This window comes from Flavobacterium sp. (assembly GCF_050696275.1).
Taxonomy (GTDB): Bacteria; Bacteroidota; Bacteroidia; order Flavobacteriales; family Flavobacteriaceae; genus Flavobacterium.
The window spans coordinates 1-57,671 of the sequence record NZ_JBOGUT010000006.1; the positions used below are offsets into that span (position 1 = coordinate 1).

The 57,671-nt window shown below is 34.6% G+C and carries 49 protein-coding genes, 1 tRNA gene and 1 riboswitch (1 of these 51 running past the window's edge); of the genes, 38 read left to right on the top strand and 12 right to left on the bottom strand.

The genetic code is table 11. The features are described 5' to 3' along the window. Window positions 1-91: 91 nt before the first annotated feature. The 3 genes from ACRDEC_RS04835 to ACRDEC_RS04845 form a co-directional block, all read right to left on the bottom strand. Window positions 92-2,758, bottom strand: coding sequence for a carboxypeptidase-like regulatory domain-containing protein (locus tag ACRDEC_RS04835; protein WP_431497199.1), 2,667 nt, complete (start codon window positions 2,756-2,758; stop codon window positions 92-94). Window positions 2,759-2,853: 95 nt separating this feature from the next. Further along, window positions 2,854-3,621, bottom strand: coding sequence for a GLPGLI family protein (locus ACRDEC_RS04840; protein WP_431497200.1), 768 nt, complete (start codon window positions 3,619-3,621; stop codon window positions 2,854-2,856). A gap of 54 nt (window positions 3,622-3,675) precedes the next feature. Further along, window positions 3,676-4,083 carry a hypothetical protein gene (locus tag ACRDEC_RS04845; protein ID WP_431497201.1) on the bottom strand — a complete coding sequence of 136 codons (408 nt, stop codon included), beginning with the start codon at window positions 4,081-4,083 and terminating at the stop codon, window positions 3,676-3,678. 469 nt (window positions 4,084-4,552) lie between these two features. Here ACRDEC_RS04845 and ACRDEC_RS04850 point away from each other — a divergent pair, with 469 nt between their 5' ends. The 5 genes from ACRDEC_RS04850 (at window position 4,553) to ACRDEC_RS04870 (ending at window position 11,387) form a co-directional block, all read left to right on the top strand. After that, window positions 4,553-6,262: a hypothetical protein gene (locus ACRDEC_RS04850; protein WP_431497202.1), complete on the top strand. Its 1,710-nt coding sequence runs from the start codon at window positions 4,553-4,555 to the stop codon at window positions 6,260-6,262. A gap of 137 nt (window positions 6,263-6,399) precedes the next feature. Continuing rightward, entirely contained in the window at window positions 6,400-6,561 is a 162-nt protein-coding gene (locus ACRDEC_RS04855) for a hypothetical protein (RefSeq protein WP_431497203.1), read from the top strand. Between the two features lie 94 nt (window positions 6,562-6,655). Continuing rightward, the gene (locus ACRDEC_RS04860) at window positions 6,656-8,329 is read left to right on the top strand and encodes a S8 family peptidase (RefSeq protein WP_431497204.1); all 1,674 of its coding nucleotides are present in this window, start codon (window positions 6,656-6,658) and stop codon (window positions 8,327-8,329) included. A gap of 2 nt (window positions 8,330-8,331) precedes the next feature. Further along, on the top strand, window positions 8,332-10,542 hold the full coding sequence (locus ACRDEC_RS04865; RefSeq protein WP_431497205.1) for a lantibiotic dehydratase family protein: 2,211 nt from the start codon (window positions 8,332-8,334) through the stop codon (window positions 10,540-10,542). Beyond that, window positions 10,539-11,387, top strand: a complete 849-nt coding sequence (locus ACRDEC_RS04870) for a thiopeptide-type bacteriocin biosynthesis protein (RefSeq protein WP_431497206.1) — start codon at window positions 10,539-10,541, stop codon at window positions 11,385-11,387. Before ACRDEC_RS04865 ends, ACRDEC_RS04870 begins: the two co-directional genes overlap by 4 nt. A gap of 91 nt (window positions 11,388-11,478) precedes the next feature. Here the strand turns inward: ACRDEC_RS04870 and ACRDEC_RS04875 are convergent. Then, window positions 11,479-11,549: transfer RNA gene (locus tag ACRDEC_RS04875), tRNA-Gln, on the bottom strand. A 146-nt stretch (window positions 11,550-11,695) separates the two neighbouring features. Here ACRDEC_RS04875 and ACRDEC_RS04880 point away from each other — a divergent pair. Together ACRDEC_RS04880 and ACRDEC_RS04885 are read left to right on the top strand one after the other, a co-directional pair. Continuing rightward, a complete protein-coding gene (locus tag ACRDEC_RS04880) occupies window positions 11,696-14,896 on the top strand; it encodes a DUF2723 domain-containing protein (protein WP_431497207.1) in 3,201 nt (1,066 codons plus the stop codon). Between the two features lie 69 nt (window positions 14,897-14,965). Next, window positions 14,966-15,607: a polysaccharide deacetylase family protein gene (locus tag ACRDEC_RS04885; protein WP_431497208.1), complete on the top strand. Its 642-nt coding sequence runs from the start codon at window positions 14,966-14,968 to the stop codon at window positions 15,605-15,607. Here ACRDEC_RS04885 and ACRDEC_RS04890 read toward each other — a convergent pair. The 5 genes from ACRDEC_RS04890 to ACRDEC_RS04910 all read right to left on the bottom strand — a co-directional run bounded on the left by ACRDEC_RS04890 (window position 15,604) and on the right by ACRDEC_RS04910 (window position 19,641). Then, on the bottom strand, window positions 15,604-15,900 hold the full coding sequence (locus ACRDEC_RS04890) for a thioredoxin family protein (protein WP_431497209.1): 297 nt from the start codon (window positions 15,898-15,900) through the stop codon (window positions 15,604-15,606). The genes ACRDEC_RS04885 and ACRDEC_RS04890 overlap by 4 nt on opposite strands. 51 nt (window positions 15,901-15,951) lie before the next feature. After that, window positions 15,952-17,187, bottom strand: coding sequence for a metallophosphoesterase (locus ACRDEC_RS04895; protein ID WP_431497210.1), 1,236 nt, complete (start codon window positions 17,185-17,187; stop codon window positions 15,952-15,954). 161 nt (window positions 17,188-17,348) lie between these two features. Further along, entirely contained in the window at window positions 17,349-17,525 is a 177-nt protein-coding gene (locus ACRDEC_RS04900; RefSeq protein WP_431497211.1) for a hypothetical protein, read from the bottom strand. Between the two features lie 104 nt (window positions 17,526-17,629). Beyond that, complete coding sequence (locus tag ACRDEC_RS04905) at window positions 17,630-18,964, bottom strand: sensor histidine kinase (protein ID WP_431497212.1); 1,335 nt, start codon at window positions 18,962-18,964, stop codon at window positions 17,630-17,632. After that, window positions 18,961-19,641, bottom strand: coding sequence for a response regulator transcription factor (locus ACRDEC_RS04910; RefSeq protein ID WP_431497213.1), 681 nt, complete (start codon window positions 19,639-19,641; stop codon window positions 18,961-18,963). Before ACRDEC_RS04910 ends, ACRDEC_RS04905 begins: the two co-directional genes overlap by 4 nt. Window positions 19,642-19,777: 136 nt before the next feature. On the opposite strand from ACRDEC_RS04910, the gene polA reads away from it, so the two are divergent. The 19 genes from polA (at window position 19,778) to tsf (ending at window position 41,624) form a co-directional block, all read left to right on the top strand. Beyond that, window positions 19,778-22,612, top strand: a complete 2,835-nt coding sequence (gene polA / locus ACRDEC_RS04915) for a DNA polymerase I (protein WP_431497312.1) — start codon at window positions 19,778-19,780, stop codon at window positions 22,610-22,612. A 40-nt stretch (window positions 22,613-22,652) separates the two neighbouring features. Then, window positions 22,653-23,555: a nucleotidyltransferase domain-containing protein gene (locus ACRDEC_RS04920; RefSeq protein ID WP_431497214.1), complete on the top strand. Its 903-nt coding sequence runs from the start codon at window positions 22,653-22,655 to the stop codon at window positions 23,553-23,555. Beyond that, window positions 23,548-25,008: a B12-binding domain-containing radical SAM protein gene (locus ACRDEC_RS04925; protein ID WP_431497215.1), complete on the top strand. Its 1,461-nt coding sequence runs from the start codon at window positions 23,548-23,550 to the stop codon at window positions 25,006-25,008. Before ACRDEC_RS04920 ends, ACRDEC_RS04925 begins: the two co-directional genes overlap by 8 nt. After that, window positions 24,998-25,780, top strand: coding sequence for a class I SAM-dependent methyltransferase (locus ACRDEC_RS04930; protein ID WP_431497216.1), 783 nt, complete (start codon window positions 24,998-25,000; stop codon window positions 25,778-25,780). Before ACRDEC_RS04925 ends, ACRDEC_RS04930 begins: the two co-directional genes overlap by 11 nt. After that, window positions 25,777-27,159 carry a B12-binding domain-containing radical SAM protein gene (locus tag ACRDEC_RS04935; RefSeq protein ID WP_431497217.1) on the top strand — a complete coding sequence of 461 codons (1,383 nt, stop codon included), beginning with the start codon at window positions 25,777-25,779 and terminating at the stop codon, window positions 27,157-27,159. Before ACRDEC_RS04930 ends, ACRDEC_RS04935 begins: the two co-directional genes overlap by 4 nt. 29 nt (window positions 27,160-27,188) lie before the next feature. Beyond that, a complete protein-coding gene (locus ACRDEC_RS04940) occupies window positions 27,189-28,166 on the top strand; it encodes a polysaccharide deacetylase family protein (protein WP_431497218.1) in 978 nt (325 codons plus the stop codon). A 3-nt stretch (window positions 28,167-28,169) separates the two neighbouring features. Further along, window positions 28,170-29,096, top strand: coding sequence for a GNAT family N-acetyltransferase (locus ACRDEC_RS04945; protein WP_431497219.1), 927 nt, complete (start codon window positions 28,170-28,172; stop codon window positions 29,094-29,096). 14 nt (window positions 29,097-29,110) lie between these two features. Further along, window positions 29,111-30,526 (top strand): ArnT family glycosyltransferase, encoded by a 1,416-nt coding sequence (locus ACRDEC_RS04950; RefSeq protein WP_431497220.1) that lies wholly within the window; start codon window positions 29,111-29,113, stop codon window positions 30,524-30,526. Continuing rightward, window positions 30,510-31,547, top strand: coding sequence for a glycosyltransferase (locus ACRDEC_RS04955; RefSeq protein ID WP_431497221.1), 1,038 nt, complete (start codon window positions 30,510-30,512; stop codon window positions 31,545-31,547). Before ACRDEC_RS04950 ends, ACRDEC_RS04955 begins: the two co-directional genes overlap by 17 nt. Continuing rightward, window positions 31,537-33,237 carry an ATP-binding cassette domain-containing protein gene (locus ACRDEC_RS04960; RefSeq protein WP_431497222.1) on the top strand — a complete coding sequence of 567 codons (1,701 nt, stop codon included), beginning with the start codon at window positions 31,537-31,539 and terminating at the stop codon, window positions 33,235-33,237. Before ACRDEC_RS04955 ends, ACRDEC_RS04960 begins: the two co-directional genes overlap by 11 nt. Then, window positions 33,227-34,105 carry a glycosyltransferase family 2 protein gene (locus ACRDEC_RS04965; RefSeq protein WP_431497223.1) on the top strand — a complete coding sequence of 293 codons (879 nt, stop codon included), beginning with the start codon at window positions 33,227-33,229 and terminating at the stop codon, window positions 34,103-34,105. Before ACRDEC_RS04960 ends, ACRDEC_RS04965 begins: the two co-directional genes overlap by 11 nt. Before the next feature lie 2 nt (window positions 34,106-34,107). Beyond that, entirely contained in the window at window positions 34,108-35,631 is a 1,524-nt protein-coding gene (locus ACRDEC_RS04970; protein WP_431497224.1) for a B12-binding domain-containing radical SAM protein, read from the top strand. Further along, window positions 35,632-36,291 (top strand): methyltransferase, encoded by a 660-nt coding sequence (locus ACRDEC_RS04975; protein WP_431497225.1) that lies wholly within the window; start codon window positions 35,632-35,634, stop codon window positions 36,289-36,291. It abuts the gene before it with no gap. After that, window positions 36,291-37,409, top strand: coding sequence for a hypothetical protein (locus ACRDEC_RS04980; protein WP_431497226.1), 1,119 nt, complete (start codon window positions 36,291-36,293; stop codon window positions 37,407-37,409). Before ACRDEC_RS04975 ends, ACRDEC_RS04980 begins: the two co-directional genes overlap by 1 nt. Then, window positions 37,406-38,716, top strand: coding sequence for a serine hydrolase domain-containing protein (locus ACRDEC_RS04985; protein ID WP_431497227.1), 1,311 nt, complete (start codon window positions 37,406-37,408; stop codon window positions 38,714-38,716). Before ACRDEC_RS04980 ends, ACRDEC_RS04985 begins: the two co-directional genes overlap by 4 nt. 137 nt (window positions 38,717-38,853) lie before the next feature. Next, a complete protein-coding gene (gene rplM / locus ACRDEC_RS04990; RefSeq protein ID WP_431497228.1) occupies window positions 38,854-39,309 on the top strand; it encodes a 50S ribosomal protein L13 in 456 nt (151 codons plus the stop codon). Next, window positions 39,309-39,695 (top strand): 30S ribosomal protein S9, encoded by a 387-nt coding sequence (gene rpsI / locus ACRDEC_RS04995; RefSeq protein WP_431497229.1) that lies wholly within the window; start codon window positions 39,309-39,311, stop codon window positions 39,693-39,695. Before rplM ends, rpsI begins: the two co-directional genes overlap by 1 nt. 201 nt (window positions 39,696-39,896) lie before the next feature. Then, window positions 39,897-40,685 (top strand): 30S ribosomal protein S2, encoded by a 789-nt coding sequence (rpsB, locus tag ACRDEC_RS05000; protein WP_431497230.1) that lies wholly within the window; start codon window positions 39,897-39,899, stop codon window positions 40,683-40,685. A gap of 114 nt (window positions 40,686-40,799) precedes the next feature. Beyond that, entirely contained in the window at window positions 40,800-41,624 is an 825-nt protein-coding gene (gene tsf / locus ACRDEC_RS05005; protein ID WP_431497231.1) for a translation elongation factor Ts, read from the top strand. A 177-nt stretch (window positions 41,625-41,801) separates the two neighbouring features. Here tsf and ACRDEC_RS05010 read toward each other — a convergent pair whose 3' ends face one another. Both ACRDEC_RS05010 and ACRDEC_RS05015 read right to left on the bottom strand, forming a co-directional pair. Continuing rightward, window positions 41,802-44,324 carry a hypothetical protein gene (locus ACRDEC_RS05010; protein ID WP_431497232.1) on the bottom strand — a complete coding sequence of 841 codons (2,523 nt, stop codon included), beginning with the start codon at window positions 44,322-44,324 and terminating at the stop codon, window positions 41,802-41,804. Window positions 44,325-45,239: 915 nt separating this feature from the next. Next, window positions 45,240-46,004, bottom strand: a complete 765-nt coding sequence (locus tag ACRDEC_RS05015) for a hypothetical protein (RefSeq protein WP_431497233.1) — start codon at window positions 46,002-46,004, stop codon at window positions 45,240-45,242. A 202-nt stretch (window positions 46,005-46,206) separates the two neighbouring features. Here ACRDEC_RS05015 and ACRDEC_RS05020 point away from each other — a divergent pair, with 202 nt between their 5' ends. Beyond that, a complete protein-coding gene (locus ACRDEC_RS05020) occupies window positions 46,207-46,536 on the top strand; it encodes a YegP family protein (RefSeq protein WP_431497234.1) in 330 nt (109 codons plus the stop codon). Between the two features lie 100 nt (window positions 46,537-46,636). Here the strand turns inward: ACRDEC_RS05020 and ACRDEC_RS05025 are convergent, their stop codons facing one another. After that, the gene (locus ACRDEC_RS05025) at window positions 46,637-48,751 is read right to left on the bottom strand and encodes a M3 family metallopeptidase (RefSeq protein WP_431497235.1); all 2,115 of its coding nucleotides are present in this window, start codon (window positions 48,749-48,751) and stop codon (window positions 46,637-46,639) included. A gap of 185 nt (window positions 48,752-48,936) precedes the next feature. On the opposite strand from ACRDEC_RS05025, the gene ACRDEC_RS05030 reads away from it, so the two are divergent. The 11 genes from ACRDEC_RS05030 to frr all read left to right on the top strand — a co-directional run. Then, a complete protein-coding gene (locus tag ACRDEC_RS05030; RefSeq protein WP_431497236.1) occupies window positions 48,937-49,593 on the top strand; it encodes a queuosine precursor transporter in 657 nt (218 codons plus the stop codon). A 36-nt stretch (window positions 49,594-49,629) separates the two neighbouring features. Further along, window positions 49,630-49,725, top strand: a riboswitch (TPP riboswitch). 60 nt (window positions 49,726-49,785) lie between these two features. Continuing rightward, window positions 49,786-49,992, top strand: coding sequence for a sulfur carrier protein ThiS (gene thiS, locus ACRDEC_RS05035; protein WP_431497237.1), 207 nt, complete (start codon window positions 49,786-49,788; stop codon window positions 49,990-49,992). 54 nt (window positions 49,993-50,046) lie between these two features. Further along, window positions 50,047-51,870, top strand: coding sequence for a phosphomethylpyrimidine synthase ThiC (gene thiC, locus ACRDEC_RS05040; RefSeq protein WP_431497238.1), 1,824 nt, complete (start codon window positions 50,047-50,049; stop codon window positions 51,868-51,870). Between the two features lie 10 nt (window positions 51,871-51,880). Beyond that, complete coding sequence (locus tag ACRDEC_RS05045) at window positions 51,881-52,495, top strand: thiamine phosphate synthase (protein WP_431497239.1); 615 nt, start codon at window positions 51,881-51,883, stop codon at window positions 52,493-52,495. Then, window positions 52,462-53,217, top strand: a complete 756-nt coding sequence (locus ACRDEC_RS05050) for a hydroxymethylpyrimidine/phosphomethylpyrimidine kinase (protein WP_431497240.1) — start codon at window positions 52,462-52,464, stop codon at window positions 53,215-53,217. Before ACRDEC_RS05045 ends, ACRDEC_RS05050 begins: the two co-directional genes overlap by 34 nt. Beyond that, complete coding sequence (locus ACRDEC_RS05055; protein WP_431497241.1) at window positions 53,210-53,842, top strand: thiamine phosphate synthase; 633 nt, start codon at window positions 53,210-53,212, stop codon at window positions 53,840-53,842. The genes ACRDEC_RS05050 and ACRDEC_RS05055 overlap by 8 nt, the downstream gene beginning before the upstream one ends. Next, window positions 53,829-54,599 carry a thiazole synthase gene (locus ACRDEC_RS05060; RefSeq protein WP_431497242.1) on the top strand — a complete coding sequence of 257 codons (771 nt, stop codon included), beginning with the start codon at window positions 53,829-53,831 and terminating at the stop codon, window positions 54,597-54,599. The genes ACRDEC_RS05055 and ACRDEC_RS05060 overlap by 14 nt, the downstream gene beginning before the upstream one ends. 22 nt (window positions 54,600-54,621) lie before the next feature. After that, entirely contained in the window at window positions 54,622-55,740 is a 1,119-nt protein-coding gene (gene thiH / locus ACRDEC_RS05065) for a 2-iminoacetate synthase ThiH (protein WP_431497243.1), read from the top strand. Continuing rightward, entirely contained in the window at window positions 55,741-56,451 is a 711-nt protein-coding gene (locus ACRDEC_RS05070) for a HesA/MoeB/ThiF family protein (RefSeq protein ID WP_431497244.1), read from the top strand. Between the two features lie 75 nt (window positions 56,452-56,526). Next, entirely contained in the window at window positions 56,527-57,234 is a 708-nt protein-coding gene (gene pyrH / locus ACRDEC_RS05075; RefSeq protein ID WP_431497245.1) for a UMP kinase, read from the top strand. A gap of 78 nt (window positions 57,235-57,312) precedes the next feature. Continuing rightward, window positions 57,313-57,671, top strand: the 5' portion of a protein-coding gene (frr, locus tag ACRDEC_RS05080; RefSeq protein ID WP_431497246.1) for a ribosome recycling factor. Its footprint extends 205 nt past the window's final position; only the first 359 of its 564 coding nucleotides appear in the window; the start codon lies at window positions 57,313-57,315; the stop codon falls past the right edge of the window.

Here is a 57,671-nt window from a genome sequence, read left to right on the forward strand (position 1 = left end):
ATATATTAATTTAGAAAAAATCGTTTTTGGTCCAGACCTACAAGTGTTCAAATCTTGCAGGCCTGCATAAACAACTAACAAACCAAAAATTTTAGAATCGATAATCTATTTTGAGTAAAACATAACGTGGTAATAATCTGAATTCAGTAGCATAAACCGAAACATCGCTTACATAATATTCACTAAATGTTTTAGTATTAAATAAATTTTTACCTGAAAGTGTAAACGAAAGTTTATTGTCTTTGACGGTATATTTTGATTCTAGGTCTAAGAAATAGTACCTGTTATTGTCTTTGTCCAAGTTTCCAAAAAAATAACGCTCGGATTCTATGTTGATATTAAATTTTTTATTAAAATCAAAAATTAAATCTAAGAAGCTAATATTTGTAGTGTTCTTATTGACAATTGTTGTTTTTGTTTCACTGGTTTTCCATTTGCATCCAATATGATAATTAAACATTCCCCTAAAAGCAGAGCGTAACTCGAAAGCATAGTTAAAATTGTTGGTGTTTACTTCACGCTCCTGATTGTTGACTCTATTTTTAAAGTTTGAATTGGCGTACACAAAATTCAATTTAAAATTGGATGTAATAACTTTTATGAAATAATTTCCATCAATAGTGGCACTCAGTAAATCTTGATTTTTAATAATTGCTCTTTCTGTTAGTGAATAGTTGGGTGATATTATACTATTGGTAGTATAAAAATCATGGTTTTTAGTATAAATAAAAGAGGCATTTGCAAAAAATTTGGTTCCCCAATTTCCTAATCCATAATTTAGGAGAATTGAACTGGCTTGTAATTGATTAACTGTATTCGTTCCTTTATCAAAACTACGATATCCAGTGAGTACATAACTGTTATAGATGTCCAAGATACCTGCATTTGTTTTATTATAAGAATAAACAGAAAAAAATCTATTACTTTTATCAATTTCTATGTTAAACCCAATCTTTGGGTTGACAAAAAAAGGAGCTTGCTTGTCATTTCTTCCCACATCGGTATATTTATTAAATAATTGGTGTGCTTCGATTTCTCCAGTCAAAGTATATTTCCCTCTTTTAAATGAATATTTGGTATTTAGATAGGCATCTGTACTGATATACTTTCCTTCATTTTGATACCCTTCCGGTACTATTGTATTTGTATTATTTTCCTCAAGCATTAATTGTGTGTTTAAAATATCCTGTCGATATTTTAAACCTGTTCGCAACTCCATTAGACTACCATTGCTGTTCCGGCTTAAGAGATTGGCATCAATCGCGCTAAATTGCATTTTATTTTCACTTTGTTGCATTACTTTCTCTGTATTCACTTGAGCAGGAAACAACTCGGGAAATAAAAGCGAATTTATGGCATAAGTTTGTGGGGTTTTCTCGTTGATATATCGTCCGACTAAAATCAGAACTTTCTTCTCGTTAACCTTGTTGGTAAATACTACTTTTTGGTCTATTAATTGATTTTGTTCATCTAGCTTTTCGTTGGTAGCTGTTGTATTGAAGATTAATTGCGACATCCCATTTTCACGTCCATTATTATATTTACTTGTAAATTCAAGCATTTTATTTTTAGACAGATCATAATTCAAGTCAATTTTCCCAAAACCTATGATTTTCTTTTTGGTTAATGTAAGATTGTTAGTATTTGTGAATGATGTCTCATTTATTTTGTAGGATTGATATTCATTAAGGAAAAAGTCATTTTCATCCCAATTGAAAAATCCTAAAGTTTTCATTTTTAGTTTCGTCGAAAGTGTATGAATTGCATTCAAAGAAATCATTTCAGCATTGTTAAAATTTGTTCGTTCCTCTTTGAGTGATGGAGTTAGCACGTTAAGGCTAAGTAAGCTATTAACTTGCTGGTCATCTCCAAGAGTTCCTATATCGTCCATGCGAAAAGGCCTGATGAGTTGGTTAATATCCCCTGTAGCATTTGCTCCTGTATTGTTTATATTGGCAATAACATAATACTTGGCTTTTTTGCCAAAAGACATGAGATTGGTTCTGGTTTCATAACGGTTTTCAGAAATCAAACCATAACCCGCTTCTATATTGCCAAACCACTGCATTTTTAAATCTTTTTTTAATTTTAAGTTCAAAGCGATTTTGTTACTATTTTCTATACCTTTCAAAAACCGGTTATTAGAGTATTTTTTATAGATTTCTACTTTATCAATAGTGTTGGCATTCATGTTTTTAGTGAGTAATTTATACCCTCTTTCAAAAAAATCATCGCCTTCCACCATCACTTTTTCTACTTCCTGATTGCCAATTCTTATAGTTCCATCATCAGACACGTTCACCCCAGGCAAATTTTTAAGCAAATCTTCTACCACATTTTCGTTACCCTTAGAAAATGCATTGACATTCATAATAATGGTATCTTGCTTGATTATTATAGCTCTTTCTTTTTGAACAATAACTTCATTAAGTGCTACTACTGCATCGACAAGACTTGCATTTTGAGTATAACTTTTATTATTTTCTAAGATAATTGGAAAAGTAGCCGTTTTAAAAGACAGCGCACTGAAACTGAGATTATAACTTCCTATCTTATTAATTTTTAAATGGTAATTTCCATCTTTATCAGTTGTGGTAAAAGCCACAATTGCATTACTGTCCATAGGTTTGAGATAAATATTGGCAAAAGGGATAGGATTTTCAGCATTGTCTTTGATTTCTCCAGAAATAAGAGATTGTGCACTGACAGAAAAACCAAATAATACAATTATAAAAGAAAAGAAATGGGATTGTTTCATTTTAGAATTTTAAAGAAACGATTAAAAAATAAATTATTCAATGCGTTAGTAATAACAATCATCACAGAATTATAAGCAAAACACATAATTCTTTTTTATTCAATTTCAATACCTTTACTAAGAATAGGTTCTGAAACTTTAATTTTCACTTTATTTTCTTTGCTAAAGGAGCTTTCAATTATCCTTGCTCTTTCTTCTAAGTCTTTTTTTTGCTTAGCCAATTTTTCAGTTACTTTTTTTTGTGCTTCTTCTCTCGAAATAAGCGTTTTATTAGGATCAATTCCATTGATGTTTTTTGAAAATGGCATGTTTATTTTTTTCACCGACATATAAACTTCTTTTTTCGAATCGTATATTTCAACGATTAGTCCCGGTAAACCATTAAATTTCCAAGGACCAAAAACAACAGGAATACTATTGGCGTACCAAGCTGTATAATCTCTACCTCTAAAAGAGCAAATGGCTTTCGAGCATTGAAAATTTCCAATAACTTTTTGTTCATCAATTAATTCCCAATTTTGTAGATTATTATCTTCAAAAATGACTTCGCCATATGCAATTTCGTATAAAACATTTTTTGCAGGATTAATAAAAATAGAACTTGTTGTAGTATCTGCTTTTTTAATCATTATTTTAGACACATTCTCAACATTTTTAATTTCAGATATTTTATCAGAAGTTTCTTTGTTTTTAAAATCAAATCTTGAAAACATATTATTAAAATAGAGATAAGCTTCAGGATTTTGAAACGATCCATTAATATTAGTAATCATTTCATACTCAACTTTGGCCGTTGAAACAAAGTCTTGGGAAAAAGAGTGAACTCCACAAAAAAGTAAAAAAAACACTTTGTTTATTTTCATAATTATAATTTTTTAATAAGCCCCAACCTAAATACGGTTAGGGCTTTTGTATTATTAACCTTGCGCCATTAACAAAAGATTAGCACGTAATTTTTTACCGGCCGCAACTGCGTCTGCACACGAAGTAGTAACTGATCCGGAAACTGAAGTTGCAACTTCTGCTTGTGCTACACCAGGAACCCCACCACTCACAGTAACCGTAACGGTCATTGTGATAGTCACCGTACAAGCCTCTTCAAGCAATACGCTGTCAACACTTTCAATAATTTGATTTGTGTAGTTTTTAAAATCATTTAATGAATTGAAAGCATAAACTGTTTTAGCATCTTTTGTTTGAATCGTAATCGATGCCGATTCTGTTTTAACTTCTTTTGGATCTGTAGAATGGTTTGCAACATTATTAGCTGAACCAGCAAAAGAAAACATAACGATAGCCACTAGGCCAAATAAAAAGTTTTTCATAATTTTGTATAATAATTTAATTAATTGCAGTCTTACTTATGTCGTCGAAAACATTTTTGGTAAGGCTGCTTTTTTGTCAGATTTACTCTTAATTACTATTTACATAATCCAACTTAAAAAGTAAACAGTATATCTTTTTGGTTTCTTTGGGAAAAAGACTACTCCCGCAATTACTAGCTAGATAATGTTTTTAACATTTAATTGAAATATCGTATATATTTCCTAAAATGATTTTATCACAAGTTTTTATTTTGTATGATTTTTTATCATTTTTACAAAGCAAAGAAAGGAAGTGAATTTGAATTACACAAATGAAGGTCGCTAGGATTTATTAATTCCGACCAGTGATTTATTAATTCAAGGTTTAAGTTTTGTAATAAAAGCCTTATTTTTCTTAAGTTTGAATTAGTTTTAGTAATTCAAAAAAATATACGCAATAACTACTCCGAAATAACAAATTATACTCCTTATGAAATTCTTTTACTTGTTTCTTCTCTTATTTGGTTCCACAATACATGGACAGATTAAACCCAATGAACTTACTAAATTACCTTTTGAGGAATTAAAAAAACGTTTTTTCGACAATGAGAATGATAAATCGAAGCAAAAAATATATGCAAACGCTTTTTTAAATAAGGCAAAAACGGAAGTAGATAATAAACAAATCATTCGAGGATACTATTATCATTCATTAATTTACAAAGGAGATAAAGCAATAATGTATTTAGATAGCGTAATTAAATATTCTATTAATACAGGTGATCCAAGCTTTCCTAATTCTGCTTATTGTGAAAAGGCAGCCATTTTAGAAAGGCAATCTAAATTTAAGGAAGCATTAAATAATTATCTGTTAGCAGAAGAGTATGCTATAAAGCACAACAGGGTTGATGATTATTATAGGGCTAGATTTTTTATAGCTATTTCAAAATCCGAAAACTTGGGAGAAATTACAGAGGCATTACAGATTTACAAAGAAATTTTTAATCATTACAGAAAGACTGATATAAGGGATCCGAAATATTCTGCAATTTATCAAAACACAATATTTGGCATAGCTGATTCGTATAAGGCATTAAAAAAAACTGATTCGTCTTCTTATTATAACAAATTGGGTTATAATGAAGCACAAATTACGAAGAATGAACAGATGCTTTATATGTTTACATTAAATGAAGGAGCCAATCAGGTAGTAAATGAAAATTATCAGCAAGCACTTGATAGTGTAAACAAAGCTTTGCCAATGATAAAAAAATACAATGACATACCTAATATAATGGCTTTGTATTATTATTTAGGTAAAATTAATGAAGGGGTAGGAAATGAAAATCTTGCTCTAAAAAATTATAAAAAAGTAGATTCGATGTATATCAAAAATAAAATAATATATCCTGAATTAGTAGGAGGTTATCATTTTTTGATTTCATATTATAAAAGTAAAGGGGATAAAGAAAAACAGTTAGAATACTTAACAAAATACATTAGTATTGATAGCAGTTTTCAGCAAAGCCACAATAAAATGTACAAGTTATTAGTGAAGCAGTACGATATACCTCATTTATTCAAAGAAAAAGAAATTTTGATAAAGTCTCTAAAAAAAGACCAATCCTATTACATAATTGGAATCTTGCTTTTAATAGTATTGGTTGTTGGACTATTCTATTATCAATATAGAATGAAGAAAATTTACAAGGAAAGATTTGATAAAATTGTATCGAATAACAAAAAAATAATCGATAACAGCATTAATCAAGAAATCGAATCTAGTGAAGTGAAATTTCAATTAAATGAGAAAGCAATCAAAGTAAAAGAAACAACAATTTCTGATGATGTAGAAGCCCGAATTTTGAAAAACCTATTGTTGTTTGAGAATAAAAAAGAATATCTTAAAACTGGAATAACATTACAGTCTTTATCTAAAAACTGTAAAACAAATACAGTTTATTTATCTAAAGTAATTAATACTCATAAAAATAAAAAATTTAGTGATTACATTAATGATTTAAGAATTGACGAATGTGTGTTGCAGTTACAGCAAAATAACCAACTTATAAAATATACCATTGAAGCAATCTCGATTGAGTTTGGCTTTAATAATGAAGATACTTTTTCGTTGGCATTTCAAAAAAGAATGAAATTAAAGCCTAGTTTTTTCATTCAGGAATTAAAAAAAATGGAATAGCACAAGATACTGATTATCAATGTTTTAAACATAAATAAAAACCTTGAATTAATAAATTCAGGGAACCATAATTCTCACTTGTAATCTTTTACGTAATAAAATAATTATTTTTGACTTAATAATAAAAATCTGAAACTATGAAAAAAATTAAAAAAACTAAATTTAATTTAGAAAAATTTGAAATTGCTAAATTACGTAATTTGAAAACTATTAGGGGAGGTGATGGACAGGATCCTGATAAACCAACTATCGAAATAACTATTTTATTAGGTGGATCAACAAATCGCTGTGCTGATTAATATTAAACCTTAATGACTAATAAAAGAAATGTGAGATAAAAATGAGCCTTTTTACATTTCATTTTTTGCATTTTCTTTTAAATAAACAATATAAATGAAACGTAATATTTTTTTTCTAATAACATCTCTTTTATTTGGCATTAATTCTGAATCCCAAACAAACGGAGACAGTAAAACAAATGATGATAACTTAAAAAACTGGTATAAAAAAGATTTTCAAGATGATAAAGTCTTAGGAATATCTTTAGGTAAATTTTATGCAACTCAGAAAACTACCAAAAATCAAAAAAAAATAATAGTTGCCGTCATAGACAGTCAAGTTGATCTACAGCAAGAGGATTTAAAAGGAGCGTTTTGGATTAACAAAAAAGAAATTCCTGACAACAAAATTGATGATGACCATAATGGGTATGTTGATGATATTAATGGCTGGAGTTTTGTAGGAACTAAAAGTGGAGGGTATATGGTGTATGAGAACTATGAATATGTTCGATATATTAGAGAATGGGATGCTAAATTTAAAAATAAAACTAAATCAGATATACCGAGTGATGAAATTGCTAATTATGAGGAGTATCAAAGGGCAATAAAACAATATGAGGCGAAAAGTAAATTTTATAAAAACTGGCAAAAATCTATGATCTTTAACATTGAAGTATACCCTATTGTTAAAGATACATTAAAATATTTTTTTCCTAAAGAAGATTATACTGTTAAACAATTAGATAGCATGTATAAAAAGTACAAGATCAATGATAAAACTTTTAAGCAAAGAAGGGATAGTAATGATCGTGATTTAGGAGCATTAATTGACTACATGATTGGTAATATTGAAGTAAATGAAATAACATTAGAAGATCTGAAAGAAAGGAATAGGCAATTAGATTCGGTTATTAGTAGAAATCTTAATATTAATTTCGAAGAGCGTAAATTAATTGGTGATAATCCCGCAATTCTTGAAAAAGGATATGGAAATAACAAGGTAAGTTCAACGATTCCCGGAGTTACATCAACAAAAGATCATTCAACAAAAGTTACGGGTATTATTGCTTCAAGGAGAGATAATCAAATTGGAACACAAGGTTTTTCAGATAATATTACAATACTGCCATTGCACATTTCTGCTTCCGGAGACGAACATGACAAAGATATTGCCATGGCCATACGTTACTCGGTAGATAATGGTGCTAAAGTAATCAATATGTCTATTGGTAAAGAATTTTCTCTTCATAAAGATTGGGTTAATGATGCTTACAAATATGCAGAACAGCATAATGTATTGTTGGTTCACGCATCGGGTAACGATGGCATGGATGTAGATGTGAACCCTTATTATCCAAGTGACTACAATTATGATAACAAAGGAGAAGTATGTAATAATTTTATTAACGTAGGTTCAATATCTAATAAAGATGGTGAATTGATTGTATCGCAATTCTCAAATTATGGTAAAAAGAATGTAGACTTGTTTGCCCCTGGAGAATACATATATACAACAATCCCGGACAATGAATATGAATTTGATTCGGGAACTTCGTTAGCTGCTCCTATGGTTTCGGGTACAGCTGCTTTAATATGGTCATACTATCCAAAGCTAACCGTTCAACAGGTAAAACAAATTATTTTAGAGTCAGGAACTCCGTATGATAATGAGGTTTATATCCCAGCAGGGAAGGGTAAAAAAATATTATTCAAAGAATTATCAAAAACGGGGCGAATACTCAACGTATATAATGCGATGCAAATGGCAAAAACAGTGAGCAAATAAAAATGAGCCTATTTGCTATTCGTTCATTTCCTCAATATGTTTTAAGGACGCCATCATTTTTGGTGTCAGATTATTTGGATTTACTCGATAATTATAATTTAGAAAAAGCAGTAGCCTATCTTGGGGAGCCTTTCTTTAATGAAGCTATTCGGTTGGCTTCCCCTGATTTGCTTGAGCTTTTTAATCAGTTGAAAAATAGTCCTGAAACATTATCTCAAGAAAAAAAAGAAGGCTTAGAGATTACTTTGCTTAAATACATTTCAAGAATTTCATCCCGTTGTACCCCTTTTGGTTTGTTTGCCGGTTGCACAGTGGGTAAATTTTCATCAGAAACCAATGTTGTTGTAAAATCACATCATCAATTTAAGCGATTTACACAATTTGACATGCATTTTTGGATTGGCTTTTTGCAGAAGAATGAAAAGCAAAAAGAGTACATTCATTCCTTGAAATATTTCCCAAACAATTCTATTTATTCTTTTGGTGATTTTTTCCGTTATGTCGAATATAAATATCGAGAAGGCAAACGGGAACACATCATTTCTGCTATACGAAAATCATTGGTCTTAGAGCAATTAATAGGACAGCTTCAAAAAGGGTGTACTGTACATGAAATGATCGAGATGATTGTTAGTGATGAATCTGAAAAAGAGGAAGCCTTGGAATTTATATACCAACTTATCGATTTTCAGTTTTTAGTGAGTGAACTTGAAGCAGGTGTAACTGGAGACGATGAAGTTGAAAGAGTTTTAAATATTATCGAGAAGATTCCAGATTCTGAGGAAAAGCAAATTTTGTTAAAAGATTTTCGAAATGAATTTAAGAGTATTGACCAATCATTATTTGATACCGAAACCTATTATCAAAACATAAAAAAAGGCATTGAAAAATTAGCTTTTGAATACGAACCAAAATATCTGTTTCAAACAGATTTAACCATTACGACATCTGTAAATGAACTCAATAGCCAAGTTTATCAAAAAATAATTGAAGCATTAACTTTTTTAAATGGTATTCAAAAACACTATAAATCTCAAAACCTGATAGATTTTATGAATGTTTTTTCTCAAAGATACGAAACTAGAGAAATGCCATTAGCTACCGTTTTAGATACTGAAATTGGAATTGGCTATCTTCAATACAATAAAAACAATGATTCACATTCGATACTGGATAGATTTCCTTTTCAATCCGGAAGTGAAAAAAACGAGAAGGAAATTTGGACTGAAATCGATTTTGTCTTAGAACGAAAATTGCAAGATGCTATCAATGACAATCAAAATGAAATCATTTTGTCAGAGAAAGATTTTTCAAATTTCGATTCCAACTTTGATTATACACCTCCTACATTTTCGGTAATTACTGAAATTACAGAACAAGAGGGAAAAGAAATAATCGCAATCAATCTCTCTGGCAATACAAGTGGCTCAAAACTATTGGGGAGATTTTGTAATGGGAATGAAGAAATTCATCATTTAACCAGGGAAATTATTGATAAAGAAACAGAGTATCATAAGAATAAAATTGTTGCAGAAATTGTTCATATACCCGAATCAAGAACGGGAAATGTGATAAGAAGACCTACATTAAGAAAGTATGAAATTCCGTATTTAGCTAATTCAAGTGTGTCAAAAGATTATCAAATTGATATAAATGATTTAACGGTTTCAATTGATAGGAACACCATTATTTTAAAATCAAAGAAGCATAATAAAGAGGTCATTCCTTTTTTGTCGAATGCTCACAATTATTCTGTCAATTCATTACCTATTTATCATTTTTTATGCGACTTGCAGTTTCAAGACACGAAGCCTATTTATGGATTTAAGTGGGGTGTTTTAGAACAACATTATCAGTTTTTTCCAAGAGTTAAATACAAAGAGATTATTCTATCAAAAGCAAAATGGATTGTTTCAGATAGTGAAATAAAAAGGATAGTAAAAGATAAAAGTCAGATAACTACCGTTTTTGGTAATTGGAAAAAAAATAAAAACATACCAAGGTTTGTAAATTGGGTAGATTATGACAATACTCTTTTGCTTGATTTGGATCAGGAAATTTGTATCAAAATGCTTTTAAATTCTGTAAAAAAATTTACAAAAATAATTTTAGAAGAATTTTTATTTACTGAAAATTCAGTAGTCAAAAATGAAAAAGGAGAAAACTTTACCAATCAGTTTGTTATGTCATTTTATAAAAAAGCTTCTGTATGAAAAGGAATTATTGTACAGGAAGTGAATGGTTGTATTATAAAGTTTACACAGGTGTGCAGATCGCAGATACTATTTTAATTGAAAAATTATATCCCATCATAGAAGAACTAAAATCGAAGGATATTATTGAAAAATGGTTTTTTATCCGTTATAAAGATACTGACGAACATTTACGACTTCGTTTTTACAGTTCAAAAAATGAAAACATTTTACAAATAATTTCAAAATTGTCTCCTATTTTAGACGAGTTAATGCGACAAGATATTATTTGGAAAGTACAATTAGACACCTATCAAAGAGAAATAGAAAGATACGGTGAAAAAACGATGGAAGCCTCAGAAAGTTTATTTTGTTATGATAGCGAAATGATTTTAAATTATATTTTATTAAAGCCTTATTTTATAAAAGATGACACCCAGCTGTTATTTAGTTTTCTTTCCATAGATAGTTTTTTAAATTCTTTTTCTTTGACTATCGAGGAAAAATTGGAATTATTAAATAATCTTCAATTATCTTTTAAAAAAGAATTTAATGCAGATAAATTTTTAAAGAAGGGATTTGATAAACATTATAGAACATTATCGGATGAAATTCATTCTTTTTTAAATTATAAAATGAAAGATGACTTTTCTGAATTATACGAAATCATCAGTATGAAAGAAAAATCAGCATCTGAAATTATACCAGAAATTAAATCCGAGTTGGAAATCTCATTGCATTCTTTTTTAAGCAGTCATATACACATGATGATCAACAGACAGTTTACTTCTAAACAAAGACAGTATGAATGTGTAATTTATGATCATTTATATCGGCATTATAAGAAAATAGAGTATGCTTTTTAAATATTCTTCAAATTATAATTTGATTTAAAAACATTTTATTCATTGAATTTACAAAAAATAAAAAAAGCCCTCATTTCTGAGGGCTTTTTTGTTGGTCTACTAGGACTCGAACCTAGAAAGACTGCACCAAAAACAGTTGTGTTACCATTACACCATAGACCAATAATTCGTTATTGCGAGTGCAAATTTACTACAAATTTTAATTCTCGCAAGTTTTTAGCAGAAAAAAATTAAAAATTTATTTTAACCTTTTCTTTAAACAAAAAAATGGTTTCTTTGTATTGTAAAACATAAACCAAAAAATTTATATGTCTTTCAACTTTAATAAATGGAATACTGTCCTGGGATGGATAACTTTTCTTATCGCTCTTACGGTTTATTCTCTTACTGTAGAACCTACCATGAGTTTTTGGGATTGCGGAGAATATATTGCAACAGCTGCAAAACTTGAAGTTGGACATCCACCGGGTGCTCCTTTATACCAGATGATTGGTGCATTTTTTGCAATGTTTGCAACAAACAAAGAACATATTGCACTGATGGTCAATATGATGTCCGTTTTTTCAAGCGCTTTTACCATATTATTTATGTTTTGGTCCTCAACTCTTTTGTTGAGAAAAATCATTATTTCCTATACCGAACTCAATAAAAACAACGCAATTGCAATTTTAGGAAGTGCTTTTGTAGGTTCTTTGGCTTTTACTTTTTCAGACAGTTTTTGGTTTAATGCTGTTGAAGCTGAAGTATATGCCATGGCAACATTACTCATCGCTTTGCTTTTTTGGCTTGGGTTACGCTGGGAAGCCGATATGAATACTCCTCGCGGAAACAAATGGCTATTGATTATCTCATTGGTAGTAGGCCTTTCGTTCGGTGTTCACTTTATGGCATTACTGACAATTCCGTCAATCGGTTTTTTATATTACTTTAAAAATTACAAGAACATTACAATTAAAGGCTTTATCATAGCCAACATAGTAGTAGTTGCTGTTTTGCTTTTTATCTTCAAATTATTATTACCATGGACTATGACTTTCTTTGGTGCTACCGAAGTATTTATGGTAAACAGTCTGGGATTGCCTTTCGATTCAGGAACCATTTTTGTAACAATTCTATTGATTGCTTTCTTTTATTTCGGCTTGAAATATACACGAGAAAAAGGAAAAGTACTTTATAACACATTGATCCTTTGCGTATTATTCATCTTTATCGGTTTTTCTACCTGGATGATGCTGCCAATTCGTGCTAATGCGAAAACCCCTATAAACGAAAACAATCCGTCAGATGCCCGAGAAGTTTTAGCGTATTACAATCGTGAGCAATATGGTGAACAAAAATTATTTTACGGACCTCAGTTCTCAGATGCTTATGCCGGTCTGGATGAAAACAACCCGTATGTTGATGAAAAACCGAACTACGAGCGTGATTATAAAAAAAGAGAGTATGTGATTGTAAACAATTACAAAAATGCCGGACAAAATACGGATGACAAGCAAAAAGCGATTCTGCCTCGTATGTGGAGTACGGAGCATGCTGCAAATTATATGAAATTCACCAATGTCCTTGATTTCAGAGTTAAGGCCGAGTATGCCGAAGAACAGGAATTACTGCAAATTGTCTCTGAGTTCAGAGCAGCGTATCAATCCGGAAAATTAGATGTTGAAGATTATGAAAAATTTCTTAAATCTTATGGAAACTATCTCGATGTTGAAAAACCAACAGCGCTAGACAATTTTACCTTTATGTTTCAGTACCAGTTCGGATATATGTACTGGAGATATCTGATGTGGAATTTTACCGGAAGACAAAACGACAACCAGGGAGAATACGACTTAAAAGACGGAAACTGGATAAGCGGAATTAATTTTATCGATGAATTACGATTACCTTCACAGAAAAACCTTCCTGCCGACTGGAAAAACAACAAAGGAAGAAACACGTATTTCTTCTTACCTTTTATCATTGGACTAATCGGATTCTTTTTCCATGCCAAAAAAGACATCAAAAGTTTTTATGTTGTACTTGCCTTATTTTTATTTACAGGAATTGCACTTAAAATCTATCTAAATGAAAGGCCTTTTGAACCAAGAGAGCGAGATTATGCCCTTGTTGGGTCGTTCTATGTGTTTGCCATCTGGATTGGAATAGGAGTTTATGCAATTTACGATTTCATAAAAGCCTACATCACTCCAAAAATAGCAGCGCCAATTGCTATAACTGCGTGTCTTTTCGCCGCCCCAATCTTAATGGCTGTCCAAAACTGGGATGACCACGATCGTTCAGGAAAATATACTGCAACTTCAGGAGCCAGAGCGTATCTTGATTCTTGTGAGAAGAATGCTATTTTATTTACCATTGGAGATAACGACACTTTTCCTTTATGGTATTTACAGGAAATTGAAGGCTACAGAACTGACGTTCGAATAGTAAACACCAGCCTTTTAATGACTGATTGGTATATTGATCAAATGAAAGCGAAAGCTTATGATTCTGACCCTGTACCTATTTCATTTTCACATAAAGATTATGTTGCGGGAACTCGTGATTATTTGATTTTTGACAAAACAACTGAAGACAGACTTGATGTAAATAAATTTTTCGATTTTGTTTCAAGTGATGATCCAAGAACTTTAATCGAAATGAAAAACGGACAGAGCATTCATTTTTATCCTTCAAATAAAATCCGAATTCCTGTTGATAAAAATTCAGTACTAAAAAACAAAGTAGTCAATCCAAAATACCAAGACTCCATAGTTCCTTATATTGACGTTGATATAAAAGGCGATGCTTTATATAAAAACAGGCTGATGATGCTTGATATCGTAAGAAATAATAATTGGAAAAGACCTGTTTATTTTTCTCCGGGTGCATTCGCGGACGAAGATTATATCTGGATGAAAGACTATCTGCAACTCGACGGAATGGTTTACAGGCTGATCCCAATAAAAACACCGCTTCCTAAAGATGCTTATGGTTTTGACATGGGCAAAATCGATTCGGATATAATGTATAAAAATGCCATGAAATGGACTTGGGGTAACGGAGACAGTAAAGACATTTACCACGACCCTCAAACGCGTAAGGATTGTATCTCCTACAGAACTAACCTAACCCGATTAATGAATCAGTTAATCGAAGAAGGTAAAAATGATAAAGCCAAAAAAATAATCGAATTGGCATTAACCAAAATGCCTTTGGATTATTATGACTTCTATAGTATGGTTGATCCTTTTGCTGATGGTTATTATAAACTCGGAGAGAAAGAAAAAGCACGTCAATTACTAAAACAATTAGCGGCAAAATACCAAGATAATTTAAGGTATTTCAGCGGAATAGACCCTGTAGACCAAAACGATATGGGAGTTGATATTTTCACAAGCATTGAAAGATACCGTGGTTTACTTCACATCATGAAAGACAATAAGGACGATGCTTTCTATAACGAGCAAAAAGCCATATTCAACAGCTACAACAAACGTTTTGAGCGTTTTGGAGCTGAGATGGAATAAAAAAACAGATAAGACAAAAATTTTAATTGGGCTTTCAGAGTTTTACTTTGAAAGCCTTATTTTTACAAAATGGATTTCTATTGGATAAAAACACCTCGTTTCGTCAAGCGATTATTTAGTAATCAGACTTGGGACATTCCCAATACTGAAAAAAAAATTTACCTCACTTTTGACGATGGACCAACACCTGAAATCACCGAATGGGTTTTAGAAGTTCTTAAAGAAAGTGACATTAAAGCTACTTTCTTCTGCATTGGCAGCAATATTGAAAAACACCCCGAAATATTCGAAAAAGTAACCCAAAAAGGTCACGCCATAGGAAATCATACTTTCAACCATCTGCAAGGTTGGAAAACAACGAAAAACGACTATCTGAAGAATGTTAGATTGTGTGAACAAGAGATTAATTCGAAGATAAAAACCGGAAACAGTAAATTATTTCGTCCACCTTATGGCAAAATAAAACCCTCGCAATCTCAAGAATTGCTAAAAGCAGGTTATAAAATAATTATGTGGGATGTTCTTACCGCTGATTTTGACCAAAATATTTCACCCGAAAAATGCTTGGAAAATGCAACTCAAAAAGCAACTTCAGGAAGCATTATTGTTTTTCACGACAGTGTGAAAGCCTTTAAAAATACTCAATATGCTTTACCTAAAACAATTAAAATCCTAAAAGAAAAAGGATTTATTTTTGATGTAATATACTAGATTTGCTCCTGAACTAAGCCGATAATTGTATTCGCATCTAATTCGCCGGATTGACGCCACATCATTTGACCTTCTTTATAAATCATTAATGTTGGTAATCCTTTTATCCGAAGTGCTTCAGCTAATTCCTGATTTTTATCTACATCAATCTTAATCACTTTGGCTTTATCTCCCAATGCAGCTGCAACATCTTTTATTACCGGATGCATAGACTGTGACGACTCATTCCAATCGGTGTAAAAATCGATTAAAACCGGCACTTGGGTATTTATAAGTTCTCCAAATTTTGACATAGTGTAATATTTTATTAAACTTTGTTATACAAATATAGTGTTTTTACCAAATTATGCTAATTTTTGTCCTTTTTTTAAACGTATTACCGTTATTTCAGGCATAATCCCAACACGCCCCGGATAAGCATGAAAACCAAAACCTCTGTTTACATAGATATACCTGCCCATTTCTTCGTACAAGCCTGCCCATTGTTTGTACATATATTGCGCCAGACTCCATTTAAAATAACCCGGAATTTCTATACCAAACTGCATTCCATGCGTGTGACCACTAAGAGTTAACTGAACATTCTTATCATGGTTTTTCACAATTTCTTCCCAATGACTTGGATCATGGCTCATTAAAATTTTAAAATCCTTTGTCGAAACTCCTTCTGAAGCCTCGTCCAAATTTCCTATCTGTCCAAAATGTTTCCCCCAGTTTTCAACTCCGATCAAAGCAATTTCATCAGTACCTTTTTTAATTTTCACGTGTTCGTTCAGCATCAGCTTAAAATCAATCTGACGGTGCAAATCTTTTATTTCTTCAAAATTTTTAGCTTTTTCTTCTTCCGAATTCCATTCCAGATAAGCTCCATAATCGTGATTTCCAAGAATTGAAAACTTACCAAACTGCGGTTTCTTCAATCTGTTAAAAACTTCAATCCAAGGATGCATTTCATCCGCTTTAGCATTGACAATATCACCTGTAAACAATAAAATATCTGAAACTTGTTCGTTAATCAAATCGACAGCATGAATTATTTTTTCAGAATTATCGAAACTCCCACTATGAATGTCTGAAATTTGTGTAATAGTAAATCCATCGAAAGCATCAGGCAAATCAGGAAAAAAAACATCTTGCTTAAAAACTTTAAAATTATATTTCCCTTTTGTCACTCCGTAAATCAAAGACAAAAAGGGCACAGCCGCCAAGCCTAGCGCTACCTGACTCACAAATTTCCTTCTGTTTGGCAGAAAGGTTTCGCGATTATCGTATTCAATAAAATAATTGGCTGATCCGGCAAAAAACCTAACAATATCTTCTCCTAAGAGCACTACAGTAATAATAATTTTTGGTAAGTAAACTAACAAAAATAGCCCCATTGTAAATAATGTTTTTTGGGTTTGTCCTATATGACGATCAAATTGAAAAACAGAATACGCAATATAAGTTACAATTAAAACACTGACTACTAGGTATGTATTTAAAATCCATTTTGTTTTGACAATTGCTCTAAAAGCCTGAAAAGCATAGAATTCAATCAACAAAAGGACTCCTACTAAAATAAGAATTCGTAAAATCATTATATTAAAAATTTTAAGCAAAATAACGAATATTAGCCTTGGGAATTTCTTATTTATTAAAAATTTAACTCTGATACAATTAAAAAAGCCGGCAAAATTTTGCCGGCCCCAAAAAACCATTCCTCAATCTCCCTCAATAAATTAAGTAAATGCCAACTTAATTATTTTTTAGCTTTTGTTTCATCCGCTTTTGCTTCAGTTTTTTCAGTTTTGTGGTGCATTTTGTTTTTTTTCATTTTGACTTCTTTTGCAGGAACTTTTTTTACAGGTTCAGTTTGAGCATTTACCATAGCAGTTGTTCCTAAGGTTAAAACGGCTAACATCAATAATTTTTTCATGATTTCTACTATTTAAATTGTTATTTGTTATTAATTATATGTCAAAATTAGAACCCGAAAATGAAGTTTAGATGAAGATTTACCGCTATAAATCAATTTAACTTTTATTTATGTTTCGAAACACTTGGGAACAGCAAACTGAAAGAACTTCCTTTGTTTATTTCAGAAGCAACTTCGATTTCAATATGATGCAATTGTGCAATACTTTTAGCGATAGCTAACCCTAACCCCTGCCCTTCCTGATTGAAATTCAACCTGGTAAAACGATTAAATAACTGTGTAACCTGATTTTGTGACATCCCAAATCCGCTATCCGAAATAACAACCGCATAATGCTCATTAATGATTGTGTCTGAAAATACCAGGTTTCCGTTTGTATTGTTATATTTTATTGCATTACCGATCAAATTAAAAAACATAACGTGCAATAATGTCTTATTTCCTTTTATAACAACTGATTCTTTGATATCAAATCGTACCTGAATATTTTTATCATTGATCCGATCTTCAAACTCTTCGATTAATTCCTTTACTAATTCATTGATACTGATTGTTTCATCAACATGGTATTGATTGTTCTCAACTTTGGAAATCAGTAATAAATTATTGATGATTTTTTTTAAAACATCCAGTGTTTTTAAAGAGCTTACTACTTTATCTATTGCCTGATCATCAAGGCTTTTATTTTGGATTAAATTTTCGAACCTGTTTTTGAGCAACGCAATAGGTGTCAGTAGTTCATGGGAAACATTCGCAATAAATTGTTTTTCTTTATTAAAAACGTCCTGGATCCTGACCATCATTGAATTTAGACCTTCGTCGAGTTCTTTAAACTCATTGGAATGGGTTTCAACCGGCTTAAAATCGAAAGAGTCCGGATTATCAATATGCTTTATTTTTGCCTTTATAATTTTATTGAAAGGTTTGAGCAAATATTCTGTAAAGACGGTTTCGGAAAAAAAAGTGACCAAAATTGATGCTATTAAAATGATAAAAATAAAAACTCTGATAACATAAATCAGGTCTTTAATTTCACTCAGGTCATTGCCTATTTCAAGTCTGTAATTGCTGTTTTCATATGTAAAATCAAAGTACAATATCCGGAAATCATTTTCTTCTTCTTCGATTACCCTGGATTCATTTCTATAAAAAGATTTAGGATTACCCAACTTACCCTTAACCTGATATAATTGCAGAAATTCACTGTGTAAAGTAGAAAAACTGGCGTAAGTTTCGGCTGTGTCTTTTCGGATTAAAAAATCATTTATTTCTTCTTTATCCAAATGCTGGACAAATTTTTGTTTTTTCTCCAAAAGGCTTTTATCAATATGCGAGAACACCACCTTTTGAACCAACAGCGGAAGCAAAAACCATAAAATCAAAACGATAATGAGTTTGTTTATAACACTGAAAACAGCCAATTGGTGTTTGATTTTCATAACTCTAAATTAATTCGATAGCCCACGTTTCTTACCGTTTCAAACCAATCCAGCTTAGTATGTTTGTCTAATTTCTTACGCAAATTGCGAACATGCACATCAATAAAGTTAGAATCCGAATTAACTTCCAGAATGTCGCCCCAAACATGCTCCGTAAGTTGCAATCTGGTAATTACCCGATTTTTATTCAATGCCAAATACTGAAAAATGTCAAATTCTTTTTTTGTCAGGCTAATAGCGACAGAACCGTAGCTCACTTTGTAATCCTGCAATTGAATCGTAAATCCGTTAATTTCTAATTCATTTACCGAAAATCCGTGAATTCTCCTGATAACAGCATACAAGCGGGCTCCCAATTCAGTCAGGGCAAACGGTTTCGTAAGATAATCATCGGCACCAAGCTGAAGACCGTCAATTTTATCATTCAATTCTCCACGGGCCGTAATTACAATAACCGCAATTTTGGATTTTGCTTTTCTGACTGCCTTCAAAACATCAAAACCACTTCCATCCGGAAGCCCTAAATCCAAAAGCATGGCATCATAACTATTACTGTGCAATTCTTCCAAAGCAATCTCACAAGCACTCACCCATTTACAAACGTAACCTGTATCAGAAAGATAATCTGTTAATTCAGAGGCTAATTCCTGATGATCTTCGACGATAAGAATGTTCATATTTTATTTTTATTTTCCAAAAAACACACTCAAAGTAACAAAGAATGATTTCTATTCCGGTTTTAATTAATTAAAATTTAACTTGAGTACAAACTTTAGGCAGCGATTGCTTATTTTTACGTTCTAATTTTTCAAAATCATGTCACAAAAACGTCTTTTTCTGTTAGATGCTTACGCTTTAATCTTCCGTGGTTATTATGCTTTTATCAAAAATCCCCGAATTAATTCCAAAGGAGTCGATACTTCGGCAGTATTGGGATTTATGAATTCGCTGATTGATGTCATCAAAAGGGAAAAGCCGGATCATTTAGCCGTTGCTTTTGATAAAGGAGGAAGTGTGGTTCGTTCTGAAATGTTCCCTGAATACAAAGCCAATCGAGACGCCACTCCCGAAGCCATAAAAATTGCTGTACCTTATATTCAGGAAATCTTACGTGCCATGCATATTCCTATTATTGAAGAGGCAGGATTTGAAGCGGACGATTTAATTGGCACACTTGCAAAACAGGCTGAAAAAGAAGATTATCAGGTTTTTATGGTGACTCCGGATAAAGATTTCGGGCAATTGGTTTCTGAAAATATTTTCATGTACCGCCCGGCGCGTTTAGGAAATGATATTGAAATTTGGGGTATTCCTGAAATACAGGCAAAATTTGAGGTAGAACATCCTCTTCAGGTTATTGATTTTCTAGGAATGATGGGTGATGCTGTAGATAATATTCCCGGATTACCTGGTGTGGGCGAGAAAACCGCCAAAAAATTATTGGCTGAATTTGGTTCCATGGAAAATTTATTAGCCAATACGGACAAACTGAAAGGTGCGCTCAAAGAAAAAATCGAAGCGAATAAAGAACAAGGGGTTTTATCCAAAAAACTGGCCACAATACTACTCGACTGTCCTGTAACATTCAATGCTGAAGCGTATGAACTCTCCAAACCTGATGTAGAAAAAACCGAAGCTCTTTTTATAGAATTGGAGTTCCGCCAGCTGAAAACACAATTTGACAAATTATTCGGTTCAGGAAAAGAATACGACGAAGTTGAAAACGGAAATTCTGCTTTAAAAACAACAAAAAAAACAATAAAAAACGAAGATCAGTTTTCCCTTTTTGACAGTGGAGACAGTGAAAGTACCGAAGGACACGGCAGTTATTACAATACACTGGAAAACACGAATCATCATTACGAAATTGTACAGGGAAATTTAGGCATTCAATTATTTTTACAAACCCTAATGCAGCAGACTTCTGTTTGTTTTGATACCGAAACCACAGGAATTGACGCATTAAACGCCGAATTAGTAGGTGTTTCATTCTCATTTGAAAAAGGGAAAGGTTACTACATTCCGTTTCCTGAAAATCAGGACGAAGCAAAAGCACTCCTGGAAAAATTCGTTCCGTTTTTCGAAAATGAGAACATCGAAAAAATCGGTCAGAATATCAAATACGATTTAAAAATACTAGCCAACTACGGAGTTTCGGTAAAAGGAAAAGTCTTCGATACCATGATTGCGCATTATCTGATTAATCCTGACATGCGACACAATATGGATGTTTTGGCTGAAACTTATCTAAAATATTCACCAAAAGCGATTGAAACCTTAATTGGAAAAAAAGGGAAAAACCAAAAATCCATGCGGGATGTTGCTTTAGAGGAAATTAAAGAATATGCTGCTGAAGATGCCGATATTACATGGCAACTAAAAGATGTTTTTGCCGAAAAATTACAAAATACCGGAACTAAAAAACTCTTTGAAGAAATTGAAATTCCATTAATTGAAGTATTAGCCGATATGGAACGGGAAGGAATTCGCCTGGATGTCGATTATCTGAAAGCAATGTCGAAGGATATGGATGTTGAAATCAAACATTTGGAACAGAAAATCTACGAAACGGCTGGCGAGAAATTCAACTTAGCGTCTCCAAAACAATTGGGTGATGTTCTTTTTGAAAAAATGAAAATCGGAGGTGCAAAACAAAAGAAAACCAAAACCGGTCAATACGCAACCGGCGAAGAAATTCTGAGTTATTTATCTAACGAGCACGAAATCGTAAGGCAAATTCTGGACTGGCGCCAAATGGTAAAATTGCAAAGCACCTATATTTTGGCTTTACCGGAACAGGTTGATGCAAAAACACAGCGGGTTCATACCGATTATATGCAAACGGTAGCCGCCACAGGCCGATTGAGCTCAAACAATCCAAACTTACAGAATATTCCAATTCGTACCGAAAGAGGTCGATTAATCCGAAAAGCATTCATTGCCAAAGACGAAAATCATACGTTGCTTTCTGCCGATTACTCGCAAATTGAATTACGCGTTATTGCAGCTGTAAGCGGAGAAGAAAACATGATTAAAGCCTTCCAAAACGGCGAAGACATTCACCGAAGTACCGCTGCAAAAGTATTTAATGTAGCTCTGGAAGAAGTAACCAAAGAACAACGTAGCCATGCCAAAACGGTAAACTTTGGTATTATTTATGGTGTTTCAGCGTTTGGACTAAGCAATCAGACCAATTTATCAAGAAGCGAAAGTGCTGCTTTAATTGATGCTTATTACAAAACCTACCCTAGACTGAGAGCTTATATTCAGGAACAAATTGATTTTGCCCGAGATCATGGTTATGTACAGACTGTTTCCGGACGCCGTCGTTATTTAAAAGATATTAATTCTGCAAATGCCGTGGTTCGTGGAGCTGCCGAACGAAATGCTGTAAATGCACCTATTCAGGGAAGCGCAGCAGATATCATAAAAATTGCAATGATTAACATTCATAAAAAATTGGTTTCTGAAAACTGGAAATCAAAAATGTTGCTTCAGGTGCATGATGAGCTTGTTTTCGATGTTCACAATAGCGAACTCGAAAAAATACAACCTATGATTAAAAACGAAATGGAGAATGCATTCCAGTTGGATGTTCCTTTAGATGTAGATTTAGGATTAGGAAAAGATTGGTTGGAAGCGCATTAGAAAACATTTTTTAGTATATTTAGGTTATAAAACAATTCGTTTGGAAGCCTTAAAAACTATATTATATTTTTCTATTTTCAGATATCCTTTAAAAATAGAGGAAATCCATAGCTACACGAACTATACTAATTTATCTGAAACAGTGGACGAATTAGCACATCTGATTGAGGAAAAAATACTCCTTAAAGTAGATGAGTTCTATATTTATTCGCGTGATTTAGAAAGCGTTACGAAAAGACTAAAAGGAAACATTGAAGCCAGTAAAATAATGATAAAGGCCCGCAAAAAGGCTCGTTTTATTTCAAAATTTCCATACGTCGAGGCTGTAGGTATTTCAGGATCTTTATCCAAAGGATATTATGACGAAAAAAGCGACATCGACTTTTTTGTCATTACAAAACCAAATAAATTGTGGATCTGCAGAACATTATTGATGCTATACAAAAAAATATTTCTGTTAAATTCACGAAAATATTTCTGTATTAATTATTTCATCTCAACTTCAAACCTTGAAATTGAAGAAAAAAACAGGTTTACAGCCACAGAATTAAAGACCTTAATCCCTATGCAGGGAAAAGTGATTTTTGAAGAATTTTACCAAAAAAACCTTTGGGTGACCGATTATTTTTCAAAGTTTGAACCTGATTTATCCAGCGTTCAAACTTTGAAAAAACCGGTTTTTACTAAAATAATCGAATTTTTACTCGACAACCCTATTGGCGGATTTATCGATTCCATATTTAAGAAAATCACACTTAGCAAATGGAAATCAAAATTCCGATTTATGAAAGAAGAGGATTTTAAAATTGCGCTCAAATCAACCAAAAACATTTCAAAACATCATCCTTCTCACTTTCAGAGAAAAGTCATTTTAGCCTTAAACGGCAAAATTGAAGAAGTCAGACATAATTTCAATATTATTTTACAAAAAGAACATGCTTGATATTCTTTTTTCGCATTCGTACTATTACAGACTCGACCCAAAACAATGGAAAAACAAAACTCCTTTTCCGCCTTTGGGAACGTTGTATGCTGCTGCATTAATGCGGGAAAATAACTATTGCGTTGATTTATTTGATACCAACTTACTCGAAAGTCCTTTCGGAATTCAATCGGTTATAAAAAATAAAAAACCGAAATATCTGGTCATATATGACGACGGCTTTAATTATTTGACCAAAATGTGCCTGACGACGATGCGTGAAGCCTGTTTTCAAATGATTGGTTTTGGGAAAGAGCAAAATTGCATTGTCATTATCTGCAGTTCCGATTCGACCGATCATTATGAAAAATACATCGCAATGGGTGCTGATTATATCATTCAGGGTGAAGGAGAAATTACGCTTTTAGAACTCATAAATTCTATTGAGAAAAAAGAATCTATAGCGGTAATTTCGGGTGTTGTATACCAAAAGGAAAATGAAATCAGAGTCAATTCCAAACGAAATGTTCTTCAGGATTTAGACAAATTACCCCTTCCGGCCTGGGATCTCATTTCTATTGAAAGTTATAAAAATATTTGGAAACAAAGCGGCCAACCCTTTACACTAAATATAGCTACAACACGTGGTTGCCCCTACAAATGCAATTGGTGCGCAAAACCTATTTATGGTAATCGTTACCACGCACATTCGCCGGAATACATTGTCAACCACATTCGCTTTTTAACTGAATCTTTCGGTGTACACCGTTTTTGGATGTGCGATGATATTTTTGGATTAAAACCAAATTGGGTTCAAGAGTTCCATGCTGAATTACAAAAACAAAATCTGAAAATCAGCTTTTATATTCAAAGCCGTGTCGATTTACTTTTAAAAGAAGACACAATTGATGCTCTGGCAAAATCAGGGCTGGAAGAAGTTTGGGTTGGTGCCGAAAGTGCATCTCAAAAAATACTCGATGCTATGGACAAAGGCACGAAAGTAGAACAGATTTATGAAGCTACCCGACTGCTGAAAGCAAAAAATATCCGGGTTGCATTTTTCCTTCAGTTTGGTTATCTGGGCGAAAATCAGAACGATATTTTAAAAACCGTTACGATGGTTAAAGAACTGATGCCGGACAACATTGGCATTTCCGTTTCCTATCCTTTACCGGGAACCGTATTTTATGAAAAAGTAAAAAGTGATTTGAAAGAAAAATCCAACTGGAAAGATTCTGACGATCTTGAAATGATGTTTAACGGCACATTCAAATCGGATTATTACAGAAAATTGCAACGCTTTGTACATAAAGAATATCGGAAGAATCAAGGTTTTCTGAACCTAAAAGCCATCGTTCGAAACCCATTGAAGGTTTCTTTTCAAAAAATAAAATCGATTCTCAAATTAGGTTATTATATTCCGAGTGCATTTGCCGATTCACTATACTTGAAAAAAGCCAACAATGAACGCTAGTTTCGACATAGCAGCCACAAACTATGACAAAACTTTTACAAATACTGTAATTGGAAAACTTCAACGCAGTTTGGTTTACCAACATTTAACTGAAATTTTGAGTGAAAATCAGGCGACAACCATTTTGGAAGTTAATTGCGGAACTGGTGAAGATGCTATTTGGTTAGCCCGACAAAACTACAAAGTTACTGCTACAGATATTTCTTCTGCTATGATTGCGGTTGCAAAAAATAAAATCAATTTAGAAAATCTCATCTTTCGAGAAGCAGACATAAACAATCTTCCCTTTCCTTTTTTGGATCAGAAGTTTGATATGATTTTTTCAAATTTCGGCGGATTAAATTGCCTCTCCAAAACAGAATTACGACAGTTTTTTAAAAATTCATCTGAGTTGCTCACCGAAAAAGGGCAATTAGCATTGGTTATTATGCCAAAAAACACGCTTTGGGAACAATTTTACTTTTTGACGAAAGCCAATTTTAAAGCTGTTTTCCGAAGAAAAAAAGAAAACATCACAGCCAATGTGGATGGAGAAAATGTAAAAACCTATTACCACAATCCGAAAGAAGTTGTACATTTAGCTTCAGAGGTTTTTGTAATCAACCACCTAAAACCGATTGGTATTTTTGTACCTCCATCCTATTTAGAACCCTTTTTCAGAAAGAAGCCAAAATTAGTCTCCGTTTTAAATTCATTGGAAAATACAGTTAAAAACCAGTCTTTTTTATCAAAATATGCTGATCATTACTTAATAGCACTTCAAAAAAAATGAGTATTCTATTTACACATGCTTATTATTTGTCCGATGATCCCAAGGAGCAAAAGATAATGAAACCCTATCCACCATTGGGTTTATTGTATGTTTCGGCCTATTTGTTAAGCAAAAACATTTCTAATGATGTCTTCGACAGTACTTTCTATTCGCAATCAGCCCAACTGGATTTTATTTTAGAAAAGAAGCCAAAAGTTATTTCTATTTACACCAATTTAATGACTAAAATAGAGGTTGTTAAACTGATAAAAAAACTAAAAACAGCAACCTATAATTTCCCTAAAATAATTCTTGGCGGACCGGATGTTACTTTTAATCTTGAAAATTATCTGAGAACTGGAGCTGATTTCCTTATCATTGGAGAAGGCGAGGAAACTACACACGAGTTGTACAACACAATTATGGCAAACGGTGATTTTTCATCTGTAACCGGAATTGCTTATCTGGAAAATGACGTTGTAATAAAAACATCCGAAAGAACAAAGTTTAAAGAATTGGATGAACTCCCGTTGCCCAATCGCGATGCTATTCCAAATGAAAAATACCTCGAAACCTGGAAAAACAATCATGGAGAAAGCTCTATGACAATTTCTACACAAAGAGGCTGTCCTTATACCTGCAAATGGTGCAGCACGGCAGTTTACGGACAAAGTTACCGCCGAAGACCTCCACACTTAGTCGCCCAAGAAATGAAAATGCTTAAAAACAAATACAATCCGGATGCCATTTGGTTTGTTGATGATGTTTTTACTATAAGTCACAAATGGCTTACTGCTTTTCACGAAGAAGTGGTAAAACAAAATGCACAAATCCGTTTCGAATGTATAACCCGCGCCGAAAGATTAAATGAAGAAATCTTACGTCTTTTGAAGGAAGCCGGATGTTTTCGTATTTGGATTGGAGCCGAAAGCGGTTCGCAAAAGATAATCGATGCCATGGATCGTCGAGTAGATGTGAACCATGTCAAAAAAATGATTCAGGATACGAACTCGTTGGGAATTGAAACAGGTACTTTTATCATGGTTGGTTATCCCGGTGAAAAAGAAACGGACATAACCGAAACCATACAATATCTTAAAGAAGCCAATCCTACGCATTACACCATCACGATTGCCTATCCGATAAAAGGAACTTCTTTGTATAACGAAATTGAAAACAACATCACTGTCAGACCTGATTGGGAAACCTCAACAGACAGAGAAATCGATTTTAAAAGAAATTACACCCGAAAATATTACGATTATGCTGTTTCTAAAGTAGTTAATGAAGTGGAATTTCACCGGGAATGGATTAAAAGTCAAAACCGGGATTTGCTCAAAATTCTAAAACTAAAAACCAAATCAATTTTGGCCAGCTCTTTAATGAAAATCTATAAGTAATGACAGTGCTGCGGATAAAATCAATACTATTGAGAACAATACATCATATCCTGATGTGGCAAAGATTCGTTTTGTTTAAAATAGGTTTTCGAAGTTATTTGCTGAGAAACAGGTACGGAGAACGTATTATCGCATTCCATGGAATTGATCTTTCTGGGGAAAACAAATACAATAGCCGCTTTATTTCCAAAGCTTACTTTGAAGAACTGATGGATTATTTTTCCAAAAATTACAATGTCCTTTCTCTCGAAGATTTCTATGTTGGGAGATTCAAAAAAAATACGCTTAATATTGCTTTGACTTTTGATGACGGACAATACAACAATTATAAATTTGCTCTTCCAATCCTTAAAAAACACAAATTCCCAGCCACTTTTTTCATCACGTCAATTCATGATAAAAAGAACGTTTTATGGCCGGATTTTTTGGATCTGGTTACCTTTTACACCGAAAAAAAGGAGGTTGTTTTCGAAGGAAATGCATACCGGAAAACCGGCCGGAATGATTTCAGTCATAACGGATCAACACTAAAGAATCGTTGTAAGTTTTTAGAATACGACCAAATTGAACCAATTTATGCTTTATTCGAAAAAGAGTGGAATCAAATTATCACTGGTGACTTTGATGTTTACTGGAAGTTATTGAATAATAATCAAATAAAGGAAATAGCTGAAAACCCCTTGTTTTCCATTGGTGCACATGGGATGACACACGCAAATTTAGAAGCCATTACAAAAGAAAATGCCGAAGCGGAAATTCGTTCAAACAAAACAATTTTGGAAGAAATCACAAGAACAAAGATCAACTCTTTTGCCTTTCCGTTTGGAACTTACACTGATGATTTGGTTGCTTCGTGTCAGCAAACAGGATATTCCAAAATCCTTCTGTTAGATTACAAAACTGAAAAAGACAAATACAATCCGATGCTGAAAAACCGGATTACCATCAATCCGTATATTTCAAAAGAACAATTTTTAGTTTGTTTATTAAAAGGATCTTATTTATAAATTATGGAATATTCAATTCAACCGTTTACAGAAGACCGTCTCGATGATTTTCGGTTACTTTACAAAGAAGTATATGGAAAAAGCATTCCATTAGAATTTGTTTTGAAGAAGTTCGACTCTAAATATCTTATTGACGACTATTTTGGATATTTCGCGTACGATAACAGTAAACCAATAGCTTTTTATGGCGTTGTCCCAGTTTTAATGCATTACAAAAATCAGACTGAAATTGGAGCCCAATCCGTAAACACGATGACACATCCGGATTACAACGGAAAAGGGCTTTTTACCAAGCTGGCCGCACTTACATACGCAAAAATGGAACAGTCCGGAATTACTTTTTTATGGGGATTTCCAAACGAAAATTCGGCGCATGCCTTTTTAAATAAACTTGGCGGAAAATCCAACGAACAAATGATGGGTTATTCCATCCCAGCCTCGAAATATCCAATTCAAAACGGAATGCAAAAAATACCATTTATTCGTATTTTTTATAAATCTTACCTAAAAAAAATATTCGAAAAACACATTACAGAAAAAACGCTTAAAGGAAGTATTCCGGAAGATTATGTTTCTGTCTGCAGAAATAAAGCGTATTACAATTACAAGACTTTTTCAGATAATTTCAACATTGTTCTTGAGGATTGCTTCTTCTGGATTAAGATTAAAAACGGACTGGAAATTGGAGATGTTGAAGCTTCATCTGAAGAAAATTTCAACAAAGCCATGCAAAGTCTAAAACAGATTTGCAAAAAAGCCGGAATTCAGAAAATCACCTTCCAGACTTCCCCAGGGACTTTGCCTTATGAATGGATGAAAAATCAGAAAAGCATAGATTTTAAATCATGGCTTGTGGGCTATAAAAATTTAGGCTCTCATTTTCCTCTTGAAAAATTAAAATTTACACTCGGAGACGTTGATACTTTCTAAATCTTAAAACTTAAATGCAGCATATTAAAATACATCACTTTTTTTATCTGTTTCCAATCTTCGTTTGGGTGACTCTCTATTACGGACTTTCATTCGATGGCTTATACGGACAGGATTCTTATGAATACCTGAGGTATACCGAAGCTTTGAGAAGTTTTATGCAAACCGGAAAATCTCCAGGGGATTATTTTTGGGGAGTTTATTATCCAATTTTCGGTAGTATTTTAAGTTTTATAATTCCGAATACAGCCATTGCTTTGCAATTGATTTCGGTCTTCGCATTTAGTATTACTGCCTTTTATCTGGAAAAAATCATCCAATTGACTTACAATGAAAATTCAGCTCAAAACATCCCTTTTTTGTTTTTTATTCTGTCCCCAATAGCTCTTGTCCATAGTATTTTAATCATGTCTGACATGCTGGCTTGTTGTTTTACAACACTTGCCATTTATCATCTTTTACTCTTTATACAAAAAGACACTAACAGGAATTTTCTCTTTGGAGCAGTTTTAGCCGTTTTTGCTTTACTGACACGTTATGCAGCAGCAGTGATTTTACTTCCCTTTTGTGTTTTGGCTTTAATACATTTAATCAAGAAAAAGAATTATACTTATCTGCTTTTATCGGTTTTATTTTCGGGTTTAGTTGCTATCCCGCATATTGTAATACGTTCTCAGAACAGCTTGCAGTTTTTATCGCATCCATGGCTTCAGTCCTGGTCTTTTCTTAATATATTTCAAAGTGATTTTACTACTGTTGACGGGGAAACTAAAAATCGTTACATTAACCTTATATATACTTTTTTTACTTTTTTCCATCCCGCTTTTTTATTCTTTGGAATCGTTTTATTTGCTGTTTTTTTGAAAAGAAGAAAAATTACATTTTATAAATACCAAAAACTATTTTTAACGGCAATACTCCTTTATCTGCTTTTTTTAGGAGGTATTCCGTTTCAGAACAAACGCTTTCTGATTCTTTCTTTTCCTTTGGCAATTGCTTTTCTTTTCCCTTTCATTAAAGAGTTTTTTGAAGTTTTAAAAAATCAGAAAGCGGTTTTTATTGTAATTATACTCATTCAGTTCTCGATTGGGTTGTATTATGGAAAGCCTTTTTACCAAAGAAACTCATTGGAAAAAAACATTGCTGATGGAATCCGAACTTATCAAGGAAATACACTTTATGCATTTGACATTGACATTGCTTTAAAAAACCGAAAATTGGATTTTAGATACAAAAGTCTGTGGAAGGAAAAACTTCCTGATTTTGAAAAAAATGCCTTACTTTTAGTCAACGAAAAACAACTTGAGAAACAATGGAAAGGCAAAAATCCATGGCTCAATTGGGAAACCGTAAAACAAGATTACCAATTGGAGAAACTAAAAAATTTCCCAGGAGATTTCAATTTGTATCGTATTGTCGAAAAAAAATAACCATATCGTAATTCTCACGCCCGGTTTTCCTGAAAATGAAACCGATACGAGTTGCATTCCTGCCTTACAGATTTACGTAAAGGAGTTACGCAAACTTACCGGCTATGAGATTTCCGTTATTTCGTTTCATTACCCCAAAAAAAAATCGGTTTATAACTGGAACGGAATTCAAGTTTTCACTTTGGGAAGCAGTGCCATTATTTCTAAAATGTTGCTTTGGAATAAAGCCTATCGGGTATTAAAACAAATACATCGCGACAAACCAATTACAGCTTTACATAGCTTTTGGCTTGGCGAATGTGCTTTGGTTGGGCATTGGTTTTCCAAAAGAAATCAAGTATTGCATCTGACAACGTTAATGGGTCAGGATGCTTTGAAAGGGAATAAATATGCGAAAATCTTGCCTTTAAAAAAACTGAAACTCTTTGTTTTGTCTCCATTTCATCAAACTGTTTTTAATGAAAATTACAACACAAAAGCAGCAATAATTCCGTGGGGAATCCATCCTGACAGTTTCTGTCATATGCCGAAAAAAACGATTGACATTATTAGTATTGGCTCGCTGATTCCTTTAAAAAATCATGCTCTTTTCATCGATATCATTGCCAAAATCAATAAGACAAAGTCAATAAAAGCAGTTATTATCGGAGATGGAATGCTACGGAAAACGTTAGAAGAAAAAATACGATTACTCGCTTTAGAAAACACAATTATACTAAAAGGTCAATTGTCTTATGATGAAACGATGCAGTATTTAGCCCAGTCCAAAATTTTACTGCACACCAGCAATTATGAAAGTTTCGGATTGGTATTCGCTGAAGCTTTGCAAAGCAACACCATGATTGTTTCTAAAAGCATCGGCTGTGCAACGGCATCACCAAATTGGAGAATCGCTGCTCACAAAACCGAAATGATTGAAGCCTGTAACAACCTGCTTTCAGAATCATTTTCGGAAACTGAAGAAAATACGTTTTTAATTGAGAAAACGATTCAAAATTATTTGACCATTTATGATAACTAGATCCAAAATAAAATCAATAATAAACTGTGTCCCTGAAAAATACAAAAGCAGACTTTTGCCTTTTTTTGCCTTTTCTTTGGGCAATGTCTTGTTGGATTTATTATCTGTGGCGTATTTATTGCCTTTTCTGATGTTATCAATTGACAGTCATTCGAAATTTGAGAATAAATACCTTCAGTTTTTATTTCAAAAGGAACATTTGGTTTTTAGCATCGTACTATTGGTTGTTTTTTTTATTGTAAAAAATGCCGTCAGTATTGTTTTTATAAACTATCAAAATCGGTTGATTTATGCCATTTCATCAGAAATTTCAAAAAAATACACACAGTTATTTATTCATAGTAATTATCTTTTTTATCAGAATCAGGACAAAGGCGATATTATAAAAAACACTATAGAAGTTCCTAATAATTTCGCCAACAATGTATTGCTGTCCTTGAATACCATTATTTCCGAAAGTATCATTATTGCATTCATCTTAGGCGCAGGATTGTTTTTATTTCCAAAAATTACCGGATTTGCCATTCTTTTGTTCTGTTTGGCATTCCTTATTTTTTACACTTTTCGGAAATTGCAGAAGGTTCAAAAAAGTCTTTCTTCAGATTACAGAAACAACGTAAATTACCTCTTAGACTTAATCAATGGTTTTTTTGAAATAAAAAGTGCTTCAAAAGAAGATGCTTTTTTAAATAAGTTCAATTTATCCAATAAAAAACTGAATAAAACCTACGCGTTTCTAACCACATTACGGAATTCAAACTCAAAATATCTAGAAATCATTATTATCATTATCATCAGTATTCTGGTATTTTATCTGGTTCATAATTCTGACGAGAATTCAAGAAATGTTTTACTGCTTTCTTTCATTGCTTCCGTTTTCTTCAAACTGATTCCTTCGCTAAACAAATTAATTATTGCAGGTTCCAGCCTTAAATCTTACGATTATACTATCGAATCTATTCTGAAAAATACGAAGGCAGAAGCCGAGATTCTTCAGGATGAAATCAAAATCGATTTTAAAAATCAATTGGAAGTTAAAGATCTAAACTTCAGTTACACTGATGAAAATCCTTTGATTACCGATGTTACTCTTAAAATCGGAAAAAATGAAATTGTTGGCATCAGCGGAAGATCAGGAATAGGGAAAACTACATTATTACATATTATATTGAAGTTAATTGATCCAAAATCCGGCAAAATTATTTTGGATGAAACTGAAATAACTTCAAAAAACAAAAATGCCTATTTAAGTCTTATTGGTTATGTCACTCAGGAACCGCATATCTTTAATGGAACCTTGCTCGAAAATATCGCCATTGGCCAGAACGAAAATGAAATTGATTTTGAAAGAATTGAATCCCTCTCAAATGCTATCGGTTTTGACGAAGTAATTAAAAACTTCCCAGAAGGGATCAGGTCTTTCACAGGAAACAGCGGACAAAAATTATCTGGAGGACAAAAACAAAAACTCTCTATTATCAGGGCTTTATATTGCAATCCGCAAATTCTGATTTTGGACGAAGCAACCAACCAACTGGACGAAGAAAATGAAATAAAAATTCTAAACCACTTACAAGAATTATCGCAAAAAGAAAACCTGACGGTAATTCTTATTTCGCACGATAAAGCAGCGTTGAACTATTGTGATAGAGTCTATCAATTCCAAAAAGGGACGCTATATGAAATTTAGCATTGTCACCATAACATATAATCGGGCGCATTTAATTACAGAAACCATACAAAGTGTTTTAAATCAAACATATACGCATTTTGAACATATCATTATTGATGATGGTTCAACTGATGAAACTGAAAGTATTGTAAAACATTTTAACGACAGCCGGCTCCGATATTACCGATACGAAAAAGGAGGCAAACGAAGTTTTTTAAGAAACGAAGGTATTCGCAAAGCCGATGGTGATTGTATTTGTATTTTAGATTCCGATGATATTTGGGCGAACAATAAATTGGCGGTTTTACAAAACATTTTCAATATAAATTCGGATATTAATTTCATTATCCACAACATTGGTTTTATTCCGTTTGATGCCGTTAAGCAGGCTGCTTTTACAGATTACAGTTTTGATTTTTCCAAAAATATCTTGCCTGATTTGTTAGAGGAAAAAATCCTGCCGCTTTCCATATTTACAGTAAAAAAAGAAACACTTGACAGAATCGGGTTAATAGACGAAACGCTGGTTGACGGACAATATGACTTGTACCTGAGAATAGCTTCTGAATACAAAGTCTATTATTGTACCGAAAAATTGGCGTACATAAGAAAACACGATCAGAACATTTCAAAAAACAGGGACATGACTCATTATGATGATTACCTGAAAAGCATTGACAAATTAAAAAACAATGCCTGTATTTCACTTAAAAAACATACTGACTTAAAGAGCAGAATGTACTCCAAAATTGCTTATATTTATCACAGGCAAAACGAATATCAGAAAGCAAAAGAGAATTATCTGAAAAGTTTTCAAACAAGGATTTTCAGCTACTCAGGCTTTAAATCGTTTGTAATGTATCTGAAAATTAATTTAATGAAATAAAATTGATCGGGAACAAAACTATTATATTCAATCCACGAAGTGCTAACGGAAAGCATCGGATTCCCAACTCCATTTTACAGGTGGGGGCTTCCATTCATGGGAAATACGACTATGTTTTTGTAGATGGCAATCTGGAAAAAGACCCTTGGCAAACTATTGAAATTTACCTAAAAACAGGGGAATTCAAATATTTCGGATCCACAGTTATGCCGGGACCACAGTTGCGTCAGGCAATCCCGTTTACCAAAAAAATCAAAGACAGTTTTCCTGATATTACGACGGTTTGGGGAGGTTATTTCGCTTCCAATCAATACAAAGTAGCGTTAAATTCAGGTCATGTTGACTATATTATCAACGGCCCCGGCGACACTACTTTTCCTGATCTGATAAAAATCTTAGAAGGCAATGAAACAGAAAAACTGACTTCTGTAAAAAATCTGATTTTTAAAAATGAGAAGGGAGAAATCATCAAAACAGCAGTTGAAGCTCTACTGGATCAGGATAGTTTACCTAAATTTCCTTACGAATACCTGAATTCATTTTATCCTGTGAGGAATTATCTGGCCAAAACTTTTATGGGTCATCAAACACTGTCTTACCATTCGAGTATGGGTTGTCCTTTTTCCTGTTCCTTTTGTGCCGTCGTGCCTATTTTTAATGCAAAATGGAAAGGCATGTCAGCCGCGAGGATTTATGAAGATGTAAAGTATTTTAAAGAAAAATACAATATTGATGCTATCGAATTTCACGATAATAATTTCTTTACTTCCAAAAAAAGAGTGCTGGAATTTTCAGAGCTCATTCTAAACGACAACATCAGTTATTGGGGTGAAGGACGAATTGACACTATCAATATGTACAGCGATGACGATTTGAAACTGATGCGCAAAGCCGGCTGTAAAATGATTTTCCTTGGTGCCGAAACCGGTAACGATGCTGTTTTAAAACAAATGAACAAAGGCGGAACACAATCAGGTCAAATGATCAAAGATTTTGTCCTCCGCATGAAAAACGCCGATATTGTTCCTGAACTGTCTTTTGTTTTGGGCATGCCTGCTAAAACAGAAAAAGAAGTCTACGATCAGATTCTTTGGGACATTAATTTTATCAAAGAAATAAAAATCATCAATCCTGATGCTGAAATCATCATTTATCTTTTCAGCCCTGTACCTACCGAAGGTTCCGAATTGTACCAGCAAATTCTCGATGCGGGATTCTCTTTTCCTGAGACATTGGAAGAATGGATTTCACCTTCCTGGGAAAATTTCGATTTACGAAAAAATCCGCTCACTCCTTGGCTAAAACCCTATATGATTGATACAATTAAAAATTTTGAAACCGTTTTGAATGGATACTATCCAACCGTTTCCGATTTCAGGATCAAAGGCTATAAAAAACAATTACTGCAATTGGTTTCGGGATTCCGTTACAAGACCAATTTTTATCATTATCCGTATGAAATAAAAGCATTGCATAAAATATGGAAATACCGTCAGCCGGAAATAGAAGGCTTTTATTCTGAATAAATGAGAACATTTATCAAAAAAATAGTAAGTCCTTTTTTGCAAAAAACAAGCAAAATTTATTTATCAAAACCCAGAAAATACAAGTACAAAGACATTTCGGTTTGGGTAGAACCTTCCGTTTTTCCACCTTTTATAACAATTAGTACCAAATTGCTTCTGGAGTTTACCGAAACACTGCCTTTGGAAGAAAAAACAGTTCTGGAATTGGGTTGCGGCTGTGGTATTATTTCAATTCTGGCAGCAAAAAACAAAGCAAAAGCCACGGCATCCGATATCAATACAATCGCTTTAGATGCTTTGGAAAAAAATGCAAAAGACAATCGGGTTTCTATAGAAATACTTCATTCCGATTTGTTTGAAAACTTGAAAAACAGATCCTTCGATTACATCATTATCAATCCGCCTTATTACCCGAAAAACCCTGATTCGATAGCCGAAAGAGCTTGGTTTTGCGGTAAAGACTTCGAATACTTTGAGAACCTTTTCCGTCAGCTTCCTGATTTTATGACAAAAACAAATGAAGTTTACATGATTCTTTCTGAAGATTGCAAAAGAGATACTATTTTTGCTATAGCCGAAAAAAACAACCTTTCGGTAAAATGTATTGTGGAAAAAACCGTTTTTAAAGAAGTTAATTATATTTATAAAATTAATCTCTGATGAAAAAATCAATGTTTTTTTTCTTTCTTATCTGTTCACAATTGATTTTCTGCCAAACCAATTATTATTTGGAAGGAAAGTTGGGAAAAAGCACTATTTATATGACTATTGAAGGTTTTTCGTCAGAAGATAACGAAGTCAATGCTACTTATTTTTATCAGAATTCATTGAAAGATATCCCTTTGAGCGGCATCAGGAATAAAGACAAATACGAACTGGCTTTTAGAAGTGGAGAGAATCCCGAAAAGTTTGAATTAACAAAGTTACCCAATAAAAAATTTAAAGGATTCTGGATTAGTAATTCAGGTAAAAAAATCACTCTGGAATTACAGCCAATAAATTTTTTAAATTATAAATCATATCAAGATTCCGGTAAAGAAGGAGAAAAATTAAACGGAATAAAGTCTGGTTTTATCGAATACAAAAAAGATTCCACTTCAGTATATAAAGGTAAAAACTTCGATTGGTATTCTGAAAAACACTGCAAATCATCCTTTTTCAGGCTTGGAAATAATTTTCCGGAAGAGGAGAGAAAAAAGATAAATAGCATTCTGGAAAAAATTCATTTGGAAGAAACTCAGCATCAGTTGAGCTGCTCCGGTTCATTTGAGTATAATAATGGAGCAGGAATTGATACAAATGTTAAAATAAGTTTCTTAAATACCAATTTGCTGGGCTTTGAAGTTTTCAGTTACTGGGATTGTGGCGGAGCCCATCCGGACTTTGGCGGTAAGGGGTATTTAATTGACCTTCACAGCGGGAAAAATTATTCCATTGATGAAGTTCTTGCCTTTGATAAAAGCGTAACCGTTGCAACTGAAAACAACTTTAAAAATTTTTCAGAATACAGGAAAAACCATTTTGCCCCAAAATTATTTACGCTGATAAACAATGAACAGCATTTTGAAAAACCAAAGGAAACTGATGAAGATTCATGTGATTATACTGATTTAGAATTCTGGCAGTTTGTTTCCTGGAATTATACCGAAGAAGGAATTCAATTTACGCCTATCTTTTACCGCGCAGCAAGAAATTGTGAGGAACCTTTTCTGGTACCTTTTAACTCTTTAGAAAAATATAAAAACCCATTATTTCCATATAAAATTTTAACACGATGAGAAAATCAATCTTTTTACTTGCATTTCTGTTTTCATTAACCGTTTCTGCCCAACAGAAAACCCGTTTCGACAAAATAGACAGTCTGCTTACTTTTTTAAATGCAAACAATAAGTTTATGGGTCAGGTGAGTATTCGTGAAGGCGAAAACAGCATCTTTGAAAAAGCCTACGGTTATGCCGATGTTGAAAACAGCTTGAAAGCCAACGGGAAAACAAAGTATAAAATCGGCTCTATTACCAAAACCTTCACTGCCGTGATGATTATGCAACTGGTTGAAGATAAAAAACTAAAATTAGACACCAAGCTTTCTAAATTTTACCCTAAAATAAAAAATGCAGACAAAATAACCATCCACGATTTGCTGCACCACCGCACCGGAATTATCGATTACCTGAACGGCGACAGCACGACAAATATGTATGAAGAAGTAAGCAAAGAGGGAATGATAGCCAAAATTGCAGCCTATGAATCGTTGTTTGAACCTAATTCGAAATTCGAATACAGCAATTCAAACTATTATTTATTAGGAAGAATTCTTGAAGATGTAACTAAAGAAGATTATAACACCAATCTTTTGGAAAGAATTATAAAAAAGGCTCAATTAAGAAATACATCTGTCTCAGAAAAAACAGACCTAACCAGAAACGAGAGTTATTCTTATACTTTTTCAGATGGCAAATGGGCTTTGGTTCCGGAATGGAATATGTCTCAGGCTTTTGGTGCCGGGCATATCTATTCCACCGCATCAGATCTGACACTATTTATGAGTGCTGTTTTTAACGGAACATTAGTCAAAAAAAGCTCTTTGGATTTAATGACAAAGCTGGAACAATCTTATGGAATTGGATTAATGACATTCCCTTTCGGTGAAAGAAAATACTATGGCCATACCGGTGGTATTGAAGGTTTCCGTTCGGTTGTGGGCTATTATCCTTCCGATAAAGTAGGTGTTTCACTAATTGTAAATGGTGACAATTATAACCGAAACGATATTATGATTGGGATTTTGAGTATTTATTATAAAATGCCGTATCAGTTTCCCAATTTAGTTACTTTTAAAGTAAAGCCTGAAACGTTAAACAGCTACCAAGGAGTTTATGCCACACCAAATCTTCCGATGAAAATCACTATAAAAGTAGTAAACGGAGAACTCACCGCTCAGGCTACTGGTCAGAACTCATTTGCATTAAACCCAATCAGCGCAAACGAATTCGTATTTGACCCAGCCAGTATAAAAATGACTTTTTCAGGGAAAAATATGACGTTAAAACAAGGTGGAAGTGAATTTGTTTTTACCAAAGAATAAATCGATTTACAGGAATTTAGTATCCACTTGACAATCAATACACAAAATAATCGAATCCCTATTTGTATAATAAATATTTATTTGTACTTTTGCACTCCCTTTATTGGGAATGGAATGTTTAATTAAAATTAATTATTGTGAACACATTAAGCTACAAGACAGTTTCAGCTAACAAAGCCACCGTAACAAAAGAGTGGATTGTTGTAGACGCTGAAGGTCATAACTTAGGACGTTTATCTTCAAAAGTCGCTATGATTTTAAGAGGTAAATACAAGCCAAGTTACACACCGCACGTGGACTGTGGAGATAACGTAATTGTTATCAATGCAGAAAAAATCAACCTTACAGGTAACAAACTTGACGAGAAGACTTACATCCGTCACACAGGTTATCCAGGAGGACAAAGAAGCTTGACTGCTAAAGTAATGCAACAGAAAAATCCTGCATTATTAGTAGAAAAAGCGGTAAAAGGAATGTTGCCTAAAAACAAATTAGGAGCTGAACTTTTCAGAAATCTAAATGTTGTTGTTGGTTCAGAGCACAAACAAGGCGCTCAAAAACCAAGAACAGTTAACCTAAACGATCTAAAATAATGGCAGTTATTCACAAAATCGGTAGAAGAAAAACCGCAGTTGCACGTGTATACGTTTCAGAAGGAACTGGAACTATCACTGTAAACAAAAAAGCATTTGCTACTTACTTCCCTACAGCGACTTTGCAGTACAAAGTTTTACAACCAATGTCTTTGACAGAAAATGTTGGAAACTATGATGTAAAAATCAATGTATATGGTGGTGGTTCAACAGGACAAGCTGAGGCTGTTCGTATGGCTATCGCAAGAGCAATGTGCGAAGTTGGAGAAGGAAACAGAGCAATCTTAAAACCTGAAGGATTATTAACGAGAGACCCAAGAATGGTTGAACGTAAGAAATTCGGTCAGAAGAAAGCTCGTAAGAGATTCCAATTCTCGAAACGTTAATATTGAACTTGTTTCAATATCTTTCGTTAGATATTTTGAAATTATTAAAAAAATGCTGAAAAAATTTCAGCATAAATTAAAACTCAGTTATTGTTGCTCTCCTACCGAGGTAGGAATTAGTTTAGCATCTAAATGGTTAAGACCTGATATTATATCGCTACTTAATCATTGCTAATTCAACAGAACGTAAACTATTACAAAATGGCAAATAAAGTAGAAGTTAAAGACTTACTAGAAGCAGGTGTTCACTTCGGACACATGACTAGAAAATGGGATCCAAACATGGCTCCTTACATCTATATGGAGCGTAATGGTATTCACATTATCAATCTATATAAAACTGCAGCTAAAATTGAAGAAGCGAACGAAGCTTTGAAAAAAATCGCTGCATCCGGTAGAAAAATACTTTTCGTAGCTACCAAAAAACAAGCAAAAGACATCGTAGCTGAGAAAGCTGCCGCTGCAAACATGCCTTACATCACTGAAAGATGGCCTGGTGGTATGTTGACAAATTTCGTTACTATCCGTAAAGCTGTTAAAAAAATGGCTTCTATTGACAGAATGAAAAAAGACGGTACTTTCATGACTTTGTCTAAAAAAGAACGTTTACAAGTTGATCGTTTACGTGCAAAATTAGAGAAGAACTTAGGTTCTATCGCTGATATGTCAAGATTACCTGCTGCATTATTCGTAGTAGATATCAAAGCTGAACACATCGCAATTAAAGAAGCTCAAAAATTAAACATTCCAGTTTTCGCAATGGTTGATACGAACTCTGACCCACGTCAGGTAGAGTATGTAATCCCTGCAAATGATGATGCTTCTAAATCTATTGATAAAGTTTTATCACTTGTAACTGCTGCTGTTATTGAAGGTCTTGCAAACAGAACTTCTGATAAAGAAGATGTTAAAGGTGACGAAACAGTTGCTCAAGTTGAAGAAACAGCTGCACCAGCAGTTGAGGCTGCAACTCCTGCATCTGAAGAGTAAATTATAATTTCCAAATCATTTATTTCTTACTCCAAAAAATTAACACTTTTGGATACCGAGATACTTGATTTGGATTTTTTTTAAAATCAGAATTAAAATTTAAAATTATACAAAATGGCAAATATCACTGCTGCAGACGTAAATAAATTAAGAACCATCACCGGTGCCGGTATGATGGATTGCAAAAAAGCATTAGTTGAAGCTGATGGAGATTTCGATTTAGCGATTGAAAACCTTCGTAAAAAAGGACAAAAAGTAGCTGCTAACCGTTCAGATAGAGAATCTACTGAAGGAGCTGCAATTGCTGTTGTTAACGCAGACAAAACAGCTGGTGTGGTTATTACATTAAACTGTGAGACTGACTTCGTAGGAAAAAATGAAGGTTTCGTAAAATTAGCTACTGACTTAGCTAACCAAGCGTTAAACTATGCTTCTAAAGACGAATTATTAGCTTCAGATTTCAACGGAATTTCTGTTGCTGAAAAATTAATTGAACAAACCGGAGTAATCGGAGAAAAAATCGAAATCGGTTCTTTTGAAAGATTAGAAGGTTCTTTTGTAGGTTCTTACATTCACGCTGGAAACAAAATCGCTACTTTAACTGCTTTATCTGCTAATGTTGCAGGTGGAGACGAAGCAGCAAGAAACGTTTCTATGCAGGCTGCTGCTATGAACCCAATCGCTTTAGACGAGGCTGGAGTAGATGCTTCTATCATCGAAAAAGAAATCGAAATCGCTAAAGATCAATTACGTCAGGAAGGAAAACCAGAAGCTATGTTAGACAATATCGCTAAAGGAAAAATCCAACGTTTTTACAAAGACAATACTTTGGTAAACCAAGATTATATTAAAGACGGTTCTATGAGCGTTGCTGCTTATATCAAATCTGTTGACGGTGGTTTGACTGTTACTGGTTTCAGAAGAGTTGCTTTAGGATAATATCCCTTTGCTATAACATAAAAAAATCCCGGATAGTAGTATCCGGGATTTTTTTTATAGCTCCTTCAAAACAATCTTTTAAAATAACAATTCTTTCACTTGAATCTACTCTTTACAGAAAAGATCAATCGGAAATAAAAAGCAAGCATATTCCTCCTTACTGTTTTTTATTTGACTTTAGAAGATACTCTTCATATTTAAACTCTTGCCATCCTTGCCTAAGAATTTAAAAATCAGTACTTGATTAGTATGCCCGATTTTTTCTATGGAAAACTTAGCGTTAGTTATATTATGGTCTTCGTATACAAGCTTTCCATTCAAATCATACACAGATACAGATTTCAATATTTCACCTCTGGAATCTACATATAAACTGCCATTTTCTTCGTAAAGAAAGACATTTTCGGCAGTAAGCAAATGATCGTCAAGACTTAATGTTGTGTTATTATTGTTGATTCTAAGGATGTTATTCCTTCCTGTAAAATTACAGGAGTAAAAACTGCCTGCCATTATTATTTTCCCATCCGACTGCAAGGCTAGTGAAGAAGGATCACTAGATACATCTAAAAGGAGATTGTTGGAATTAAAATTTATACCATCTGAACTTCCATTTGCATTATGTCTTCTTATAAATCCTTGAGACTGACCTAAAACATTAGTCTCTGTACCAGCCACAACAATCTTACCATCCGGCTGGATAACTAATGCATTTATAGTATCATTATGGCTTAAGTTTCCAAAAGTAGTATCCTTGCTTCCGTTAGGATTCAACCTGAAAATTGATCCTACATACGCACCATTGTAAGTTTGCATTTGACCAGCTAGAAGAATTTTTCCATCGGGAAGCACTATTAGGGAATCTACATTGGCGTTGAGTCCGCTACCGACTAAAAAAGAAGTATCTACGCTTCCGTCAACATTCAATCTTGCTATTCCGTATTTTGCCACACCATTAATTGTACTGAATGTTCCACAAATGATAATTTTCCCATCGGGCTGTATGGCAATTTTTCCAGTAGCACCATTGGCTCCTGTTCCTATATCAAAGGTACTGTCTAAGGTACCATCAGGATTTAGCCTAACTATCCTGTTGCGGGCAATACCATTATAGGTAGTAAAAGTACCCGTAACAATTATTTTACCGTCTTCTTGCAGCGCGAGACCTGCAGATAAGCCACCTGTAAAACCGGTACCCACATCCCATGAAGCATCAAAGGATCCGTCTGCATTTAAACGGGCAATACCGTTTCGGCTAACACCGCCAACAGTTGTAAAATTACCATTTATAATGATTTTTCCATCGGACTGGACCTGAAACGTAAAAATACTTCCATTAATCAAGGAATTCGAATTAAACGATGTGTCTAATGAGCCATCAGCGTTGAGCTTTGCAATCCTATTTCTTACCACTCCGTTAAACAATCTAAAGTAACCAGCAATCAGTATCTTGTCATCAGGAAGTACTTTAGTTGTTGAAATACTGGAATCAGTCCCGCTACCAGCATTAAAAGACATATCGATGTTTCCATTTGAAAAAGAACGGGTTATCCTGCGTCTGGCTACATTATTATGAGTATCGAATAATCCGACAATAATAATATCAGTATTAGGCTGTACTGCAAAACTATAAACATAGCTATCAGTCCCTGTACGATTGAAAGAATTGTCAATGGAACCGCCAGCGTTTAAACGCACAAGATTGCTTGCCGTTAAGCTGCCATATTTGGCAAACAAGCCCCCGATTAGTATTTTACCATCCGGCTGAACGGTAATTCCAGATAAAACACCAGTATTATTAGTGCTATCCAGAAAAGAACTTGAAGCGAATGTCCCATCTAAAGTACCATCGGCATTTAATTTTGCCAAAAGTGGTTTATAAACATTATTATAACCGGTAAAATCACCAAGTATAAAAATTTTGTCATTGGACAAGACTTTTATTTTTCTTACATCATCATTAGCTCCATTTCCTGAATTAAAAGCAGTATCCAAACTACCGTCTGAATTTAGCCTGGCAATCCTATACTTTGTAACTTCTCCAACGGCAGTAAAAGAACCTCCAATGATCAGTTTCCCATTGGATTGAAAATCGACAGCATAGATCTGAAAGTTAGTTCCTTCAGAGTTAAAAGTCGTATCTAGTGCTCCATTAGCATCCACTCGGGTGATATTAGGATATGAGTTATTTGTAATTATTACTTTACCATCTGGCTGCAGGGCGACTGTATTAAGGGAAATCCAGCTTTCCTGACCAACAGTTACATTAAAAGTAGTATCTAAGGTACCGTCACTGTTAAGCCTGATTACGGTTCTTGTTTCATTTGTCCCATTGAAATTAACAATTATCCCTCCAATGATAATTTTACCATCCGGTTGGATTATAATAGCCTTGACTTCGGCAATTTCTGGCCCCAGGTTAAAGGAGGTATCGAATGTCCCATCAGCATTAAGACGGGCAAAGGATTTGCAAGGTTTTCCGTTATATTTCCTGAATACTCCTCCAATTAGAATTTTGCCATCTGACTGCACTACAACTTTGTGTATGTAAGTTGTTGGGTTTATAGCTTCATTAGAAGGGCCGAATCCATTTTCAAAACCAATATCATCAGGATTAAAGGTCTCATCAACGCTTACCTCTTGTGCCGTTACGGTCATGCTGACAAGAATAATAAAAAGAAACGAGTAGAGTAATTTTATCATTTGTATGTTTTGAGCAAATGTAATAAAATAAACGGCTAATTATCATCAAGATATCTCTTACTGTTATTTGCATGCGCAATAACTGTTACTGGTTTCAGAAGAGTTGCATTAGGATACTATTTCTTTTTCCTTATCATAAAAAAATCCCAGAAGCAATTCCGGGATTTTTTGTTTTAGTTTGGTTTCAGTAAAGTTTTCTTTGTCTAATTCCTTATTATTTATTTTCTTTTGTCTTGACACAAAAGAAACAAAAAGTCAAGCCTGCAAATTGAAAGCTTAAAAACTACCTTGAAACGCCGCTCCGCGCCCCGAACCGCTCGTCGTTCCTCCTCGTCTTTGCGGAACGCTGCCGCTTTGTTTCGGCGTTGTTTTTTACGCTTTTAATTTAAGGGCGATTCCTGCTTCGGAAGGGTGTTTAGTTGCTTAAAACTTTGTCTTTCTTCTGTTCTCTTTGTTCTATTTTCTTTTCACTTTTCATTGGTCTTGATACAAAGATGCTCGAACTTATAAAGCGGGTCTTACAACTTATAAGGCAAGTGCGAAATCTTCTATCGCAGACGCGAAATCTTACGATGCAGATGCTCCATCTTACAAAGCAAGTGCGAGATCTTCTTTTGCAGACGCGAAATCTTACAATGCATATGCTCCATCTTATAAAGCAGGTGCGAGATCTTCTTTTGCAGACGCGAAATCTTACGATGCATATGCTCCATCTTACAAAGCAGGTGCGAGATCTTCTTTTGCAGACGCGAAATCTTACAATGCATATGCTCCATCTTACAAAGCAGGTGCGAGATCTTCTTTTGCAGACGCGAAATCTTACGATGCATATGCTCCATCTTACAAAGCAGGTGCGAAATCTTCTTTTGCAGACGCGAAATCTTATAAAAAACTTACAAGATCAGTTGAGCCAGACTACAACTCTTTAAACATTTTAAACACTATTTTGCTTATTTGCCTGTATTGTGGACTGTTGGCTCCAAAGATACTTTTTGCATATAGCTTGACTTCTTTAGTTGTTTGTACTAAGCCTGTCGTTCCATCGTATAATTCCCTATTCCTCCTAATGAGTGCATTGCTGTATTGGGTATAGGCATCGGTCAGGTCATTATGGGTTCTTTTCATGGTTTCAAACACAAGTTGTAATGCGGCTAATTTCAATTCGTTTTCATTAGGATGATAGGACTGGCTCTGTTCCAGCACTTCAAGCAGGCTGGCAAAATGATCGATGAAACGACTATAGGATTGCTGGGAGGTGGAATACTTTCTAACCTCATCATCAGGGGCGTCGTCTTTGGTTTTTTTATAAATGGGCCCTTGGATTTTCCTGTTTATGACCTTAAGGTCGTCAATAATCAGTTTATCTGCTCCGGATACCATAAAAGCACTCAGGATTCTGGTAGATAAAGGCTTGAGGTTTTCAAATTCGATGCGTCTGTTGTTTGTAGCCAGATCAAAACTTGTCTTGTCTGCTTTTGCCTGATGCAATCTGTCGAATGCTCTTTGATGCTGGTTGACTAATGCGATAATCTTCAGGTTTTCTTTGGAAGGATTGTAAGCTGATCCATAACCTTGACAAAAGGAAATCAGGTTTTGGAAATTAAAAATGTTTTTGGCGTGACCCGTTTCGTTTACCGATCTTTTCTTTTTTGTGCTTTGCACTGTTACTTCTGCATTCATGTTTTTACTTTTTAAATTGTTAATAATGAGGCAATTTAAATTAAAAACGAACTATAATTCTTACATAAATTAATTCTTAGGAAAAACAATGAAGTGCAATTGGGTAGATTTAGTGAGAAACCATCATTCAAATTTGTTAGCTGTGTAGAACGTATCAGATAAATCTTTATATTAGTTTTTTTCTAACTTTAATTAATAAACTATGGGGAAATTTGTGATTACCAAAAGAAAAGACGGGGAGTTCCAATTCAATTTAAAAGCGGGTAATGGCCAAACAATCCTTGCCAGCGAAGGGTATTCGACCAAAGCCAATTGTGAAAACGGAATTGAATCTGTGAGGAAGAATTCGCAGGAGGATGACCGTTTTGAGAGAAAGACCTCATCGAATGATAAGTATTATTTCAATCTTAAAGCTTCAAATGGCCAAATCATAGGAACCAGTGAAATGTATGAAAGTGCTGCGGGCCGCGATAACGGAATTGAATCTGTAAAGACCAATGCTCCGGAGGCGACTGTGGAAGATTTGAGTTAATTTTTGGTATCTATACTAAAAAAGCGGCAAGTGATTTGCCGCTTTTTGTTTTTTTATTGGGTTGTGCTGGAAATATTAAATAATCTCCGACAGCACGGATTTATTTCTTAATAATCGGGAAATTTCTAGAACGCATTAATGCATCAGAAGTCGCATTTCTACCTCTGAATTTTTTATAGGCTTTTTCCTGATCGATGGTATTTCCGATACTGAACACATAACTGTATAACCTTTTGGCCACTGCTTTATCATACGGTCCTTTGCCTTCCGTGAAAGCTTCAAAGGCATCGGCACAAATTACATCGGCCCATAAATAACTGTAATATCCAGCGGCATAACCATCGCTTGAAAACAAATGCCCGAATTGCGGAATACGGTGACGCATTACTATTTCAGAAGGCATGTTTAATTTGGCCAGCGTTTCTTTTTCGAATTTATGAGGATCGACAACATCAGTTGTTAAGTGCAGTCTCATATCGACTAAAGAACTTGAAATCGTTTCCACGGTAGAAAACCCTTCGTTAAAATTAGCGGCCTTTTCGATACGTTCCACCAAAGACTGAGGCAATGGTTTTCCGGTTTGGTAATGAAGCGCAAATCTATTTAATACTTCAGGCGTAGGCAACCAACGTTCTAAGATCTGGGACGGGAATTCGACATAATCCCTCGCTACAGAAGTTCCTGACAAGCTCGGATAGGTCACATTAGAACACAAACCGTGCAAGGCGTGCCCGAACTCGTGAAACAAAGTGCTGGCGTCTTCCCAAGAAATCAAGACTGGTTCGTTAGCATTTCCTTTGATGAAATTACAATTATTAGACACAATCGTAATTACGTTACCATCGAGTTTTTGCTGGTCTCTATACGAATTCATCCAAGCACCCGAACGTTTACCCGCACGAGCATAAGGATCAAAATACCACAACCCTACCGGTTTTCCGGACAACCTGTTAGACACTTCCCAAACTCTTACGTCAGGATGGTACACCGGAACATCAGTCACTTGTTTGAAACTTAAATTAAATAATTCGCCGGCAACCCAAAACATTCCTTCGCGCAATTTCTCCAATTGCAGGTATTGTTTTACTTCGTTCTGATCTAAATCGTATTTGGCTTTGCGCACCTTTTCTGCATAATAGCGGTAATCCCATGGAGCAATTTTGAAATTTCCGCCTTCTGCGTCCACTAACTTTTGCATTTCAGCTACATCCTGGTGTACTTTCTCAACAGCCGGTTTCCATACCGATTCCATTAACTCCAATGTTTTTTCAGGGCTTTTTGCCATGGTATTAGACAAACTCCAATGCGCAAAAGAAGGGAAACCAAGTAGTTTTGCTTTTTCAGTACGAAGTTTCAGAATTTCTACAAGTGTTGCATTATTGTCATTAGCATTGCCGTTATCGCCGCGTTTCACAAAAATAGACCATGCTTTTTCTCTTAAATCCCTGCGGTTAGAGAACGTCAGGAATGGTTCAATAGACGAACGCGTGTTAGCAATACATCCCATGACATTGAGATTTCTTTCTTTGGCTTCAGCCATAGCAGCATTCTTAAGTTCGTTTGGCAAACCATCGAAGTCTTTTTCCGAAGTCAATTCGACATATTGGTTGTGTTCTTCCGCCAGTAAATTTTGGCTGAACTTTGTAAAAAGACCTGCTAAATCCTGATTGATTTTACCCACTTTCTCTTTGCTTACCTCATTTAACTTTGCTCCTTCCCTAACGAAATTAGTATAATACAGCCACACCAAACGTTGTTGTTCGCTGTTGAGTTTTTTCATTTCCGGGGAGTTGTATATCTTTTCGATTCGGGAAAATAATTTCTTGTTTTGAAAGATTTTATCGTTAAGTGCCGAAATTTTCGGACTCATTTCCGTTTCAATTGGCGCAAATTCAGGGCTGTTCATATTAGAACTGAAAATACCGTAAACAGCATAGATCCTGGCAAAAGCCTTACCTGTAAGTTCCAATGCAGCAACTGTATTAGTAAATGTTGGCGCTTTGGGATTATTAGCAATTACATCCGTTTCCTGTAATTTTTCCTGAATTGATGTTTCAACAGCGGCTTTAATATCTGAAACCTTATATTCATTGAAAGCAGGCACGCCACCATAGGGGCCAGACCATTTTTTAAGCAATGGATTTTCAGAATTCGTTTGCGCGTTACTGGCTAAAAAGGCTGAACTCATAATAAAAATGGATATTATTTTTTTCATATTTAGTTATTTTACCTCCAAAAGAAGTTTGTTTTTTTGACAACCAAATATAACCAAAAAATGCGAATCGGATTTAAAACATCAGTGCTGTCAATTGGGAAACAAATACAATTTAATTAGCCCGTATTGTTTATTTCAACTTAATTAACTTAAATTTGAGATCATTCTTTTGAAACCAAACCAGTATGTTTAAAACTAAAAAAGACACGGTCTATATTATTTTGGCCGGAATTTTTATTACCAATGCCATCGTAGCGGAACTTACAGGAGGAAAACTGATTCAAATTGGTCCATTTATTATGAGTATCGGTATTTTGCCTTGGCCAATCGTTTTTCTGACGACAGATATAATCAACGAACATTTTGGCCGTGAAGGAGTAAAAAGGCTGTCATTTATTACTGCTGGATTGATAGCATACTGCATTCTGATTCTTTATCTGGGCGTTCATATTCCTGCTATAAAAAGTACAGCAACAGTAACCGACGGTCAGTATTTTGCCGTTTTTGGGCAAGGTTTATTTATTATGGTCGCCAGTATCATTGCCTTTTTGGTTTCTCAAATCATTGATGTCAGCATTTTTTGGTTTCTAAGAAATAAAACAGGCAAAAAAATGATTTGGCTCCGAAGCACAGGTTCTACAATCATTTCTCAATTGTTTGACAGTTTCATTGTGACCGGGATTGCTTTTTGGGCCACAGGTAAAGTCTCCACGAGCCAATACCTCAATATGTCTATGTCAGGATATTCCTTTAAACTGATTATTGCCATCGTACTTACTCCGCTAATTTACCTTGGGCATTACCTTATTGGAAAATACCTTCAGGAGGAAACATTAAATTAAAAATTCTCTTTCCGGTTTAAAATAATTATTACATTTGTCTCACTTTAGGGGTGTCTGCAAAAGCAGGCTGAGATTTTACCCTCTGAACCTGATCTAGTTCATACTAGCGTAGGGAAAAGTAAGATGACTTCATTGTACGTATCCGTACCTATTGCAGCCATTCCTAAAGTATTTATACTAATTCAATAAGGAATGGAACTAAAAATCAACAATCAGATTAAACCCTTCGCACTTGACAGAATTACTGTTCAGGCATTACTCGATTTGGAAATACCCAACAGACAAAACGGCATTGCCGTAGCTGTTAATCAAAGTATAATTCCAAAATCCGATTGGAATTTGCATTACCTCAACGAAACAGACGATATCTTGATTATTTCAGCCACACAAGGCGGGTAATTCCAGAATACACAACTATTTAATCTCAAAAATTCAGCTTAAAAAACCCCAACAATGAGCACATCTGACACTCTTTCGACCACCCCTTTCCCTAATTCAAAAAAGATTTATATCGAAGGTGAAATACACCCGATAAAAGTCGCTATGCGGGAAATAACCTTGCATGATACCAAACTATCAAATGGTAAAATCGAAAAAAACCCACCAGTAACCGTTTATGATACTTCCGGTCCTTACACCGATATAGCGGTTGAAATTAACGTTAGAAAAGGATTGCCTAGAATTCGTGAACAATGGATTTTGGATCGTAATGATGTAGAAGAGCTCACTGAAATCACTTCCGAGTATGGGAAAAAACGCTTGAATGACGAAAAGCTGAATCATCTTCGCTTTGAATATTTACACAAACCCATGCGTGCCAAAAAAGGAGCGAATGTATCACAACTTTATTACGCCAAAAAAGGTATCATAACACCTGAAATGGAATACATTGCCATTCGTGAAAACCAGCGTATTGAACAATTGAATGGTGCTGCCAAAACAATGCAATGCCAACATCAAGGAAACAGTTTTGGAGCCAACACTCCTAAAAGCAAAATAACTCCTGAGTTTGTACGTAATGAAGTAGCTATGGGACGTGCCATTATCCCTAACAATATCAATCACCCAGAAAGCGAACCTATGATTGTAGGTCGTAACTTTCTGGTAAAAATTAATGCCAATATCGGGAACAGTGCCATAACGTCGAGCATTGAAGAAGAAGTAGAGAAAGCTGTTTGGGCTTGTCGCTGGGGAGCAGATACGATTATGGATCTATCCACCGGAAAAAACATACATGAAACCAGAGAATGGATTATCCGAAATTCTCCCGTACCAATAGGAACCGTACCTATATACCAAGCTTTGGAAAAAGTAAAGGGAATAGCAGAAGATCTAACTTGGGAAATTTTCCGTGACACGCTGATTGAACAGGCTGAACAAGGTGTTTCTTATTTTACCATTCACGCAGGTGTTTTATTGCGTTACATTCATTTAACTGCTGAACGTGTAACAGGAATTGTTTCCCGAGGTGGTTCGATTATGGCCAAATGGTGTCTTTTCCATCACAAAGAAAACTTTCTTTACACTCATTTTGAAGAGATTTGCGACATAATGAAACAGTATGATGTGGCTTTTTCACTGGGAGACGGTCTGCGTCCCGGTTCTATTGCCGATGCTAATGATGCTGCCCAATTTGCCGAACTGGAAACTTTAGGGGAACTTACCAAAATTGCATGGAAACACGATGTTCAGGTATTTATCGAAGGACCGGGTCACGTACCAATGCACATGATTAAAGAAAACATGGAAAAGCAATTGGAACATTGTGACGAAGCTCCTTTTTACACTTTGGGCCCATTAACAACCGATATTGCTCCGGGTTACGACCACATTACCTCAGCCATTGGAGCTGCCATGATTGGATGGTACGGCTGTGCAATGCTTTGTTATGTAACGCCAAAAGAACATCTTGGCTTGCCCAACAAAAAAGACGTAAAAGACGGAGTTATCACTTATAAAATTGCGGCTCATGCAGCTGATTTAGCCAAAGGACATCCGGGAGCCCAATACAGAGACAATGCCCTAAGCAAAGCCCGTTTCGAATTTCGCTGGGAAGACCAGTTCAATTTAGCTTTAGATCCTGATACCGCAAGAGAATTCCACGATGAAACCTTGCCGGCTAATGGCGCAAAAGTGGCGCATTTCTGTTCGATGTGCGGCCCTAAATTCTGCTCCATGAAGATTTCTCAGGAAATTCGTGATGTTGCCGAAGCAGAAAAAGGCATGCAGATAAAATCAGAAGAATTTATCGAATCAGGAAAAGAAATTTACTCCTAAACAAAGACTGATGATTGTTATTACCAATCCAACTCCTGTTGAAAACGAAATCAACATTATCCATTCCCTTTTTTCGGAAGGGCTGACATTGCTGCATATTCGCAAGCCTGATTATCCGGAAATAGAACTGAAACTGTTTTTATCGCAAATCGGATTAAAATTCAGGAATCGATTGGTTTTACATCAGCATCATCACTTGGCAAATGAGTTTAAAATTAACCGCCTGCATTTTTCAGAAAGCGACAGAGGAAAAAGAATTCCAAGCACTAACCGGATTTTAAACCCTTTCAGTCATAAAAAACTGATATTATCAACGTCAACTCATTCTATTGAAGATTTCAACACTTTGGACACCGTCTTCGAATATGCGTTTTTAAGCCCTGTCTTTTCAAGCATTTCAAAAAAGGACTATACTTCCAAACTGGATTTTTCAATGGAAATAAAATCGAGAACAAACCGCAAAACAAAGTTAGTTGCCCTTGGCGGGATTCAATTTGAAAATATTGAGCAGGCCATTGCTTTTGGCTTTGACAATGTAGCGCTTTTGGGCACCGTCTGGAACAGTAATAATCCAATAGAAAACTTTAAGTTATGTCAGCAAACCGTCCTTTCGCACTCACTATAGCCGGTTTCGACCCTTGCGGTGGCGCAGGGGTTTTGGCTGATGTAAAAACATTTGAACAACACCATGTTTACGGCTTGGCCATCAACACAGGCAATACAATTCAGACAGAAAACAAATTCCGCGAAATACAGTGGACTGATTTGGATTTTGTGTTGCGTTCGATAGAAACACTATTTAAGAGTTACAACATAAAAGCAGTTAAAATAGGTATTGTTCCTTCACTGGAATATCTAAAAAATATAGTGTCAGAAATAAAAAAACGTTCTCCAGACACAAAAATTATCTGGGATACGGTTTTAAAATCAAGTACCGAATTCTCTTTTCTCAATATTGAAAATCAATTGGTTTTAATTGAGATTTTAAAAGAAATAGACTTAATTACGCCCAATTACAATGAAATTTTAAAGCTCAATCCTTTTGGAAATTCAGCTGAAGAAATCGCACTGGCTTTTGCAGAAAACTGTTCTGTACTGCTTAAAGGCGGACACAATACGAAAGAACCAGGCACTGATTATTTGTATACAAAAAATGAAAAACTGCAATTACAACCCAACTCGAAAGCCGTTTTTGAGAAACACGGTTCAGGGTGTGTTTTATCATCTGCAATTACAGCCAATATGGCTCTGGGTCAAGACCTAAATTCATCTTGTAAAAACGCAAAAAAATATGTAGAAAATTACTTAAACTCTAATTCATCTTTAATAGGATATCATCATGTATAACAAATTACAATACGTTTCTCAGGGAAACACCGTAGAAGAACAATTATACAACATCCATCAAGCATTGGACAACGGTTGCGATTGGATTCAATTGCGGTTTAAGGACAGTACTTCCCTTGAGATGTTTACTTTGGCGGAAGCCATAAAAATACTTTGTGAAGAATATTTAGCCACTTTCATCATCAACGACAATGTGCATCTGGCACAGCAATTAGTTGCCGATGGTGTTCATTTAGGGCTTAGTGATATGAAAATAGCAGAAGCCCGAATGCTTTTGGGAAGCACCAAAATTATTGGAGGCACGGCCAACACTTTTGAAGATATTATTTTACATGCCAATCAAAACTGTGATTATATAGGATTGGGACCGTTCCGATTTACGGAAACCAAAGAAAGACTGAGCCCTGTTTTAGGATTGGAAGGTTACCAAAGTATTCTTCAAAAAATGCAGCAGCAAAACATCTCGTTGCCTGTTTATGCCATTGGCGGAATACAGCTGGACGATGTTGAAAGCCTTATTGATTGCGGAGTTCACGGAATTGCTATTTCCGGACTGATTACTACACATCCGAAGCAACGGGAATTGATTATTCAACTCAACGAAAAATTATATGTCAACATTTAAAATTGCCGATACGGTTTTTAATTCCCGATTGTTTTTAGGAACGGGGAAATTCGGTTCCAACCAGCAAATGGAGGCTGCTGTTCTGGCTTCAGAAAGCGAATTAGTTACAGTTGCTCTAAAACGCGTGGATTTAGAAACCGAAACCGATGCGATTCTGTCACACCTGCAACATCCTCATATTCATTTACTACCTAATACATCAGGAGCAAGAAATGCAAAAGAAGCTGTTTTTGCTGCACAATTGGCAAGAGAAGCTTTGGAAACCAACTGGCTTAAACTTGAAATTCATCCCGATCCGAAATACTTGATGCCTGATGCCGTAGAAACACTAAAAGCAACGGAAGAATTAGCAAAATTAGGATTCATTGTTTTGCCATACATTCACGCCGACCCTGTTTTATGCAAGCGATTGGAAGATGTTGGAACAGCCGCGGTAATGCCTTTAGGATCTCCTATCGGAAGCAATAAAGGATTAAAAACCATCGATTTTCTGGAAATTATTATCGAGCAAAGCAAAGTCCCTGTGATTATCGACGCCGGAATTGGTTCTCCGTCAGACGCTGCCAAAGCAATGGAACTGGGTGCCGATGCCGTTTTGGTAAACACTGCTATTGCCGTAGCCGGAAATCCGAAATTAATGGCTGAAGCATTTCGTGAAGCCGTCATAGCAGGAAGAAAAGCCTACGAAGCACAATTGGCAAACATGGCAAATACAGCAATGGCATCGAGCCCATTAACTGCTTTCTTATATGAGTAACCTATCATTTCAACATAATTAAATGAGCACTTTCAAATCGGTTTTTGAGCGTTATGACTGGGACACTATTCAAACCAAAATATACCAAATAACTCCAGCAGAAGTTGAAAGAGCTTTGGCTAAAAAAGCAAGAAATCTCGATGATTTTTTGGCTTTAATTTCTCCTGCGGCACAGTCTTATCTGGAACAAATGGCACAAATGAGCCATCAGTTGACCAAAAAACGCTTTGGAAAAACCATCCAAATGTATGCTCCTATGTACTTGAGTAACGAATGCCAAAACATTTGTACCTATTGCGGCTTTAGCCTGGATAATAAAATCAAACGAAAAACACTTACCGAAGGTGAAATCACACAAGAATCTGAAGCGCTGAAAAAACTTGGATTTGATCATGTTTTATTAGTAACTGGGGAAGCGAATTATACCGTTAACACTCCTTATTTTCTGAAAACAATTCAGCAGATAAAAAATGATTTTTCCAATATTTCGGTGGAAGTGCAACCACTTTCTACAGAAGAATACGAACAATTGCACGAAGCCGGAGTGTATTCAGTATTAGTGTATCAGGAAACCTACCATAGAGAGGTGTACAAAGAATACCATCCAAAAGGAAAAAAATCCAATTTTGATTTCCGTCTGGAAACACCGGACAGGGTCGGAATGGCAGGAATTCACAAAATAGGCCTGGGTGTTTTGCTTGGCTTGGAAGATTGGCGTACCGATAGTTTTTTTAATGCATTGCATTTGGATTATCTTCAAAAAACCTATTGGCAAAGCAAATATTCCGTATCCTTTCCGCGTTTACGTCCGGCTGAAGGTATTATTGAACCTAATTTTATCATGGATGACACTGATTTACTGCAACTGATTTGCGCTTATCGGATCTGGAATGAAGACTTGGAAATATCTATCTCGACAAGAGAAAACGAAAAATTCAGAAACAATATAATCCCAATTGGCGTGACTTCGATGAGTGCCGGTTCCAAAACAAATCCGGGCGGTTATGTGGTCGACACAGAATCATTGGAACAATTTGAAACCAGCGATGAACGTTCAGCATCAGAAATTTCGGCGATAATTTCAAATGCCGGTTACCAAGCTGTCTGGAAAGATTGGGATAAAATTTTTAGCCCTATTTAAATGATTACCATACCCGATTTTTTACGATACAACCGTCAGATGATGCTGCCTGAAATTGGCGAAGACGGACAGGAAAAACTCAAAAAAGCAAAAGCCTTACTAATCGGCGCTGGCGGTTTGGGCTGCCCTATCCTACAATATCTCGCGACAGCAGGAGTTGGAACTATTGGCATCGTTGATTTTGACACCATCGAATTGCATAATCTGCACCGTCAAATCCTATATACCGAAAATCAAGTCGGACAAGCTAAAGTTGTTACAGCCAAATCGGTTTTAGAGACCCTGAATCCGTTAGTTACTTTTATTGCTTTTGAAGAAAAATTAACCTCCGAAAATGCAGCATCCATCCTGCAGGATTTTGATATAATTGTAGACGGTTGCGATAATTTCACCACCCGTTATTTGGTGAATGACACCTGTGTAAGATTAAATAAAACTTTAGTTTACGGAAGCCTACTGAAATTTGAAGGACATGTTGCAGTTTTCAACCATAAAGGCTCTAAAAACCTGCGTGATTTATTTCCGGAACCTCCCAATCCCGATGATGTTCCCAATTGTAATTTGAATGGTGTTATGGGAACACTGCCTGGAATCATAGGTACAATGATGGCGCATGAAACACTGAAACTGATTATAGAATTACCCGTTTTGAAAAACGAATTGGTTATTTTTGATACGTTGAAGTGGCATTTCACAAAATTGAAATTTTAGAAAATTAAAAATGCGTTTTTCAATAATCAGAGAATATCTCTATATTTGCAGTGCAAAAAAACAACAAAACTCCTAATGAAGTACAAAAGAATTCTTTTAAAATTAAGTGGTGAAGCGCTAATGGGTGATCGTCAATACGGTATCGACCCAAAGAGATTAGGCGAATATGCAGAGGAAATAAAACAAATTCACGAATTAGGTGTTGAAATCGCCATTGTAATTGGAGGCGGGAATATTTTCAGAGGAGTGGCCGGAGCCAGCAATGGCATGGACAGAGTACAAGGAGATTACATGGGAATGCTGGCAACCGTAATTAACGGAATGGCGTTACAAGGTGCTCTGGAAGAAAAAGGTATGCTGACCCGACTTCAGACAGCCTTAAAAATTGAAGCAATTGCAGAACCTTATATCAAAAGAAGAGCAGTTAGACATTTGGAAAAAAACAGAATTGTAATTTTTGGAGCCGGAACTGGAAATCCATATTTTACAACTGATACCGCAGCTGTTTTAAGAGGCGTGGAAGTAAATGCAGATGTAATTCTAAAAGGAACACGTGTAGATGGTATTTACAATGCAGATCCTGAAAAAGACAAAGACGCTGTAAAATTTGATTACATTTCATTCGAAGATGTCTTGAGAAAAGGATTGAATGTTATGGACACCACCGCTTTCACATTAAGCCAGGAAAACAAATTGCCAATCATTGTTTTTGACATGAACAAAGAAGGAAACCTGCTTAAGATTTGCAAAGGAGAAAACGTAGGAACAGTAGTTAATATATAATATAGTACTTTTGGGTTTATCGGAATTTTAGAAAAGCATCTGAGAAATCTAAAGATCTACAAACTAACAATCTAAACAATGACTGAAGAAATTAATTTTATATTGGACAGCACAAAAGAATCGATGGAAGGTTCTATTGCCCATTTAGAAAAAGAATTTTTAAATATTCGTGCCGGAAAAGCGTCGCCTCAAATGATTGGCGGTGTTTTTGTAGATTATTACGGTTCGCAAACACCTATATCGCAAGTGGCTAATGTAAACGTTCCTGATGCAAGAACAATTACAATTCAACCCTACGAAAAAAGCATGTTGCAGCCGATAGAAAAAGCTATTATGATAGCTAATATTGGCTTTAACCCGATGAATAATGGTGATTTAATCATTATCAGCGTTCCGCCATTGACGGAAGAAAGAAGAAAGGATTTGGTAAAACAAGC

Bases quoted from the DNA above. Each gene is read 5' to 3' on its own strand.
- ACRDEC_RS05025 (WP_431497235.1), bottom strand. From the start codon at position 48,751: ATGAAAAAAATAATATCCATTTTTATTATGAGTTCAGCCTTTTTAGCC.
- ACRDEC_RS04950 (WP_431497220.1), top strand. From the start codon at position 29,111: ATGCAGCATATTAAAATACATCACTTTTTTTATCTGTTTCCAATCTTC.
- ACRDEC_RS04935 (WP_431497217.1), top strand. From the start codon at position 25,777: ATGAGTATTCTATTTACACATGCTTATTATTTGTCCGATGATCCCAAG.
- thiS (WP_431497237.1), top strand. From the start codon at position 49,786: ATGGAACTAAAAATCAACAATCAGATTAAACCCTTCGCACTTGACAGA.
- ACRDEC_RS04975 (WP_431497225.1), top strand. From the start codon at position 35,632: ATGAGAACATTTATCAAAAAAATAGTAAGTCCTTTTTTGCAAAAAACA.
- thiH (WP_431497243.1), top strand. From the start codon at position 54,622: ATGAGCACTTTCAAATCGGTTTTTGAGCGTTATGACTGGGACACTATT.
- thiC (WP_431497238.1), top strand. From the start codon at position 50,047: ATGAGCACATCTGACACTCTTTCGACCACCCCTTTCCCTAATTCAAAA.
- ACRDEC_RS04980 (WP_431497226.1), top strand. From the start codon at position 36,291: ATGAAAAAATCAATGTTTTTTTTCTTTCTTATCTGTTCACAATTGATT.
- rpsB (WP_431497230.1), top strand. From the start codon at position 39,897: ATGGCAAATAAAGTAGAAGTTAAAGACTTACTAGAAGCAGGTGTTCAC.
- ACRDEC_RS04985 (WP_431497227.1), top strand. From the start codon at position 37,406: ATGAGAAAATCAATCTTTTTACTTGCATTTCTGTTTTCATTAACCGTT.
- tsf (WP_431497231.1), top strand. From the start codon at position 40,800: ATGGCAAATATCACTGCTGCAGACGTAAATAAATTAAGAACCATCACC.
- ACRDEC_RS04850 (WP_431497202.1), top strand. From the start codon at position 4,553: ATGAAATTCTTTTACTTGTTTCTTCTCTTATTTGGTTCCACAATACAT.
- pyrH (WP_431497245.1), top strand. From the start codon at position 56,527: ATGAAGTACAAAAGAATTCTTTTAAAATTAAGTGGTGAAGCGCTAATG.
- ACRDEC_RS04865 (WP_431497205.1), top strand. From the start codon at position 8,332: ATGAGCCTATTTGCTATTCGTTCATTTCCTCAATATGTTTTAAGGACG.
- ACRDEC_RS04840 (WP_431497200.1), bottom strand. From the start codon at position 3,621: ATGAAAATAAACAAAGTGTTTTTTTTACTTTTTTGTGGAGTTCACTCT.
- ACRDEC_RS04880 (WP_431497207.1), top strand. From the start codon at position 11,696: ATGTCTTTCAACTTTAATAAATGGAATACTGTCCTGGGATGGATAACT.
- ACRDEC_RS05045 (WP_431497239.1), top strand. From the start codon at position 51,881: ATGATTGTTATTACCAATCCAACTCCTGTTGAAAACGAAATCAACATT.
- ACRDEC_RS04925 (WP_431497215.1), top strand. From the start codon at position 23,548: ATGCTTGATATTCTTTTTTCGCATTCGTACTATTACAGACTCGACCCA.
- ACRDEC_RS05050 (WP_431497240.1), top strand. From the start codon at position 52,462: ATGTCAGCAAACCGTCCTTTCGCACTCACTATAGCCGGTTTCGACCCT.
- ACRDEC_RS04860 (WP_431497204.1), top strand. From the start codon at position 6,656: ATGAAACGTAATATTTTTTTTCTAATAACATCTCTTTTATTTGGCATT.
- ACRDEC_RS04905 (WP_431497212.1), bottom strand. From the start codon at position 18,964: ATGAAAATCAAACACCAATTGGCTGTTTTCAGTGTTATAAACAAACTC.
- ACRDEC_RS04960 (WP_431497222.1), top strand. From the start codon at position 31,537: ATGATAACTAGATCCAAAATAAAATCAATAATAAACTGTGTCCCTGAA.
- ACRDEC_RS05030 (WP_431497236.1), top strand. From the start codon at position 48,937: ATGTTTAAAACTAAAAAAGACACGGTCTATATTATTTTGGCCGGAATT.
- ACRDEC_RS05020 (WP_431497234.1), top strand. From the start codon at position 46,207: ATGGGGAAATTTGTGATTACCAAAAGAAAAGACGGGGAGTTCCAATTC.
- ACRDEC_RS04910 (WP_431497213.1), bottom strand. From the start codon at position 19,641: ATGAACATTCTTATCGTCGAAGATCATCAGGAATTAGCCTCTGAATTA.
- ACRDEC_RS05010 (WP_431497232.1), bottom strand. From the start codon at position 44,324: ATGATAAAATTACTCTACTCGTTTCTTTTTATTATTCTTGTCAGCATG.
- ACRDEC_RS04845 (WP_431497201.1), bottom strand. From the start codon at position 4,083: ATGAAAAACTTTTTATTTGGCCTAGTGGCTATCGTTATGTTTTCTTTT.
- ACRDEC_RS05055 (WP_431497241.1), top strand. From the start codon at position 53,210: ATGTATAACAAATTACAATACGTTTCTCAGGGAAACACCGTAGAAGAA.
- ACRDEC_RS04900 (WP_431497211.1), bottom strand. From the start codon at position 17,525: ATGAAAAAATTATTGATGTTAGCCGTTTTAACCTTAGGAACAACTGCT.
- ACRDEC_RS04965 (WP_431497223.1), top strand. From the start codon at position 33,227: ATGAAATTTAGCATTGTCACCATAACATATAATCGGGCGCATTTAATT.
- ACRDEC_RS04895 (WP_431497210.1), bottom strand. From the start codon at position 17,187: ATGATTTTACGAATTCTTATTTTAGTAGGAGTCCTTTTGTTGATTGAA.
- ACRDEC_RS05060 (WP_431497242.1), top strand. From the start codon at position 53,829: ATGTCAACATTTAAAATTGCCGATACGGTTTTTAATTCCCGATTGTTT.
- ACRDEC_RS04930 (WP_431497216.1), top strand. From the start codon at position 24,998: ATGAACGCTAGTTTCGACATAGCAGCCACAAACTATGACAAAACTTTT.
- rpsI (WP_431497229.1), top strand. From the start codon at position 39,309: ATGGCAGTTATTCACAAAATCGGTAGAAGAAAAACCGCAGTTGCACGT.
- ACRDEC_RS04945 (WP_431497219.1), top strand. From the start codon at position 28,170: ATGGAATATTCAATTCAACCGTTTACAGAAGACCGTCTCGATGATTTT.
- ACRDEC_RS05070 (WP_431497244.1), top strand. From the start codon at position 55,741: ATGATTACCATACCCGATTTTTTACGATACAACCGTCAGATGATGCTG.
- ACRDEC_RS04885 (WP_431497208.1), top strand. From the start codon at position 14,966: ATGGATTTCTATTGGATAAAAACACCTCGTTTCGTCAAGCGATTATTT.
- ACRDEC_RS04835 (WP_431497199.1), bottom strand. From the start codon at position 2,758: ATGAAACAATCCCATTTCTTTTCTTTTATAATTGTATTATTTGGTTTT.
- ACRDEC_RS05015 (WP_431497233.1), bottom strand. From the start codon at position 46,004: ATGAATGCAGAAGTAACAGTGCAAAGCACAAAAAAGAAAAGATCGGTA.
- ACRDEC_RS04890 (WP_431497209.1), bottom strand. From the start codon at position 15,900: ATGTCAAAATTTGGAGAACTTATAAATACCCAAGTGCCGGTTTTAATC.
- ACRDEC_RS04855 (WP_431497203.1), top strand. From the start codon at position 6,400: ATGAAAAAAATTAAAAAAACTAAATTTAATTTAGAAAAATTTGAAATT.
- ACRDEC_RS04870 (WP_431497206.1), top strand. From the start codon at position 10,539: ATGAAAAGGAATTATTGTACAGGAAGTGAATGGTTGTATTATAAAGTT.